The 57,671-nt window shown below is 63.7% G+C and carries 50 protein-coding genes and 1 tRNA gene (1 of these 51 running past the window's edge); 35 read left to right on the top strand and 16 right to left on the bottom strand.

The features are described from left to right. The 3 genes in view from GH663_RS01360 to GH663_RS01350 are tightly spaced (at most 18 nt apart) and all read left to right on the top strand, a layout consistent with a single transcriptional unit that may run on beyond the window. Positions 1 to 522: the 3' end of an efflux RND transporter periplasmic adaptor subunit gene (locus tag GH663_RS01360; RefSeq protein WP_153129945.1), read on the top strand. Its footprint begins 642 nt before the window's first position; 522 of the gene's 1,164 nt are visible here — the last part of the coding sequence; its start codon lies off the left edge, out of view; it ends in the stop codon at positions 520 to 522. A gap of 12 nt (positions 523 to 534) precedes the next feature. Beyond that, positions 535 to 3,723, top strand: coding sequence for an efflux RND transporter permease subunit (locus GH663_RS01355; RefSeq protein ID WP_153129944.1), 3,189 nt, complete (start codon positions 535 to 537; stop codon positions 3,721 to 3,723). Positions 3,724 to 3,741: 18 nt separating this feature from the next. Continuing rightward, positions 3,742 to 5,280 (top strand): efflux transporter outer membrane subunit, encoded by a 1,539-nt coding sequence (locus tag GH663_RS01350; protein ID WP_153129943.1) that lies wholly within the window; start codon positions 3,742 to 3,744, stop codon positions 5,278 to 5,280. Between the two features lie 62 nt (positions 5,281 to 5,342). Here the strand turns inward: GH663_RS01350 and GH663_RS01345 are convergent, their stop codons facing one another. Beyond that, positions 5,343 to 6,677, bottom strand: coding sequence for an FAD-dependent oxidoreductase (locus tag GH663_RS01345; RefSeq protein ID WP_153129942.1), 1,335 nt, complete (start codon positions 6,675 to 6,677; stop codon positions 5,343 to 5,345). Positions 6,678 to 6,844: 167 nt separating this feature from the next. On the opposite strand from GH663_RS01345, the gene GH663_RS01340 reads away from it, so the two are divergent. The 4 genes from GH663_RS01340 (at position 6,845) to GH663_RS01325 (ending at position 11,562) form a co-directional block, all read left to right on the top strand. Then, positions 6,845 to 8,215 (top strand): sigma-54-dependent transcriptional regulator, encoded by a 1,371-nt coding sequence (locus GH663_RS01340; RefSeq protein WP_066887237.1) that lies wholly within the window; start codon positions 6,845 to 6,847, stop codon positions 8,213 to 8,215. Then, entirely contained in the window at positions 8,215 to 10,242 is a 2,028-nt protein-coding gene (locus GH663_RS01335) for a sensor histidine kinase (RefSeq protein WP_246181473.1), read from the top strand. Before GH663_RS01340 ends, GH663_RS01335 begins: the two co-directional genes overlap by 1 nt. Before the next feature lie 70 nt (positions 10,243 to 10,312). Further along, positions 10,313 to 10,720, top strand: coding sequence for a YidB family protein (locus tag GH663_RS01330; RefSeq protein WP_153129941.1), 408 nt, complete (start codon positions 10,313 to 10,315; stop codon positions 10,718 to 10,720). Between the two features lie 212 nt (positions 10,721 to 10,932). Beyond that, complete coding sequence (locus GH663_RS01325) at positions 10,933 to 11,562, top strand: LysE family translocator (protein ID WP_153129940.1); 630 nt, start codon at positions 10,933 to 10,935, stop codon at positions 11,560 to 11,562. Positions 11,563 to 11,564: 2 nt separating this feature from the next. On the opposite strand, the gene hemW is transcribed toward GH663_RS01325, so the two are convergent. The 5 genes from hemW to GH663_RS01300 all read right to left on the bottom strand — a co-directional run bounded on the left by hemW (position 11,565) and on the right by GH663_RS01300 (position 16,031). Further along, complete coding sequence (hemW, locus tag GH663_RS01320; protein ID WP_153129939.1) at positions 11,565 to 12,767, bottom strand: radical SAM family heme chaperone HemW; 1,203 nt, start codon at positions 12,765 to 12,767, stop codon at positions 11,565 to 11,567. A gap of 93 nt (positions 12,768 to 12,860) precedes the next feature. Continuing rightward, the gene (rdgB, locus tag GH663_RS01315; RefSeq protein ID WP_153129938.1) at positions 12,861 to 13,451 is read right to left on the bottom strand and encodes an RdgB/HAM1 family non-canonical purine NTP pyrophosphatase; all 591 of its coding nucleotides are present in this window, start codon (positions 13,449 to 13,451) and stop codon (positions 12,861 to 12,863) included. Further along, complete coding sequence (gene rph, locus GH663_RS01310; protein ID WP_153129937.1) at positions 13,448 to 14,161, bottom strand: ribonuclease PH; 714 nt, start codon at positions 14,159 to 14,161, stop codon at positions 13,448 to 13,450. Before rph ends, rdgB begins: the two co-directional genes overlap by 4 nt. Positions 14,162 to 14,169: 8 nt before the next feature. Continuing rightward, a complete protein-coding gene (locus GH663_RS01305) occupies positions 14,170 to 15,087 on the bottom strand; it encodes a PP2C family protein-serine/threonine phosphatase (RefSeq protein WP_153129936.1) in 918 nt (305 codons plus the stop codon). Continuing rightward, positions 15,084 to 16,031 (bottom strand): serine/threonine protein kinase, encoded by a 948-nt coding sequence (locus tag GH663_RS01300; protein ID WP_066887258.1) that lies wholly within the window; start codon positions 16,029 to 16,031, stop codon positions 15,084 to 15,086. Before GH663_RS01300 ends, GH663_RS01305 begins: the two co-directional genes overlap by 4 nt. 77 nt (positions 16,032 to 16,108) lie before the next feature. Here GH663_RS01300 and GH663_RS01295 point away from each other — a divergent pair, with 77 nt between their 5' ends. From GH663_RS01295 to GH663_RS01240, 12 genes are all read left to right on the top strand, one after another. Continuing rightward, positions 16,109 to 16,975 carry a YicC/YloC family endoribonuclease gene (locus GH663_RS01295; protein ID WP_153129935.1) on the top strand — a complete coding sequence of 289 codons (867 nt, stop codon included), beginning with the start codon at positions 16,109 to 16,111 and terminating at the stop codon, positions 16,973 to 16,975. Between the two features lie 205 nt (positions 16,976 to 17,180). After that, positions 17,181 to 19,769: an ATP-binding protein gene (locus tag GH663_RS01290; RefSeq protein WP_153129934.1), complete on the top strand. Its 2,589-nt coding sequence runs from the start codon at positions 17,181 to 17,183 to the stop codon at positions 19,767 to 19,769. A gap of 3 nt (positions 19,770 to 19,772) precedes the next feature. Then, entirely contained in the window at positions 19,773 to 20,381 is a 609-nt protein-coding gene (gmk, locus tag GH663_RS01285) for a guanylate kinase (protein WP_153129933.1), read from the top strand. A 16-nt stretch (positions 20,382 to 20,397) separates the two neighbouring features. Then, complete coding sequence (gene rpoZ / locus GH663_RS01280; RefSeq protein WP_153129932.1) at positions 20,398 to 20,604, top strand: DNA-directed RNA polymerase subunit omega; 207 nt, start codon at positions 20,398 to 20,400, stop codon at positions 20,602 to 20,604. 20 nt (positions 20,605 to 20,624) lie between these two features. Next, complete coding sequence (locus tag GH663_RS01275) at positions 20,625 to 22,778, top strand: RelA/SpoT family protein (protein ID WP_153129931.1); 2,154 nt, start codon at positions 20,625 to 20,627, stop codon at positions 22,776 to 22,778. Continuing rightward, positions 22,775 to 24,028, top strand: a complete 1,254-nt coding sequence (locus GH663_RS01270) for a D-amino acid dehydrogenase (RefSeq protein ID WP_153129930.1) — start codon at positions 22,775 to 22,777, stop codon at positions 24,026 to 24,028. The genes GH663_RS01275 and GH663_RS01270 overlap by 4 nt, the downstream gene beginning before the upstream one ends. After that, the gene (locus tag GH663_RS01265) at positions 24,022 to 24,783 is read left to right on the top strand and encodes a TatD family hydrolase (protein WP_153129929.1); all 762 of its coding nucleotides are present in this window, start codon (positions 24,022 to 24,024) and stop codon (positions 24,781 to 24,783) included. The genes GH663_RS01270 and GH663_RS01265 overlap by 7 nt, the downstream gene beginning before the upstream one ends. Positions 24,784 to 24,904: 121 nt before the next feature. Next, a complete protein-coding gene (locus GH663_RS01260) occupies positions 24,905 to 25,177 on the top strand; it encodes a chaperone NapD (RefSeq protein WP_246181472.1) in 273 nt (90 codons plus the stop codon). A gap of 1 nt (position 25,178) precedes the next feature. Continuing rightward, positions 25,179 to 27,725, top strand: coding sequence for a nitrate reductase catalytic subunit NapA (gene napA / locus GH663_RS01255; protein ID WP_439329140.1), 2,547 nt, complete (start codon positions 25,179 to 25,181; stop codon positions 27,723 to 27,725). An 84-nt stretch (positions 27,726 to 27,809) separates the two neighbouring features. After that, entirely contained in the window at positions 27,810 to 28,691 is an 882-nt protein-coding gene (napG, locus tag GH663_RS01250; protein WP_153129928.1) for a ferredoxin-type protein NapG, read from the top strand. After that, a complete protein-coding gene (gene napH, locus GH663_RS01245; RefSeq protein ID WP_153129927.1) occupies positions 28,688 to 29,596 on the top strand; it encodes a quinol dehydrogenase ferredoxin subunit NapH in 909 nt (302 codons plus the stop codon). The genes napG and napH overlap by 4 nt, the downstream gene beginning before the upstream one ends. Positions 29,597 to 29,626: 30 nt before the next feature. After that, positions 29,627 to 30,115 carry a nitrate reductase cytochrome c-type subunit gene (locus GH663_RS01240; protein WP_153129926.1) on the top strand — a complete coding sequence of 163 codons (489 nt, stop codon included), beginning with the start codon at positions 29,627 to 29,629 and terminating at the stop codon, positions 30,113 to 30,115. A gap of 65 nt (positions 30,116 to 30,180) precedes the next feature. Here the strand turns inward: GH663_RS01240 and rpoH are convergent, their stop codons facing one another. After that, the gene (gene rpoH, locus GH663_RS01235) at positions 30,181 to 31,044 is read right to left on the bottom strand and encodes an RNA polymerase sigma factor RpoH (protein WP_066887296.1); all 864 of its coding nucleotides are present in this window, start codon (positions 31,042 to 31,044) and stop codon (positions 30,181 to 30,183) included. An 82-nt stretch (positions 31,045 to 31,126) separates the two neighbouring features. On the opposite strand from rpoH, the gene gluQRS reads away from it, so the two are divergent. Next, positions 31,127 to 32,038, top strand: coding sequence for a tRNA glutamyl-Q(34) synthetase GluQRS (gene gluQRS, locus GH663_RS01230; RefSeq protein ID WP_153129925.1), 912 nt, complete (start codon positions 31,127 to 31,129; stop codon positions 32,036 to 32,038). On the opposite strand, the gene clsB is transcribed toward gluQRS, so the two are convergent. The 4 genes from clsB to GH663_RS01210 form a co-directional block, all read right to left on the bottom strand. Then, complete coding sequence (gene clsB / locus GH663_RS01225) at positions 32,013 to 33,224, bottom strand: cardiolipin synthase ClsB (RefSeq protein ID WP_153129924.1); 1,212 nt, start codon at positions 33,222 to 33,224, stop codon at positions 32,013 to 32,015. The genes gluQRS and clsB overlap by 26 nt on opposite strands. Then, positions 33,214 to 33,969, bottom strand: coding sequence for an endonuclease/exonuclease/phosphatase family protein (locus GH663_RS01220; protein ID WP_153129923.1), 756 nt, complete (start codon positions 33,967 to 33,969; stop codon positions 33,214 to 33,216). Before GH663_RS01220 ends, clsB begins: the two co-directional genes overlap by 11 nt. 154 nt (positions 33,970 to 34,123) lie before the next feature. Further along, positions 34,124 to 35,221, bottom strand: coding sequence for a quinolinate synthase NadA (gene nadA / locus GH663_RS01215; RefSeq protein ID WP_153129922.1), 1,098 nt, complete (start codon positions 35,219 to 35,221; stop codon positions 34,124 to 34,126). 72 nt (positions 35,222 to 35,293) lie between these two features. Then, positions 35,294 to 35,746, bottom strand: coding sequence for a rhodanese-like domain-containing protein (locus GH663_RS01210; protein WP_153129921.1), 453 nt, complete (start codon positions 35,744 to 35,746; stop codon positions 35,294 to 35,296). 47 nt (positions 35,747 to 35,793) lie between these two features. On the opposite strand from GH663_RS01210, the gene GH663_RS01205 reads away from it, so the two are divergent. From GH663_RS01205 to GH663_RS01195, 3 genes are all read left to right on the top strand, one after another. Continuing rightward, positions 35,794 to 36,969: a cation diffusion facilitator family transporter gene (locus GH663_RS01205; protein ID WP_153129920.1), complete on the top strand. Its 1,176-nt coding sequence runs from the start codon at positions 35,794 to 35,796 to the stop codon at positions 36,967 to 36,969. Between the two features lie 188 nt (positions 36,970 to 37,157). Then, positions 37,158 to 38,573, top strand: a complete 1,416-nt coding sequence (gene glnA, locus GH663_RS01200) for a type I glutamate--ammonia ligase (protein WP_066887314.1) — start codon at positions 37,158 to 37,160, stop codon at positions 38,571 to 38,573. A gap of 114 nt (positions 38,574 to 38,687) precedes the next feature. Continuing rightward, a complete protein-coding gene (locus GH663_RS01195; RefSeq protein ID WP_246181471.1) occupies positions 38,688 to 39,152 on the top strand; it encodes a DUF4124 domain-containing protein in 465 nt (154 codons plus the stop codon). Here GH663_RS01195 and GH663_RS01190 read toward each other — a convergent pair whose 3' ends face one another. Then, on the bottom strand, positions 39,153 to 42,299 hold the full coding sequence (locus GH663_RS01190; protein ID WP_153129918.1) for an efflux RND transporter permease subunit: 3,147 nt from the start codon (positions 42,297 to 42,299) through the stop codon (positions 39,153 to 39,155). A 3-nt stretch (positions 42,300 to 42,302) separates the two neighbouring features. Then, positions 42,303 to 43,355 (bottom strand): efflux RND transporter periplasmic adaptor subunit, encoded by a 1,053-nt coding sequence (locus tag GH663_RS01185; RefSeq protein WP_170291309.1) that lies wholly within the window; start codon positions 43,353 to 43,355, stop codon positions 42,303 to 42,305. 147 nt (positions 43,356 to 43,502) lie between these two features. Between GH663_RS01185 and glnL the strand changes: the two genes are divergently transcribed. From glnL to GH663_RS01140, 9 genes are all read left to right on the top strand, one after another. Beyond that, a complete protein-coding gene (gene glnL, locus GH663_RS01180) occupies positions 43,503 to 44,564 on the top strand; it encodes a nitrogen regulation protein NR(II) (protein ID WP_153129916.1) in 1,062 nt (353 codons plus the stop codon). A 73-nt stretch (positions 44,565 to 44,637) separates the two neighbouring features. Further along, positions 44,638 to 46,050, top strand: coding sequence for a nitrogen regulation protein NR(I) (ntrC, locus tag GH663_RS01175; RefSeq protein ID WP_153130273.1), 1,413 nt, complete (start codon positions 44,638 to 44,640; stop codon positions 46,048 to 46,050). A gap of 71 nt (positions 46,051 to 46,121) precedes the next feature. Then, positions 46,122 to 46,913 carry a biotin--[acetyl-CoA-carboxylase] ligase gene (locus tag GH663_RS01170; protein ID WP_153129915.1) on the top strand — a complete coding sequence of 264 codons (792 nt, stop codon included), beginning with the start codon at positions 46,122 to 46,124 and terminating at the stop codon, positions 46,911 to 46,913. Beyond that, positions 46,910 to 47,626: a type III pantothenate kinase gene (locus tag GH663_RS01165; RefSeq protein WP_153129914.1), complete on the top strand. Its 717-nt coding sequence runs from the start codon at positions 46,910 to 46,912 to the stop codon at positions 47,624 to 47,626. Before GH663_RS01170 ends, GH663_RS01165 begins: the two co-directional genes overlap by 4 nt. Before the next feature lie 89 nt (positions 47,627 to 47,715). Next, entirely contained in the window at positions 47,716 to 48,117 is a 402-nt protein-coding gene (locus GH663_RS01160; protein ID WP_153129913.1) for a DUF350 domain-containing protein, read from the top strand. A 16-nt stretch (positions 48,118 to 48,133) separates the two neighbouring features. Next, entirely contained in the window at positions 48,134 to 49,150 is a 1,017-nt protein-coding gene (locus GH663_RS01155; RefSeq protein ID WP_153129912.1) for an SPFH domain-containing protein, read from the top strand. Positions 49,151 to 49,160: 10 nt separating this feature from the next. Then, positions 49,161 to 51,092, top strand: coding sequence for a DUF4178 domain-containing protein (locus GH663_RS01150; protein ID WP_153129911.1), 1,932 nt, complete (start codon positions 49,161 to 49,163; stop codon positions 51,090 to 51,092). Next, positions 51,092 to 51,238 (top strand): hypothetical protein, encoded by a 147-nt coding sequence (locus GH663_RS01145; protein WP_153129910.1) that lies wholly within the window; start codon positions 51,092 to 51,094, stop codon positions 51,236 to 51,238. Before GH663_RS01150 ends, GH663_RS01145 begins: the two co-directional genes overlap by 1 nt. 71 nt (positions 51,239 to 51,309) lie before the next feature. Then, positions 51,310 to 53,331: a diguanylate cyclase gene (locus GH663_RS01140; RefSeq protein ID WP_170291308.1), complete on the top strand. Its 2,022-nt coding sequence runs from the start codon at positions 51,310 to 51,312 to the stop codon at positions 53,329 to 53,331. On the opposite strand, the gene GH663_RS01135 is transcribed toward GH663_RS01140, so the two are convergent. Together GH663_RS01135 and GH663_RS01130 are read right to left on the bottom strand one after the other, a co-directional pair. Beyond that, complete coding sequence (locus tag GH663_RS01135; protein WP_153129908.1) at positions 53,328 to 53,993, bottom strand: glycine-rich domain-containing protein; 666 nt, start codon at positions 53,991 to 53,993, stop codon at positions 53,328 to 53,330. The two genes, GH663_RS01140 and GH663_RS01135, sit on opposite strands and share 4 nt — an antisense overlap. Positions 53,994 to 54,006: 13 nt before the next feature. Further along, complete coding sequence (locus GH663_RS01130) at positions 54,007 to 55,461, bottom strand: NAD-dependent succinate-semialdehyde dehydrogenase (protein WP_153129907.1); 1,455 nt, start codon at positions 55,459 to 55,461, stop codon at positions 54,007 to 54,009. A gap of 63 nt (positions 55,462 to 55,524) precedes the next feature. Between GH663_RS01130 and GH663_RS01125 the strand changes: the two genes are divergently transcribed. Further along, complete coding sequence (locus tag GH663_RS01125) at positions 55,525 to 56,025, top strand: C40 family peptidase (RefSeq protein ID WP_153129906.1); 501 nt, start codon at positions 55,525 to 55,527, stop codon at positions 56,023 to 56,025. Positions 56,026 to 56,114: 89 nt separating this feature from the next. After that, positions 56,115 to 56,191: transfer RNA gene (locus GH663_RS01120), tRNA-Arg, on the top strand. 72 nt (positions 56,192 to 56,263) lie between these two features. Here the strand turns inward: GH663_RS01120 and GH663_RS01115 are convergent. Then, complete coding sequence (locus GH663_RS01115; RefSeq protein ID WP_153129905.1) at positions 56,264 to 56,551, bottom strand: hypothetical protein; 288 nt, start codon at positions 56,549 to 56,551, stop codon at positions 56,264 to 56,266. 476 nt (positions 56,552 to 57,027) lie between these two features. Between GH663_RS01115 and GH663_RS01110 the strand changes: the two genes are divergently transcribed. Beyond that, on the top strand, positions 57,028 to 57,597 hold the full coding sequence (locus tag GH663_RS01110; RefSeq protein WP_153129904.1) for a lipid-binding SYLF domain-containing protein: 570 nt from the start codon (positions 57,028 to 57,030) through the stop codon (positions 57,595 to 57,597). The last annotated feature ends 74 nt before the right edge of the window (positions 57,598 to 57,671 follow it).

The raw sequence follows: 57,671 nt of genomic DNA, 5'->3' as shown, positions 1-57,671 counted from the left end.
GACCGCATCTACGCCGCCTTCGATGTCGATGAGCAGAGCTACCTGAAGGTGGTCAACGGCAGCCAGGGCAAGGCCCTGCCCATCCACCTCGGGCTGGCCGACGACGAGGGCTACTCGCTCGAAGGCAAGCTGAGTTCGGTGGACAACCGCCTCGACAGCAGCTCCGGCACCATCCGCCTGCGCGCCCTGGTCGACAACCCGGACGGCAAACTGCTGCCCGGCCTTTATGCCCGCATCCGGCTTGGCGGCGCCAGCCAGCGCGACGCGCTGCTGATCGACGAGAAGGCCGTCGGCACCGACCAGGCCAAGCGTTTCGTGCTGGTCGTCGGCGACGGCAACCAGACCGCCTATCGCGAAGTCCGGCTGGGCAGCGTGCAGGACGGCCTGCGCGTCGTCGAAAGCGGCCTCCAGGCCGGCGAACGCATCGTCGTCAACGGCCTGCAACGGGTCCGTCCGGGCGACCCGGTCACCCCCAATCTCGTGCCGATGGGCGGCGCCGCGCCGGCTGCGGCCAAGGGCTAAGGACTCCCTGCCATGAACATTTCAAAATTCTTCATCGACCGGCCGATCTTCGCCGGCGTGCTCTCCATCCTGCTGCTGCTGGCCGGCGTGCTGGCCCTGTTCCAGCTGCCGATTTCGGAGTACCCGGAAGTCGTGCCGCCTTCGGTTGTGGTGCGTGCCCAGTATCCCGGCGCCAACCCCAAGGTGATCGCCGAGACGGTGGCCTCGCCGCTCGAAGAGTCGATCAACGGCGTCGAGAACATGCTCTACATGCAGTCGCAGGCCAACAGCGACGGCAACCTGACGGTGACGGTCAACTTCAAGCTCGGCGTCGATCCCGACAAGGCGCAGCAACTGGTCCAGAACCGCGTCTCGCAGGCCCTGCCGCGGCTGCCCGAGGATGTCCAGCGCCTCGGCGTGACGACGGTGAAAAGTTCGCCGACGCTGACCCTGGTGGTGCACCTGATTTCGCCGGACGACAAGTACGACGCCACCTACCTGCGCAATTACGCGGTGCTCAACATCAAGGACCGCCTGGCCCGCCTGCAGGGGGTTGGCGAAGTCTCGGTCTGGGGCGCCGGCAATTACGCCATGCGCGTCTGGCTCGATCCGCAAAAGGTCGCCCAGCGCGGGTTGACCGCCAGCGAAGTGGTGCGCGCCATTCGCGAGCAGAACGTCCAGGTCGCCGCCGGCGTGATCGGCGCTTCGCCCAGCCAGCCGGACACGCCGATGCAGTTTTCGGTCAATGCCCAGGGCCGCCTGCAAAGCGAAGAAGAGTTCCGCGACATCGTCCTCAAGGCTTCGCCCGACGGCAGCGTCACCCGCCTGGCCGACGTCGCCCGCGTCCAGCTCGATGCCGCCGAATACGGCCTGCGCTCGCTACTCAACAACAAGCCGGCGATCGGCATGGGCATCATGCAGTCGCCCGGCGCCAATGCGCTCGACGTTTCGGCCCAGGTGCGCGCCACCATGGCCGAACTGGAAAAGGATTTCCCGGCTTCGGTCGAATATCGCATCGAGTACGACCCGACCCAGTTCGTCCGGGCCAGCATCAAGGCCGTCGTCCATACCCTGCTCGAAGCCATCGCGCTGGTCGTGCTGGTGGTGATCGTCTTCCTGCAGACCTGGCGCGCCTCGATCATCCCGCTGCTCGCCGTGCCGGTCTCCATCGTCGGTACCTTCTCGCTGATGCTCGGTTTCGGCTATTCGATCAACGCCCTGTCGCTGTTCGGCATGGTGCTGGCGATCGGTATCGTCGTCGATGACGCCATCGTCGTCGTCGAAAACGTCGAGCGCAACATCGAGGCCGGGCTGACCCCGCGCGAAGCGACCTACCGGGCGATGCGCGAAGTCAGCGGGCCGATCATCGCCATCGCGCTGACCCTGGTCGCCGTCTTCGTCCCGCTCGCCTTCATGACCGGCCTGACCGGCCAGTTCTACAAGCAGTTCGCGATGACCATCGCCATCTCGACGGTGATCTCGGCCTTCAACTCGCTGACCCTGTCGCCGGCCCTTGCCGCCATGCTGCTCAAGAGCCACGGGGAAGCGCCGGACTGGCTGACGCGGCAGATGAACCGTTACTTCGGCCGTTTCTTCGCCGCCTTCAACCGCTTCTTCGGCCGCGCTTCCGAGAACTACGGCCGCGGCGTCAGTGGCGTCATCGGTCGCAAGGCGTCGGCGATGGGCATTTATGCCGTTTTGCTCGGGTTGACCGTAGGCATCTCCTACCTGGTGCCCGGCGGCTTCGTGCCAGCCCAGGACAAGCAGTACCTGATCAGCTTCACGCAATTGCCGAACGGCGCCTCGCTCGACCGCACCGAGGCGGTGATCCGCCAGATGGGCGAAGTCGCCCTGGCCCAGCCCGGCGTCGAAAGCACCATCGCCTTTCCCGGTCTGTCGATCAATGGCTTCACCAACAGTTCCAGCGCCGGGATCGTCTTCGTCACGCTGAAGCCCTTCGCTGAACGGCAAAGCCCGGAACTCTCGGCCGGCGCCATCGCCGGTGCGCTGAACCAGAAGTATTCGGCGATCCAGGAAGCCTTCATCGCCGTCTTCCCGCCGCCGCCGGTGATGGGCCTCGGCACGGTGGGCGGCTTCAAGCTGCAGATCGAGGATCGCGGCGCCATCGGCTATAGCGAACTCAACAACGCCGCCAACGCCTTCATGGCGGCCGCCGCCAAGACGCCGGAGCTGGGGCCGATGTTTTCCAGCTATCAGATCAATGTGCCCCAGCTCGACGTTGATCTCGACCGCGTCAAGGCTAAGCAGCAGGGGGTTTCGGTGACCGATGTCTTCGACACCATGCAGATCTACCTCGGTTCGCTCTATGTGAACGACTTCAACCGCTTCGGCCGCACCTACCAGGTCCGCGCCCAGGCCGATGCGCCGTTCCGCGCCCATCCGGAGGACATCCTGCAACTGAAGACGCGCAACAACCAGGGCGAAATGGTGCCGCTCTCCTCGCTGGTCAAGGTTCGTACCACCTTTGGCCCGGAAATGGTCGTCCGCTACAACGGCTACACCGCCGCCGACATCAACGGCGGCCCGGCCCCTGGCTACTCCTCGGCCCAGGCCGAGGCGGCGGTCGAGCGGATCGCGGCGGAAACCCTGCCGCGCGGCGTGCGTTTCGAATGGACCGATCTGACCTACCAGAAGATCCTGGCCGGCAACGCCGGCATCTGGGTCTTCCCGATCAGCCTGCTGCTCGTCTTCCTAGTCCTGGCCGCGCAGTACGAAAGCCTGACCCTGCCGCTGGCGGTGATCATGATCGTGCCGATGAGCATCCTGGCGGCGCTGACCGGTGTCTGGCTGACCGGCGGCGACAACAACATCTTCACCCAGATCGGGCTGATGGTGCTGGTCGGGCTGGCTTGCAAGAACGCCATCCTGATCGTCGAGTTCGCCCGCGAACTGGAAATCCAGGGCGCGACACCGCTCCAGGCGGCGATCGACGCCAGCCGGCTGCGCCTGCGGCCGATCCTGATGACCTCGATCGCTTTCATCATGGGCGTCATCCCGCTCGTCACCTCGAGCGGCGCCGGCTCGGAAATGCGCCACGCGATGGGCATCGCCGTCTTCTTCGGCATGCTCGGCGTGACCCTGTTCGGCCTCTTCCTGACCCCGGTGTTCTATGTGCTGCTGCGCACGCTGGACAAGCGCCACAAGCTGCATACCGCCGCGCCGCATGAAGCGCCCATCGCCCCCGCCCATAGCGCGGCCTGAAGCCCAGGAGAAATGAACATGAATTACCTGCTCCCTTACCCGCCCTCAAGCAGCGCCATGGCCCAGGGCCACGTCATTCCCGCGAAAGCGGGAATCCAGGCAGCCGTTCCCCGGTACCAAAAAATCGCCATCTTCCCGCTGCTTGCCGCGCTACTGACGCTGGCCGGTTGCTCACTGGCGCCGACCTACCAGCCGCCCCAGGTCGACACGCCCGCCGCTTTCAAGGAAGCGCCAGCGGAAGGCCAGTGGAAGACCGCCGAGCCGGCCGAGAACATCCCGCGCGGCGAATGGTGGAAGGCTTTTGCCGACCCGACGCTGGACGATCTGGAAAGCCGGGCGGCGGCTGCCAACCTCGACCTCAAGGCCGGCGCCGCCCGCCTGGCCCAGGCCCGGGCGCTGCAGCAGAACGCCCGTTCGGCGCTCTTCCCGCAGATCGGCGTCGGCGCCGGGCCGACCCGCCAGCGTCCTTCGCCGGCCTCGCAAGGGCTGGCCGCCGACGCCGAGACCAGCATCTCGACGCTGTGGCGGGCGCAAGGCACCGTCGCCTACGAGGCCGACCTGTTCGGCCGCGTGAGCAGCGGCGTCGATGCCGCCAAGGCGACGACTGAGCAACGCGAAGCCCTGTTCCACTCGCTGCAACTGGCCATCCAGGCCGATGTCGCGCAGGCTTACTTCTCGCTGCGCGAACTCGATGCGCTGTCGGCCCTCTACGCCGATACCGTCAAGCTGCGCGAGCAGAGCACCCGGCTCTTCCAGCGCCGCTTCGACGAAGGCGACATCAGCGAGCTGGAGCTGGCGCGTTCGCGCACCGAACTCGCCTCGGCCCGTTCCGAAGCGCTCGGCATCGCCCGCCAGCGGGCGGTGGCCGAACACAGCCTGGCCATCCTGCTCGGCCAGGCACCAGCCGCTTTCACGCTGCCACCTCTGCCGCTCAGCCGGGTCAGCCTGCAGGTGCCGGCCGGCCTGCCCTCGGCGCTGCTCGAACGGCGCCCCGACATCGCCGCCGCCGAACGGGCGATGGCCGCCGCCAATGCCCGGATCGGCACGGCGCGCGCCGCTTTTTTCCCGCGCCTCAGCCTGACCGGAGCGCTCGGTTACGAGTCGAATGAACTGGGCGACCTGTTCAAGTGGAGCAGCCGTGCCTTCGTCATGGGCCCGCTGGTCGGCACGCTGCTCTCGCTGCCGATCTTCGACGGCGGCGCCCGCCAGGCCGGCGTCGACCAGGCGCATGCGGTCTACGCCGAAGAGGCGGCCAATTACCAGCAGACGGTGCTGCGCGCCTTCAAGGAAGTCGAGGACAACCTCGCTCACTTGCGCCTGCTCGGCGATCAGACGCAGGCCCAGGACGACGCGGTGGGCTCGGCCCGGCGCGCCGCCCGGCTGTCGCAGATCCAGTATCGCGAAGGGTCGGTCAGCCACCTCAATGTCATCGATGCCGAGCGCAGCGTGCTGCAGCAAGAGCGCGTCGCGGTCCAGCTCGATGCCGAGCGGGCGCGGGCCACGGTGAACCTGATCCGCGCCATCGGCGGTGGCTGGGGTACGCCCGACGCTTCCTGAAGGGGCAATAAAAAAGCGGAACGCCGTCGCCGGGGTTCCGCTTTGCGCTGGCGTCGTCCGGTTTAGCCGAACATGTCTTCGTACATCCGGCCAGCCCAGGCGAAGTCCTCGGTGACCAGTTCGTCGCGGCGCAGGTTGTCGTCGTCCTGGTCCTGGATGATGATCCCCTTGTCGTTGACGTGGTACTGGAAGCGCACCGCGACATCCTCGCGCGGCTGGGTGTTGACCATCATGAAGCACAGGTTGTCGGGCAGCGCGTACTTTGGCTGGCGGCCCTGGCTGCGGTCGACGATGTATTTGGCAACGATTTTGGCGTGCGCGTTGGCGACGTGGCCGGCCTTCGGGTAGAAGTTGAAATTCGGCGAAACGACGCCGACCGCATCGCCGATCACGTACACGTCCGGGTCATCCTTCATGTTCAGGAAGAAGGGATCGACGCCGGCCCAGCCGGTCGGCTTGCCTTCGGCATTCTTGCCGATCAGGCCGGCCTTCCAGGCCATGTCGCCGGCCTGGTGCGGGGCCATCAGGATGCTGTGGTCGAACGTGAAGTCGCCGGCCGCGGTCTTGATCTTCTTGTTGAAGGGATCGACTTCCTTGATCACCGCCTTCGGGACATAGACGATCTGGTCCTTGTAGAGATTCTCGAAAGCTTCCTGGAAGCCGCCGGTGATCGGGCGCGGGCTGTCCTTGGGGTCGAGGATGATGACCTTGCCCTTGATCTTGCGCTCCTTGATCAGGCCGGCGATCAGACAGGCGCGCTCGTAGGGCGACGGCGGGCAGCGGTGCGGCGGCGGGGGTAGGGTCATCACCAGGTCGCCGCCGGTGAAATTCTGAATGCTTTGCTTCAACTGGAAATGCTCGGCATTCGGGATGTAGGCGGCCGGGAAATGGGCGCGGGTGTATTCAGCCGCCTTGCGGTCGTTGCCGAACCAGGTTTCATAGTTGTAGCGGATGCCGGCGCCGACGATCAGGTAGTCGTAGTCGATCCAGCCCTGGGCGGTGATGACCCGTTTTTTGTCGCGCTCGAAGGCGGTGACTTCGGTCTGGATGAACTGGTAGCCGTATTTTTGCGCGACTTTCAGGTAGCTGAAAGTCAGGAAATTGGTATCGACGACATCGACCAGCCACTTGTTGCTCATCGGGCAGGAGAAGAACACCGGGTTGCGTTCGAGGACGACGACGTCGAGCGTCGGGTCGAGCTTCTTCAGGTGCTTGGCGGCGCTGATGCCGCCCCAGCCGCCACCGCAGACGACGACGCGCTTGCCGTTTGCCTTGGGCAGCAGCGGGTCGGACTGCATGTTGATCAGGAAGGGCAGCGGGCTGGTCGGCTGGGCGAGGGCGGCGGTCGCGGTCAACGCGCTGCCGGCCGCCAGGAATTGTCGGCGGTTCAAAGTCATCTTGTCTCCATGAAGTTAGCCGTCCGACGGCGGAGTGCATCGGACTTACGGTGAAGCGGGGGAAAGCAAAGGCGGTAACGCAGACCGCCGGGCGCCGAGTTTACCTGTTCCCGGTTGCTTCGCCGGGCGCTTGTTGCGATCATCCGGGGGATACCTTGGAGGGGACGATGGATTCTGAAGTTGCGCCGCTGAACGAAGCGCCGTGGAAGCACTATTCCGTGCTGGTGGTCGATGACGAACCGGGCATGGTCAGTTTCCTGCAGCGCGCCCTGACTTCGCGCTGCGGCGTGGTCGATACGGCGGGCAGCGTCGAGCAGGCCGAGCCCTTGCTGCGTCGTCGTCTCTACGATCTGATCGTGCTCGACATCGCGCTGCCCGGCCGTTCCGGCATCGACTGGCTGCATCAGTTGCGCGACGAAGGCTATGCCGGCGATGTCGTGCTGATGACCGCCTATGCCGACCTCGATACCGCGATCGACGCGCTGCGTGCCGGCGCGGCCGATTTCCTGCTCAAGCCCTTTTCGCTGGCCCAGGTGCTGAATGCGATCCAGCGCTGTTTCGAGCGTTCGCGGCTGCTTCGCGAAAACTTCGTGCTGCGCCGCGAAGTCAGCGAACGGGCGGCCGATGTCGAAGGCATCGTCGGCCAGTCTGATGTCATGCTCGCCGCCTGCGAGCGCCTCAAGCGCATCGCACCGACCCCGGCCACCGTGCTGCTGACCGGCGAATCCGGCACCGGCAAGGAAGTCGCGGCGCGCGCCCTGCACCGGATGAGCAACCGGGCGGCGGCCTCCTTCGTGCCGGTGAACTGCGCGGCGATCGCCTCCGAACTGATCGAGTCGGAGCTGTTCGGCCACGTCAAGGGCGCCTTCACCGGCGCCCAGCAGAGCCGCGAAGGCCTGTTCTACTACGCCCGCGGCGGCACGCTGTTCCTCGACGAAATCGGCGAACTGCCGGCCGCCGCCCAGGCCAAGCTGCTGCGCGTGCTGGAAGAGCGGCGAATCCGGCCGGTCGGTTCGGAGCAGGAAATCCCGGTCGATGTCCGGGTCATCGCCGCGACCAACCGCGACCTGAAAGCCGAAGTGGCGGCCCAGCGCTTCCGCCAGGATCTATATTACCGGCTGCAGGTCGTCGAAGTGACGCTGCCGCCGCTGCGCGAGCGGCCGGACGATCTGCCGCTGCTGGTCGAGCATTTCATCAGCCAGCTGGCGCCTTACCTCGATGTGCCGCGCCTTGAACTGGATGGCCGCACCCTGAACCGGATGGCGGCCTACGACTGGCCGGGCAATGTCCGCGAACTGCGCAATTTCGTCGAACGCTCGTTGATTCTCGGCTGGTTCGACCTCGGGCCAGAACCCAAGGCGAGCGCCGTCGCCGCCGGCAGTACCGATGAAAGCCTGGAGTCGGTGGAGAAGCGCCACATCCTGGCCGTGCTCGGTGCCTGCGACGGCAACAAGTCGGAAGCCGGCCGCCGGCTGGGCGTCTCGCGCAAGACGCTGGACCGCAAATGCCAGGCCTGGGGCGTGGTCGACGTCCACTGATGGCGATGCAGCACAGCCCGCTCAACCCGCCGAGCCGGCGTTCGATCCGTGTCCGCCTGCTGCTGCTCGCCCTGCTGCCGCTCGGTATCGCGCTGCCGGCGATGGTCGCCGTGCTGGCCAGCTGGGGCGGCGATTATTTCGACCGCCTGCTGGTCACCAAGGTACGGGCCGACCTGGCGGTGGCGCACGGCTATTACGAGCGGGTGGCGGAGGGGATGGGGCGCTCGGTCGAAGGCCTGGCCGGATCGGCCCGGCTGGCGCGGGTACTGACTTTGCCGGGGGTGCAGCGCAGCGCGGCGATGGACGACCTGCTCGATACGGCACGCCTGGCGCAGCGCCTCGATTTTCTGCATTTTTTGCCGGTCGACCGCAGCATTCAACTGGCCACCACCTGGCCGGTGCTCGATGCGGCGCTGGCCGGCGTGGCGCGCACCGAAACCGAACTCTTCTCGGCCGAGCAGTTGCGGGCGATCGACCCACGGCTGGCCGAGCGGGCGCTGACGCCGCTGCTCGAAACCGCCAATGCCCAGATTGACCGGCGCCAGGTCGAGGCGCGCGGCCTGCTGATCCATACCGCCGCCCCGGTGCACGCCGCCGACGGCCGCCTGCTCGGGGTGCTGGCCGGCGGCGCGCTGCTCAACAAGAATCTAGAATTCATCGACCGCCTGAACGAAATCGTCTATCCCGAAGGCGCCCTGCCGCTCGGCAGCGCCGGCACGGCGACGCTGTTCCTCGGCGACGTCCGGGTGGCGACCAATGTCCGGCTGTTCGAGGGTGGCCGCGCCATCGGCACCCGGGTCTCGGCCGCCGTGCATCAGGCTGTGCTCGACGAAGGACGCACCTGGCTGGACCGCGCCTTCGTCGTCCGCGACTGGTACGTCTCGGCCTACGAGCCGCTGCTCGACAGTCGTGGCCAGCGGATCGGCATGCTCTACGTCGGCTTCCTCGAAGGGCCGTTCGAAGCGGCCAAGCGCAGCGCGCTCGGCATCGTGGTCGGGCTGTTCGGGCTGGTCATGCTGGTTGCCGGCGTCTTTTCCGTACTCTGGGCGCGCCGGGTGTTCAAGCCGATCGAGCGCATGCATGCCACCATGCATGCCATCGAGCAGGGCGACAGCGCGGCGCGGGTGGGCGAAGTCGAGAGCCAGGACGAACTCGGTGTGGTCGCCGCGCATTTCGACCGCCTGCTCGACCAGTTGCAGGCCCAGGCCAGTTCGCTGAAGCGCTGGGGCCAGTCGCTCGATGCCAAGGTCGCCGAACGGACGGCCGAACTGGAGCAGGCGGTGGCCGATCTGAAGGCGGCGCAATCGCAACTGGTGATGAGCGAGAAATTGGCCGCCATCGGCCAGTTGACCGCCGGCGTGGCGCACGAGATCAACAACCCGGTGGCGGTCATCCAGGGCAATCTCGATGTCCTGCGCGACATTCTCGGCCCGGCCGCCGAACCGGTGGCGCCCGAGATCAAGCTGATCCACGAGCAGGTGCACCGCATCCGGCTGATCGTCGCCAAGCTGCTGCAGTTCGCCCGGCCGCAGGATTACGTCGGCTACCTCGAACCGGTCTCGCCGGCCCAGCTGATCCAGGACAGCCTGCTGCTGGTCGGCCACCTGCTGAAGAAGGGCAATATCGCCATCGAGCAGCATTTCGACTCGACCCGCCATGTGTTGTGCAACCGCAACGAGCTGCAGCAGGTGCTGATCAACCTGCTGGTCAACGCTATCCAGGCGATGCCCGAGGGCGGCGTGCTGGTGCTGGTGGCGGAGGACTGGGACGAGGCCGACATGCCGGTCGGCCTCAAGCTGGTCGTCGCCGACACCGGCCCGGGCCTGACCGCGGCCGAGCGCGACAGTCTGTTCAAGCCCTTCTACACCGCCAAGAAACCGGGCGGCACCGGGCTCGGCCTGTGGGTCAGCCTGTCGCTGATCGAGCGCTACGGCGGCCGGATCAGCGTGGACAGCGAGCCGGGCCAAGGCTCGCGCTTCACGGTCTGGCTGCGCTTCGAGCCGCTGGCGTTGGAGCGCGTCGTTTAGCAAAACTTCACACGGCCGGTCATGATCGTGGACTAGGATGAATGAACCCTCATTCCTTGTGGAGAACATCATGGGACTTCTTGATTCGATGGTCGGTGCGCTGGCCGGTGGCCAGTCGGGTGGCAACAATGCCCTGCTCGAAACGGTGCTGCAGTTGATCAACAACCCGCAAACCGGCGGCCTGGCCGGGCTGGTCCGGTCCTTCCAGCAGGGCGGGCTGGGGGAAATCGTCAATTCCTGGGTGTCGACCGGCGCCAACCTACCGATTTCGCCCGAGCAGATCCAGCGCGTGCTCGGCAACTCGTCGCTGCAGGGGCTGGCAGCGCAACTCGGGGTCAGTCCGGAGCAGGCCTCCGGCAGCCTGGCCGACCTGCTGCCGCAGGTGGTCGACCAGCTGACGCCGAATGGCCAGGTGCCGCAGGGCGGCGATCTGATGGCGCAAGGCCTCGATCTGCTGAAGGGCAAGCTGTTCGGCTGATTGACTTTGGTCATGCGGCGCTATGCCGCATTCCCGTTGCCGCCATATGCGGTTAGCATTGCATCCGTTCCTGCGGTAACGCGGGATCACCCTGATACCTCTTGTTTCCGGCCCCGTTTCTCCCAAGCGGGGCCGCTTTTTTGCCGGCCGATTGCCGCGCTCGGGGCGGGGTGTGACAATCCCGGCCCCGAATCTTTTTTGCCGAGCCCGCCATGACGCTGATTTCGTTGAGCCAGTTCGTCGCCTTTCTCGGCGCCGCCATGCTGCTGACCCTGGCCCCGGGGCCGGACAACCTGCTGGTGCTGTCGCTCGGCGTAGCGCGCGGCCGGCGGGCCGGCATCGCTTTCGGGCTGGGCTGCGCCAGCGGCTGCCTGAGCCATACGCTGCTCGCGGCGCTCGGCGTCGGCGCGCTGATCGCCGCCAGTCCGCCCGCTTTCGGCGCCCTCAAGCTGATCGGCGGCTTGTACCTGATCTGGCTCGGCTGGCAGGCCTGGCGCAGCCGGGGCGCGACGGAGATGGCGGGGGCGGGCGGTCACGAGTCGGCGGCGCGGCTGTTCGGCAAGGGTTGCCTGGCCAATGCCATCAACCCCAAGGTCGTCACCTTCTTTCTCGCCTTCCTGCCGCAATTCGTCGATGCCGGGCGGGCCGATGCGGCGGCCCAGATGCTGCAACTGGGTGTCATCTTCACGCTGCAGGCGGCTGTGCTCTTCGGCCTGCTCGGCTATTTTGCCGGCGCCGCCGGGCAGTTGCTGCAGCGCCGGCCGCGCATGGGTTTATGGCTGGACCGATTGGCCGGGACGATTTTCGTCGGGCTCGGCCTGCGCCTGATCGTCGACCGCTGAACTCAGCTTTCCAGGAAGCGTTCGAGCAACACGTTGAGGAAACGCCGGCCCTTTAGCGTCGGCGCGATTTTCTCCGGGCCGACTTCGAGCAGGCCTTCGCGTTCGGCTGCCTTGAGTTGCGGCACGATGCGCTGCAGTTGCTGCGCCGTGCGCGCCTCGAACTGCGACGGGTGGAAGCCGTCGGCCAGGCGCAGCGCATTCATCAGGAATTCGAACGGCAACTCGCTGCCGGCGATTTCGCGCGATTCCTGCAGCGGCTGACCCTGCTGCACGTTGTCCAGGTAAGCGTTCGGGTGCTTCCAGCGCATCTGGCGCAGCACGCGGTCGTGTAGCGTCAGCTTGGAGTGGGCGCCGGCGCCGATGCCGAGGTAGTCGCCGAAGTACCAGTAATTCAGGTTGTGGCGGCACTGCTTGCCGGCCCGGGCGAAGGCCGAGGTTTCGTAGTTGCTGAAACCGGCGGCGGCCAGCCGGGTCTCGATCGCTTCCTGCATGTCGGCACAGAGGTCGCCTTCCGGCAGTTCGGGCGGGAAGGCGGCGAAGCGGGTATTCGGCTCCAGCGTCAGCTGGTAGCAGGAAAGATGCGAAGGCTGGAAGGACAGGGCGGTGTCGACGTCGCTCAGCGCCTGTTCCAGCGTCTGGCCGGGCAGGCCGTACATCAGGTCGAGGTTGAAAGAGTCGAAATGCTCGCCGGCCAGTTGCGCCGCCCGCTTCGCCTCGGCGGCGCCGTGGATGCGGCCGAGCGCCGTCAGGTGGTCATCGTTGAAGCTCTGGATGCCGAGCGACAGGCGATTGACGCCGGCGGCGCGGAAGCCGGCGAATTTCTCCGCTTCGACCGTGCCCGGGTTGGCTTCCAGCGTGATTTCGGCGTCCGGCGCCAGCATCGCCAGCGCCCGGAAGGCGGCGAGCAGTTCGTCGATGGCGGCCGGCGACAACAGGCTGGGCGTGCCGCCGCCGAAGAAGACGCTGACCACCGGCCGGCCCCAGATCAGCGGCAGTGCCGATTGCAGGTCGGCAATCAGCGCATCGACATACTGGCGCTCGGGGATCGCGCCATTCGCCTCGTGCGAGTTGAAATCGCAGTACGGGCACTTCTGGACGCACCACGGCACGTGCACATAGAGCGCCAGCGGCGGCGAGACCTTGAATTCGAGGATGCCGGCGGTCGACACCGGTTTTTGGGCAAAAATGGGAATGGTGCGGGCCATGGCGAGTCGACAGTACGAAGGTGCGGTGGGCGGTGATGAAAGATTGACGCCCGCGGCGGCGGGCGTCGGAATCCTTGGGGACTGCGCTTCGACCTACAGGCTGGGCAGGCGTTCGATCAGTTTTTGCATGGCCTGGCCGCGATGCGAGACGCGGTTCTTGGTCTCGGCATCGAGTTCGGCTGCGGTCTGGCCGAAAGCCGGCACGAAGAACAGCGGGTCGTAGCCGAAGCCGCCTTCGCCGCGCAGTTCGGGGATGATCTCGCCGTGCCATTCGCCTTCGGCGATCAGCGGTTGCGGATCCTCGGCATGGCGAACCAGCACGATGACCGAGACGAAATGGGCGCGGCGGTCCGGGTGGTCGGCGAGGTCGGTGAACAACTTTTCGTTGTTGCGCGCATCCGACTTCGGTTCGCCGGCATAGCGCGCCGAGATGACGCCGGGGGCGCCGCCGAGGGCGCTGACGCAAAGGCCGGAATCGTCGGCCAGGGCGGGCAGGCCGGACAGCTTTGCGGCATGACGGGCCTTGGCCAGTGCATTTTCGACGAAGGTGCAGTGCGGCTCTTCGGCTTCCGGGATGCCGAGCTGGCCCTGCGGGATGACTTCGAAGCCGAGCGGCGCCAGCAGCGCGTTCAGCTCCTTCATCTTCTTGGCGTTGTTGGAGGCGAGGACGAGTTTTTTCATCAGGCGAGGGCCGTTTGCTGGGCGGCGATCAGCTGGCGGATGCCGGCTTCGGCGAGGTCGGTCAGGGTGTTCATCTGGGCCCGGGTGAAGGGTTCGCCTTCGGCCGTGCCCTGCACTTCGACGATGCCGCCGGAACCGGTCATCACGACATTCATGTCGGTATCGCAGTTGGAGTCTTCCGGGTAGTCGAGGTCGAGGACCGGCGAGCCTTCATAGATGCCGACCGAAATGGCGGCGACGTGGTCGCGCACCGGATTGAGCGGCAGCTTGCCGTCGGTGACCAGCTTTTCGCAGGCTTCGTAGAGGGCGAGCCAGGCGCCGGTGATCGCGGCGCAGCGGGTGCCGCCGTCGGCCTGCAGGACGTCGCAGTCGAGCGTGATCTGGCGTTCGCCGAGGGCTTTCAGGTCGGTCACGGCGCGCAGGCTGCGGCCAATCAGGCGCTGGATTTCCTGGGTGCGGCCGGTCTGCTTGCCCTTGGCCGCTTCGCGGGCCGAGCGGGTATGGGTGGCGCGGGGCAGCATGCCGTATTCGGCGGTGACCCAGCCCTGGCCCTTGCCGCGCAGGAAAGGCGGCAGGCTTTCTTCAACGCTGGCGGTGCACAGCACGCGGGTGTCGCCCATCTCGATCAGCACCGAGCCTTCGGCGTGGCGCGTGAAATTGCGGGTCAGGCGAACCTGGCGGAGTTGGTCGGGCTGGCGTTGGCTGGGGCGCATGGTATTCCTCACTTTTTCGGGGTGTACTTGTCGATGGCGCTGCGGATTTCCTCAATCGCCTTTTCAATTTCGTCGTCGGAGAGATCGCTCTTGTAGGCCGGATTGCGGCCGAACTCTTCGAGGCGGGTGGTCACTTCGCCATGCGCCATGCTTTGCGTCGAGATGGCGCTGCTCGCCTCTTCGACATAGCTTTCTTCCCAGCGCACGGCAACGACCGACAGGTTGTCGCCATGCACGCCGCCCTTGATCTCGGCTTGCGACAGCAGGTTGGGGACGCCTTGCAGCAGGTTGGCGCCCTTCAGGGCGACCGCCATCAGTTCGCCGGTGGTGACGCCCCACAGGCCGTCGCTGCACAGCAGCAGGATGTCGCCATGCTCGAGCGGCGTCTTGCGCGAGAATTCGATTTCCGGCGGCGTCGGGCTGCCCAGGCAACTGTAGATCTTGTTGCGGTCCGGGTGATTGACGGCCTGCGCTTCGGTAATCAGCCCTTCCTCGATCAGCAGGCGAATGCGCGAGTGGTCGCGGGTCTGGGCGATGACCTTGCCGCCGCGCATCAGGAATAGGCGGGAGTCGCCGGCATGGGCCCAGTAGGCGACATTGTCCTGGACGATGCAGGCGACGCAGGTCGTGCGTGGCGTGTCCTTCAGCTTGTGGCGCGTCGTGTAGTCGAGGATGGCGTGGTGCGCATTGGACATGCCCTTTTGCAGGAAGCGGAAGGGGTCGGCGATCTCCGGCTTGGCCTCGCGCTGAAAGGCGTCGGCCAGCGTCTGCACGGCGATCTGCGCTGCGATTTCGCCATAGTGATGCCCGCCCATGCCGTCGGCGACCACCATCAGCAGCGCATCGCGCGAGTAGCAATAGGTCGTCCGGTCCTCGTTGTTGGCCCGGCCGCCGATGCGGCTGTCCTGATAAATGGTGAATCTCATTTATTCGGTTTCCTGATTTTGTCGACAAAACGCCCCAGCCAGTGCTGATTGGCTTTGGGGGTGGGCGGCGTGACGGTTTCGACCAGCGCCTTCTGCAAGGCAAAAACGCTTTGCGGCCGATAAAGATGGTTCAAGTTGAGGCACCAGTCGATGATTTCCAGCAGGCGGTCGGAGAATTGACCGTCCCAGCGCATCATGGCCGGCGTCAGGGTGTCCTTCTTCAGGCGATCATCGGCCGCCTGCGGCGCATTGCCGGCCAGGCAGGCATACATTGAGGCGCCGACGCTGTAGATGTCGCTCCACGGCCCGAGATCCTTGCGCGTGCCATAGTGTTCCGGCGAGGCAAAACCCGGCGTGTACATCGGCTTGAGGATCGGCTGGTCGGTGGCCAGGGTCTGCCGGGCGGCGCCGAAGTCGATCAGCACCGGCGTGTTGTCCGAGCGCAGGTAAATATTCGAGGGCTTCAGGTCGAGGTGCAGCAGCTTGTGCGAATGCACCTCGCGCAGACCGTTCAGCATGCGGGTGAAAACGCCGCGGATAAAGCGTTCGGAAATATGGCCCTGGTGCTTCTGGATGAACTCCTGCAGCGTCCGGCCGTGCTCGTACTCCATCACCATATAGACGGTGTCGTTGGCGCGAAAAAAATTCAGCACGCGGATCACGTTCGGGTGCGACAGCTTGGCCAGCGCCCGGCCTTCCTCGAAAAAACACTTCATGCCGTAGCGAAAGGCGCCCTGGTGTTCGCTCGTGATTACCGGCCGGGTCGAGCCATTGACGCGCAAGGCCAGGCTGTTCGGCAGGTATTCCTTGATCGCGACCTGAGTGCCGGCGGCATCGGTCGCCAGGTACACAATAGAAAAGCCGCCGAGCGAAAGCTGGCGGTCTATTGTGTACTCTTCGAGCGGGTGGCCGTTTGGTAGCGGCTGATTGGCTTGTTGCGCCATGGATCTCGCGGTTATGATGCAATTTCAGGCATTTTCGGGCGTGTTGTCCGGCCTGTAAAGCTGGAGATCCCCCGATAATGATTTGTAGTATGACCGGTTATGCAGTCAAAACGCGTGATATCGAACGCGGAACCCTGCAACTTGAACTTAAAAGCGTCAATTCGCGCTACCTCGATTTTCATTTTCGCGTCAGCGAAGAGTTGCGCGCGCTGGAAATGCCGCTGCGCGAACTGCTGGCCGCCCGCCTGTCGCGCGGCAAGGTGGAATGTCGCCTTTCCTTCAATGCCGGTTCGGCCCGGGGCGATCAGCTTGAGCTGAACGGCGAGTTGCTGGGCAGCCTGAAAGTGCTCAATCAGCGCGTTCGGGACGAAATGCCGGAAGCCCGCCCGCTTTCGGTCAATGATGTGCTGCGCTGGCCAGGCATGTTCGGCGACCAGTCGATCGACTTTGCTGCCCTCGGTCCGCAGGTCATGGCCCTGGCCCGCGAGGTACTGGACGAGTTCACCGCCAGCCGGGCGCGCGAAGGCGAAAAACTGGCCGCCATGATCGTCGACCGCGTCAATGCCATCCGTGCCGTGGTCGCCCGCGTTGCGCCACGCATTCCGGAAGCGCAGGCGTTATTCACCGACAAGCTGCGCCAGCGTCTGCAGGAGGCCCTCGGCAACGCCAGCGACGACCGCATCCTGCAGGAAGTCGCGGTGTTCGCGACGCGGATCGATGTCGCCGAGGAACTGACCCGCCTGAACGCCCACCTCGATGAAGTCGAGCGTGTGCTGAAGCACGGCGGCGCCTGCGGCAAGCGCCTTGATTTCCTGATGCAGGAACTGAACCGCGAAGCCAACACCCTCGGTTCGAAATCGGCGGTGACCGAAGTTTCGCAGGCCTCGATGGACCTGAAGCTGCTGATCGAGCAGATGCGCGAACAGATCCAGAACCTGGAATAACTGTTGATGCCGGCGATTGGCGCCAACGCGCGCCGTCCCCTTACCAAATGAGCCCAGTAGCTCGCTTGCCATGCCGCCTGGTTGATTCCCCCGGCATCTTTCACCGCTTTCCGGCGCCGCGTTTTGCGTTAGACTGCATCATCGGTACCGGGTAAATCTGCCCGGTAATCCGACTGGGACCTGATCGTTCAGGGGGTGGTTCGGGATGACGACTGAAGATTCAAGCGGTTCAGCGGTATCGCCGCGCACGCTGGCCTTCCGGCTTTTTGCCGGCTGGCTGGTGGTCGTCCTGTGTGCCCTCGGCGTGGCCGGGGTTTATCTGAAAAGCAGCCTGGAGCATCATGAGGCGCGAGCCCGTCTGGCGGCGGACAATCTTTCCCAGGTTCTCGAGCGCGACATCGCCGCCTCGCTGGAAAAGGTCGATCTTCTGCTTCGCTCCGTCGTCGATGAATACGAGCGCCGACTGGCCGGCGGCGCCTTCGACCCCTCAGAAATGGATGATTTTCTGGCCCGTCTGCGCGACCGGCAGCCCTCGCTGCAAGTGCTGCGCATTGCCGATGCGCAAGGCCAGACAGCGGGTGGGGCGCAGATGGCTGACCGCGAATATTTTCAGCAGTTGCGTGACAACCCTGGGGCCGGCGTGGTCGTTTCCAAGCCGATGGTCGGCCGGATCAGCGGCAAATGGGCCATCGTCCTTGCCCGTCGGCTGGTCGATCGTCAGGGGGCGTTTGCCGGTGTCGCCTATGCCAGCCTGAGTCTGGAATATTTCGAAAAGCAGCTCTCGTCGCTGCAACTCGGGCCGCAGGGTTCGGTCTCTTGGCGGGATGCCGACCTCGGCGTGGTCGTTCGCTTGCCGAAGCGCCTGGATGTCGCCAATTACGGGGCGACCCAGGTTTCCGAGGATTACCGCCGGGCCTTGCTGGAGAGTCCGCAGCAGGGCAGCTATGTTTCGGGCGAAACGGCAATCGACGGCGTGCAGCGCCTGCATGTCTATCGTTTCAATCCGGCCTATCGTTTTTACGTCAATGTCGGCGTTGCCAAGGAAGATTACCGGGCCCCCTGGCTGAGCCATCTGTGGGCGACGCTGACCCTGTTGGCGGCTTTCATTCTGCTCAGTGCGCTTGGCGTCATCCTGCTGCACCGCTACGCCAGTCGACTGGTTGGACGCGAGCGCATGCTGCGGACTATTTTCGATACGACCGATGGCGCAATTTTCCTGCTTGATGCGGCCGGGCGGATCACGCATGCTAACGAGCGGATGGCCGCGATGCTGCTCTGTCCCTTGCCGCAGTTGATCGGCCGCGCCTATCTCGACTTCGTTCATGGCTCGCAGCGTGCCGCGGCCGAGCAGCGCATGCAGCAACTGGTCAAGGGCGAGATTCCCTTCGTGCGCCTGGAACGCGAGTATCAGCGGACCGACGGTTCGGTGTTCTGGGGTTTTCTTTGCGGCCGGCAGTTGCGTGACGAGCATGACCGGCTGGTCGGCATGGTGGCGCTGATTGCCGATATCAGCGAGGAAAAGAGCAATGCCGATGAACTGGCCCGTTACCGCCGCCACCTTGAGGATCTGGTTCGCGAGCGGACGGTGGAACTGGAAGGGGCCAAAAGCGTGGCCGAGGCGGCCAGCCGTTCGAAGAGCACCTTCCTGGCCAACATGAGCCACGAAATCCGGACGCCGATGAATGCCATCATCGGTTTCACCAATCTGCTGCTGCGCGAAGTCACGGTGCCGGCACAGCAGGAGCGGCTGAAGAAAATTGCCCATTCGGCCGAGCATCTGCTGTCCATCCTCAACGACGTGCTCGATATTTCAAAAATTGAGTCGGGCAAGCTGCAACTGGAGTCGGTGCCGTTCCGGATGCTCGATCTGGTCGAGGGGATGGTGGCGCTGCATGGCGAGCGGGCCGAGGCCAAGGGCTTGTCGTTCCGCCTGGCACTTTCCGCCTTGCCGCCGGTGCTCGTTGGCGACCGGACGCGTCTGGCGCAGGCGCTGCTCAACTACCTGAGCAATGCCATCAAATTTACCGAGCGCGGAACCATCACCTTGCGCGCCAGCATTCTTGAAGAGGACGAAGATACGCTGCTCGCCCGCTTCGAGGTCCAGGATACCGGCATCGGTATCGAAGCCGAGGCTTTGCCCCGCCTGTTCGGTGCCTTCGAGCAGGCCGACAATACGACGACACGAAAATTCGGCGGCACCGGTTTGGGGCTGGCGATCACCCGCCGCTTGGCCGAACTGATGGGCGGCAGTGTCGGGGTCGAAAGTACGCCGGGTGTCGGCAGTACGTTCTGGCTGACGGTGCGGTTGGGCAAGACCGCTGAGGTCGACGGTGAAAAAAGAGCAATTTCGGCGGTGCCGCAGAGTGCAGAGGAAATTCTCCGCGAGCAATACGCTGGCGCCCGTCTGTTGCTGGTCGAGGACGACAGTGTCAACCAGGAAGTGGCTCTCGATTTGCTGCGCGAACTGGCTGGCCTGCAGGTCGATCTGGCCGAAAACGGGGCGGTGGCACTGGCAATGGCGGCCACCAAGCACTACGACCTGATCCTGATGGATCTGCTGATGCCGGAGATGGACGGCATCGAGGCCGCCCGGCGCATTCGGCAAATGCCGGCCTACGCGGAAACGCCCATTCTGGCGCTGACCGCCAATGCCTTCGATGAAGACCGGACGCGCTGCCTGGCGGCCGGCATGAACGACCACATCCCGAAACCGGTCGACCCGGCCTACCTTTTCGGTAAACTGCTGCGCTGGCTGCCGCGTCCCGCGGCCGGCACACCTACCACTCAGGAATAAAGCATGGCCGGAAATCTCTATGTTGTCGCCGCTCCGTCGGGGGCCGGCAAGACCACGCTGGTTCGCATGCTGCTCGACAGCGAAGCGGGCGTGCATCTCTCCATTTCCCACACCACCCGCAGCCCGCGGCCGGGCGAACAGGATGGCCGCGAGTATCACTTTGTCGACGCGGCGGAGTTCCGCGCCATGATCGAGCGCCACCAGTTTCTCGAATGGGCCGAGGTGCACGGCAACTTTTACGGTACTTCGAAAACCTGGATCGCCGAGCAACTGGCGGCCGGCCACGATGTCCTGCTCGAAATCGACTGGCAGGGCGCGCAGCAGGTACGCAAGCAGTTCCCGGGGGCTATCGGCATCTTTATTTTGCCGCCCTCGATGGAGGAGCTGGAACGCCGGCTGACCGGGCGCGGCACCGATGCGGCCGACGTTATAGCCCGTCGTCTGGCGGCGGCACAGGCCGAGATGCGCCATGTCGGGGAATTCGACTATGTTATTATTAACAACGAACTGGAAGTGGCGCTGACCGACCTCTGTGCGGTAGTCCGCGCTTCCCGACTGCGGTTTGCTGCGCAAAGTGCGCGACATTCTGCTCTTTTTGCCCGAATGATCTGATTTTCCGAGGTTTTACATGGCTCGCGTTACTATTGATGACTGCCTGAAAAGAATTCCCAATCGTTTTGAAGCAACCCTGGCTGCCGCCCATCGTGCCCGCCAACTGGCCAACGGCGCCACGCCGCTGGTCGAGCCGGGCAAGGACAAGCCGACCGTGATCGCCCTGCGCGAACTGGGTACCGGCAAGATCGGCATCGAAGTTCTCAATCGCGGCCAAGGCTGAGGCTGGGGCGGTGAAAGCTGATGGAGCCAGCACCGTCATCTCCGCCGCCTGCCATTGAAGAACCCGCCTACCGGGTTTTTCTCGATAGTCTCGACTATCTTTCTCCCGAACAAGTAGCACTGGTCAAGAAGGCATACGCCTTCTCGGCCCACGCCCATGCGCATCAGAAGCGCATGTCGGGCGAACCCTACATCACGCATCCGCTCGCCGTCGCCGGCGCCGTCGTCGAATGGCGGATGGATGCCGATGCCATCATGGCAGCCCTGCTCCATGACGTGCTGGAAGACACCGGCACCACCAAGCGCGAACTGGCCGACCTGTTTGGCCGCGAAGTCGCCGAGTTGGTGGACGGACTGTCCAAGCTCGACAAGATGGAGTTCGCTTCCTACCAGGAGGCGCAGGCCGAAAACTTCCGCAAGATGCTGATGGCGATGGCGCGCGATTTGCGCGTCGTGCTCATCAAGCTGGCCGACCGCCAGCACAATCTGCAGACCATGTCGGCGATGCGCCCGGACAAACGGCGGCGGATTGCGACGGAAACCCTGGAAATCTACGCGCCGATCGCCTTGCGCCTTGGCCTGAACAAGCTCTACCGCGAATTGCAGGACCTCTCCTTCCGGTTGATTCATCCGCACCGGGCCGAAGTGCTGGCCCGCGCCATGCGCGCGGCGCGCGGCAACCGCAAGGAACTGCTGACCCGGATCCTCGACGGCATCAGGGACAAGCTGGCCCATGCCGGCCTGCGCGCCGATGTCTTCGGGCGCGAGAAGAGCCTCTATTCGACTTTCCGCAAGATGAAGGACAAGCACCTGTCCTTCTCGCAGGTGCTCGACATCTACGGTTTCCGCGTCGTCGTCGATAACGTGCCGACCTGCTACCTGGCGCTCGGCGCGCTGCACAGCCTGTTCAAGCCGGTGCCCGGCAAGTTCAAGGACTATGTCGCGATTCCCAAGGCCAATGGCTACCAGTCGCTGCACACGACGCTGATCGGCCCCTACGGAACGCCGGTCGAAGTGCAGATCCGTACCCAGGAAATGCATCACGTCGCCCAGGAAGGTGTCGCCGCGCACTGGCTGTACAAGGACACCGAAGAGAGTGGTGCCGATCTGCAGATCAAGACGCACAAGTGGCTGCAGTCGCTGCTCGAAATGCAGAGCGGCGACTCTTCCGAGTTCTTCGAGAACGTCAAGATCGACCTCTTCCCGGACGAGGTGTATATCTTCACGCCGAAGGGCAAGATCATGGCCATGCCGCGCGGCGCGACGGTGGTCGATTTCGCCTACGCGGTGCATACCGACGTCGGTCACCACTGTTCGGCGGCCCGCATCAATCACGATCTGGCGCCGCTGCGCACCGAGTTGCGCAATGGCGACATGGTCGAAATCATCACCTCGCCGCAGGCCAGCCCGAATCCGATCTGGCTGACCTACGTCAAGACCGGTCGGGCACGTAGCAAGATCCGCCATTTCCTGCGCACCATGCAGAACGAGGAATCGGCCCGTCTCGGCGAGCGCCTGCTCCGCCAGGAACTGTTGTCGCTCGGCGTCGTACCGATTTCGATCCCGACCGATGCCTGGGAGCAACTGGTCAAGTCCGGCGGCCAGCGGAGCATCGAGGATGTCTACACCGACATCGGCCTCGGCAAGCGCCTGCCATCGGTGGTCGCCCGTCGCCTGCTGGCGCGCGAGGATATGAGCGGCGACAGTCCGGGCAACATGGCGCTGGCCATCCACGGCACCGAAGGCATGGCGATCCAGCTCGCCCGCTGTTGCCAGCCGATTCCCGGCGACCCGATCATCGGTTCGATCAAGAAGGGCAGCGGTCTGGTCATCCACACCCATGACTGCCCGACCATCCGCAAGTCGCGCACCGCCGAGCCACAGAAGTGGATCGACGTCGAGTGGGAGCCGGAAGAGGGCAAACTGTTCGATATCCGGATCAAGGTCGAGGTCAAGAATACGCGCGGCGTACTGGCCCAGGTCGCCTCGGCGATTGCCGAAGCCGGTTCGAACATCGAGCACGTCTCGATGGATGCCGATCCGGAACGCCTATTCACGCTGCTCCGCTTCACCATCCAGGTCGCTCACCGCAACCATCTGGCGGCCGTCATGCGCGGTATGCGCCATATTCCCGAAGTGACCCGCATCGTTCGCGAAAGGGGAGGCGAGGCTTGAGGATTCTCGTGCTCGGCGCCGGCGTCGTCGGTACGACAAGTGCGTGGTATCTGGCCCAGGCCGGGCATGAGGTCACGGTGGTGGACCGCCAGCCAGCAGCCGGCAATGAAACCAGCTTTGCCAATGGCGGGCAGATCTCCGTGTCGCATGCCGAACCGTGGGCCAACCCGCATATCCTGCCGCGCCTGCTGAAGTGGCTGGGGCGCGAGGATGCGCCCTTGCTCTGGCGCTGGCGGGCCGATCCGGCCCAGTTGAGCTGGGGGTTGCGTTTCCTTTTCGAATGCCTGCCCGGGGCGACCCGCCACAACATGGCGGCCATCGTCGCCCTGTCGCTCTATAGCCGGCGGCAATTGCGCAAGCTGCGGCAGAGCCTTGACCTGCAGTACGATCAACTTCAGCGCGGCATCCTGCATGTTTATACCGAGCCCAAGGAGTTTGAGGCGGCTATCGAAGCGGCGCGCATCATGCGCGAGTTTGGGCTGGATCGGGACACGGTCGATGTCGACAAGTGCCTCGAAATCGAGCCGGCCCTGGCCGATGCCCGGCATCTGCTGGTTGGCGGCGACTACACCGCCTCGGACGAATCGGGCGATGCCCACAAATTTACCCGGGCGCTGGCCGAGCGGGCGCAGGCGGCCGGCGTCGATTTTCGCCTCAATTTGACGGTCGACCGCATCGCTCCCGGTGGTCGAAAGATTGCCGGTGTACTGGTCCGTGGTCCACACGGTTCCGAGTTGCTGACTGCCGATGCCTATGTCGTCGCCCTGGGCAGCTATTCGCCGCAGTTGGTCAAGCCGCTCGGCATCTGCCTGCCGGTTTATCCGGCGAAAGGCTATTCGGCCACTCTGACCCTGGCCGAAAATTCTCTGGCACCGACGGTCAGCCTGACTGACGACGAGCGCAAACTGGTGTTCACGCGCCTGGGCAATCGCCTGCGGATAGCCGGGACCGCCGAATTCAACGGCTATAACCTCGACCTCAATCCGGTCCGTTGCCAGGCCGTGCTACAGCGCGTTCGCCAGTTGTTCCCGCGCCTGGAAGTCGAGTCCGAACCGGAGTTCTGGTGCGGTTTACGGCCGGCGACGCCGTCCAATGTGCCCTTCATCGGCCGGACGCGTTACGGAAATCTCTGGCTCAATACCGGCCACGGTACGCTGGGCTGGACCATGGCCTGCGGCTCGGGGGCGGCGCTGGCCGACCTGATCAGCGGCCGCCTGCCGGAACCGGACTTTCCCTTCCGGCGATGCTGATCGACAGCCACTGTCATCTCGATGCGGCCGAGTTCGATGCCGATCGCGATGCAGTGCAGGCTGCCGCACTGGCGGCCGGCGTCGGGCGCATCGTCGTGCCGGGGGTTGCGGTCGACGGCTTCGAAAAGCTGAAAACCAGCGTTGCCCGCTATCCCGGCTGTTTTGCCGCCTACGGCATCCACCCGCTGTACGTGATGCAGGCGGCGGACGCCGACCTGGAGGTGCTGCGCCGCTGGCTTCAGACGGAAAAGCCGGTTGCCGTCGGCGAGATCGGTCTCGATTTCTACGTGCCCGGGATCGACCCGGCGCGCCAGGAGTTGTTCTTCGTCGAACAACTGAAGCTGGCCCGCGAGTTTGATTTGCCGGTCATCCTGCATGTCCGGCGGGCGGTCGATCAGGTGCTCAAGCAATTGCGCCGCATCCGTGTATCCGGCGGTATTGCCCACGCCTTCAACGGCAGCCGGCAGCAGGCCGACGAGTTCATCAAGCTCGGCTTCAAGCTGGGCTTCGGTGGCGCCATGACCTATGCTGGCTCGACCCGGATCCGGGCCCTGGCCGCCACCTTGCCGCTCGACAGCATCGTGCTGGAAACCGATGCGCCGGACATGGCGCCTGCCTGGCTTAACGGCGGGCGAAATTCGCCTGCCGAGTTGCCGCGTATTGCCGCCGTTCTCGCCGAATTGCGCGGCCTTCCCATGCCGGAAATTGCCGAGCGAACCAGCGCCAATGCGCTTGCTGCATTGCCCTACATTTGATCCAGCGCAAGATTGCCCCTAAAAAGTTTATGGGCTTTTCAAAGTCTTGATCTGCGCTAAAAACGTTAAATGCTTATCGGCGTAGATTGCCCCGGCTGACATCAAACTGACTGGGCGTTGCATGGACATGAAGGCTGCCACCGGTATCAATATCTCCAGCGTCATTCTCGGGGTCGCCCCGGCCGACGCGGCGGGCGTTGGTGAGCGGCTGGCAGCCCTCGCGGGGGTCGAGGTCCATGCGCTGGTGGAAGATGGACGGATGATCGTCACCATCGAATCCGCCTCCGACAACGCCACGGTCGATACCTTTGAGGTGATTCGCCAGATGCCGGGGGTACTCTCGGCCTCGCTGGTCTATCACCACTTCGAATCGGATCCAGACGAGGAGGCGTGAGATGGTCGAACTGAAACTTACCCGGCGTGATTTCATCAAGAGTAACGCGGTCGCGGCAGCGGCCAGCGTTGCCGGGATCAGCCTGCCGGTGGTCGCTGCACCGCCGGGCAAGGATGACGGCGTGCGCTGGGACAAGGGGGTCTGTCGCTACTGCGGCACCGGTTGCGGCGTGCTGGTTGGCGTCAAGGACGGCCGCGTCGTCGCTACCCAGGGCGACCCGGAGGCGCCGGTCAATCGCGGCCTGAACTGCATCAAGGGCTATTTCCTGTCGAAGATCATGTATGGCAAGGATCGCCTGCAGACGCCGATGTTGCGCATGAAGGACGGCAAGTACGACAAGAATGGCGACTTCAAGCCGATCACCTGGACCCAGGCCTTCGACATCATGGAAGAGAAGTGCAAGGCGGCGCTCAAGGAAGGCGGGCCGAAGAATATCGCGATGTTCGGCTCCGGCCAGTGGACGGTCTGGGAAGGTTACGCCGCCGCCAAGCTTATGAAGGCCGGTTTCCGCACCAACAACCTCGATCCCAACGCCCGCCACTGCATGGCCTCGGCCGTCGCCGGCTTCATGCGCACCTTCGGCATCGACGAGCCGATGGGTTGCTACGACGACGCCGAGCACGCCGATGTCTTCGCGCTTTGGGGCTCGAACATGGCCGAGATGCACCCGATCCTCTGGTCGCGCATCACCGATCGCCGACTGACCGCCAAGCACGTCAAGGTCCATGTGCTGTCCACCTTCAGCCATCGCTCCTGCGAGCTGGCCGACAACACGCTGATCTTCAAGCCGCAGTCCGACCTGGCCATCCTCAACTACATCTGCAATCACATCATCCAGACTGGCGCGGTCAACAAGGATTTTGTGGCAAAACATGTCAAGTTTGCCAAGGGCGTCACGGACATCGGCTACGGCCTGCGTCCGAACCACCCGCTGGAAAAGGTGGCGATGAACAACGGCTACCCGGGTGAGGAAGGTAAGCCGAAAGGCAACCCGAACAACTCGACGCCGATGACTTTCGACGAGTTCGCCGCCTTCGTGTCCGAATACACGCTGGACAAGGCACACGAGATTTCCGGCGTGCCCAAGGAAAACCTCGAAGCGCTGGCCAAGGCCTACGCCGATCCGAAGGTCAAGGTCGTTTCCTACTGGACCATGGGCTTCAACCAGCACACCCGTGGCACCTGGGTGAACAACATGATCTACAACGTGCACCTGCTGGTCGGCAAGATTTCCGAGCCGGGCAACGGGCCGTTCTCGCTGACCGGCCAGCCGTCGGCCTGCGGCACGGCGCGCGAAGTGGGCACCTTCGCCCATCGCCTGCCGGCCGACATGGTGGTGATGAATCCCAAGCACCGCGAGCTGTCGGAAAAACTCTGGAAGTTGCCAGCCGGCACCATTCCCGACTGGATCGGCCTGCACGCGGTCGCCCAGAGCCGTGCCCTGAAGGACGGCAAGCTCGGTTTCTACTGGACGTCGACGACCAACAACATGCAGGCCGGGCCGAACGTCAACGACGAGATTTACCCGGGCTGGCGCAATCCCAAGGCCTTTGTCGTCGTCTCCGATGTCTATCCGACCGTCTCGGCCATGGCCTCCGACCTCATCCTGCCTTGTGCCATGTGGATGGAGAAGGAAGGCATGTACGGCAACGCCGAACGGCGCGGCCAGATGTGGCGCCAGCAGGTCAAGGCACCGGGCGAAGGCAGGTCCGATCTCTGGCAGTACCTCGAATTCTCCAAGCGCTTCAAGATCGAAGAAGTCTGGCCGGCCGAATTGCTCGACAAGAATCCCGAGTACAAGGGCAAGACCATGTACGACGTGCTGTTCGCCAACGGCCAGGTCAACAAGTTCGGGCTGGACGAGGTCGCCAAGGTCAACGCCCACGGCATCAAGGGCTACATGAACGACGAGTCCAAGGCCTTCGGTTTCTATGTGCAGAAAGGCCTGTTCGAGGAATACGCCTCGTTCGGCCGTGGCAAGGCGCACGATCTGGCCAACTTCGACGTCTATCACAAGGCGCGCGGCTTGCGCTGGCCGGTGGTCGATGGCAAGGAAACGCTGTGGCGCTTCCGCGAAGGCTACGACACCTATGTGCCGAAGGGCGAGGGCGTCCGCTTCTACGGCTACCCGGACGGCAAGGCCATCGCTTTCGCACTGCCTTACCAGCCCGCCGCCGAAATGCCGGATGCTGAATACGACCTGTGGCTATGTACCGGCCGCGTGCTGGAACACTGGCACACCGGCTCGATGACGCGTCGCGTCCCGGAACTCTACAAGGCGATGCCGGATGCCGTCATCTATATGCATCCGGACGATGCCAAGAAACGCGGCCTGCTGCGGAACGACGTGGTCAAGGTAGCGACCCGGCGCGGCGAAATCCAGTTGCGGGTGGAAACCCGGGGCCGCAACAAGCCGCCGCTCGGCCTGGTCTTCGTGCCATTTTTCGACGAACACCGGCTGGTCAATAAACTGACGCTGGACGCGACTTGCCCGATCTCGAAAGAGACGGACTACAAGAAATGCGCCTGCAAGGTGGTCAAGGCCTGAACCATGAGTAACGATTAAGGCAATCAGGGAGTGCCGTGACAAGGGTGGGGCGACAGCCCCACCCGGCGGCTGCCCCAAGACGATATGAACCCAAAGAACAGCACTCCACCCAAGAGCGGTGCCGCACGCCGCCAGTTTCTCTTCGACTCGGCCCGCATGGTCTGCGGCGTCGGTCTGCTCGGGCTTGGCCTCGGCTTTTACGCCAAGCAGGCAAAGGCACTGCCGGCCCTTGCCCTGCGTCCACCCGGCGCCCTGCCGGAAGACGACTTTCTCGGCGCCTGCATCCGCTGTGGCCTGTGCGTTCGCGACTGCCCCTACAACACCCTGGAACTCGCCAAGCCGGAAACGCCGGTCGCCACCGGCACGCCTTACTTCACGGCGCGCAACATTCCGTGCGAGATGTGCGAGGACATCCCCTGCGTCAAGGCCTGCCCGACCAAGGCCCTCGATCATGCGCTGACCGATATCAACCAGGCGAAGATGGGTGTCGCCGTACTGATCGACCACGAAACCTGCCTCAACTTCCTCGGCCTGCGCTGCGACGTCTGCTATCGCGTCTGCCCGGTGATCGATAAGGCGATTACGCTGGAAATGCTGCCCAACGAGCGTACCGGCCGTCATGCCATGTTCTTGCCGACCGTCCATTCCGAGCATTGCACCGGCTGCGGCAAATGCGAAAAATCCTGCGTGCTGGAAGAAGCTGCCATCCGCGTCCTGCCGCCCAAGCTGGCCAAGGGTGAACTCGGCCATCATTACCGGGTCGGCTGGGATGAGCAGAAGAAGGCCGGGCGTTCGCTGATCGATGAGTCGAAAATGCTCGACCTGCCCGACCGCCTGCCGGAAGGTGCCCAACTTCCCGGCCACTATGACCCGGCCAGCGGCCACACCGCACCGGCCCGCGGCCTGCCCGGCAGCGAGGCGGGGGCGATCCCGAGCCTGCCGCCCGGTCTGGGGAGCAAGCCATGAGCCAGATCGCCGACAAGAAACGTATCGGTGCCGAAGCCGTGGAAAGCAAGGGCTGGCTGCGCGCCCACAAATGGCTGATCCTGCGCCGCCTGTCGCAGTTCGGCATCCTCGGCCTGTTCCTGCTCGGCCCGCTGGCCGGGCTCTGGATTGTCAAGGGCAACCTCAATTACAGTCATACGCTCGGCCTGTTGCCGCTGACCGACCCCTATGTCGCATTGCAGGCGTTGTTTGCCGGGCATGTGCCGGAGAAACTGGGCTTGATCGGGTTGGCCATTGCGCTGGCTTTCTACCTGCTGGTCGGCGGCCGGGTCTATTGCAGTTGGGTCTGCCCGGTCAACGTGGTGACCGATGCTGCCGGCTGGCTGCGCGACCGCCTGGGCATCAAGGGGGCGAGCAGCATTTCGCGCAATACCCGCTACTGGATCCTTGGCATGACCTTGCTCGGCTCGGCGCTGAGTGGCGTCGTGCTGTGGGAATTGGTCAATCCGGTGTCGATGCTGCACCGTGGCCTGATTTTCGGCATGGGGGCGGCGTGGACCGTCGTGATTGCTGTTTTCCTGCTCGACCTGTTCGTGATGAACCGTGGCTGGTGCGGTCGACTGTGCCCGGTCGGCGCTTTTTACAGCCTGGTCGGGCGCTGGAGTCCGCTGCGCATTTCGGCACCGCTGCGCTCCGCCTGCAACGATTGCATGGACTGCTTCGAAGTCTGTCCTGAGCCGCAAGTCATCCGGCCAGCCCTGAAAGGCGAGGGCAAGGGCGTCGGGCCGGTGATTCTGGCGCCGTCGTGCACCAATTGCGGGCGCTGCATCGATGTCTGCTCGAAAGAAGTTTTTACCTACGGTCTGCGTTTCAATAACCCGGCTTCGACTGACACGCTCGTCAAGGTGCAGCCGGAGACCAAATGATTAGCCAGTTTTAGAGGAGGAGCGCCCATCATGAAACAAATGCTGAAGACGACATTCGCCGTGCTTGCTGCCGCCGCCTGCTGGGCGCTGGCTGCGCCAGGTTTTGCCCAGGATGCACCGAAGCCGATGCGCGGGGCGGATGTGCCTGCGGTCGACCAGGCGCCGGAGGCCAAAAAGTACCTTGGCGGCAAGCCCGGTGGACAAACCAAGGTGGCCCGCACCTTCAGTAGCCAGCCGCCGGTCATTCCGCATGCCGTCGAGAATTTCGACGAAATCACGCTGGAAGAGAATCAGTGCCTGTCCTGTCACGGCCCCGATGTCTATAAGAAGAAAAATGCGCCGAAGGTCGGCGACAGCCATTTCCGCGACCGCGACGGGAAGGTCCTGCCTGAAGCCTCGGCCGCACGTCACAACTGCGTGCAATGCCATGTGCCGCAGGTCGATGCGCCGCCGCTGGTCGATAACGACTTCAAGGGCGACCTCGTTGCCGCCAAGCCGGCCGGCAAGAAAAAGAACTGACCCGGCGCGCCGGCAACAAAAAGGGGAGCTGCGGCTCCCCTTTGCTTTGAGCGCCCGCTTGGGCCTTAGGCGGCGACGAGCAGTACGCCGCGCATCTTTTGCAGCGCCTTGACTTCGATCTGCCGGATACGCTCGGCCGAAACGTCGAATTCGGCGGCCAGTTCATGCAGCGTCGCGGCTTCGCCATCGTGCAGCCAGCGGGCCTCGACGATGCGACGGCTGCGCGGGTCGAGAGCCGATAGCGCCTCGTGCAGGCCTTCGTCCTGTTGGCGGGCGATCGCCTTGTTTTCGATGACGCGGGTTGGCTCGTAGCGCGAGTCGGCCAGATAATCGATCGGCGCGAACGCATCGTCGCTGTCGTCTGGGCTGCCTTCCAGCGCCAGGTCACGGCCGGTCAGCCGGGTTTCCATCTCAACCACTTCCTCCGGCTTGACGCCGAGGCGGCTGGCGACTTCGGCAGCCTGCGGGCCGGACAACGTATCGACGCCTTCGTAGTCGTTTTTCAGGCTGCGCAGGTTGAAGAACAGCTTGCGCTGGGCCTTGGTGGTCGCTACTTTGACCAGGCGCCAGTTCTTCAGGATGTATTCGTGGATTTCGGCCTTGATCCAGTGCATCGCGAATGAAACGAGGCGCACGCCGCGCGTCGAGTCGTAGCGTTTGACTGCCTTCATCAGGCCGATGTTGCCTTCCTGAATCAGGTCGGCGTGCGGCAGGCCGTAGCCGAGATAACCGCGGGCAATCGAGATGACCAGACGGAGATGCGACAGCACGAGCTGGCGGGCCGCTTCCACATCGCCATCATTGTGGAAACGCTGAGCCAGCCGGGTCTCTTCCGCCTCGGAAAGCATCGGGTAACGGTTCGCGGCCTGGATATAGGCATCGATGTTGCCGACGGCTGAGGGAATGGGAAGCGCCATTGCTTGGGTCATAGCGTAAGATTTCTCCTTCAACGATTACAAATACATTCTAGCACTCGCTGTCTCAGAGTGCTAACTGCCTGAAAAGTTTCCGATGTCACCTGTCTATCGCGGTCGTTTCGCCCCTTCGCCGACCGGGCCGCTGCACTTCGGGTCGCTGGTTGCCGCGGTCGGCAGCTACCTTGATGCGCGCACACAGGGCGGCGAATGGCTGCTGCGCATCGAGGATATCGATACCCCGCGCAATGTGCCGGGGGCTGCGGAAAACATCATCGCGACGCTGGCTGCCTTCGGTTTCGAATGGGATGGCCCGGTCCTCTGGCAGAGCCAGCGCCATGAGGCCTATGCCGCGGCGCTGGCACAACTGCAGGCGGCCGGGCTGGCTTATGGCTGCGCCTGCTCGCGCAAGGAAATTGCCGATTCGGCCACCCGGCCGGCGATCGATGGCGGTCTGGCCTACCCGGGCAGCTGTCGCCACGGTCTGCCGGTGAGGCGCCCGGCGCGCGCCTGGCGGCTGCGGGTCGGGACCGCTGAGATCGCCTTCGACGACCGCTTGCAGGGCCATATCGCGCAGCAATTGGAGCGCGATGTCGGCGATTTCGTGCTGTTGCGCGCTGATGGCTTGTTCGCCTACCAGTTGGCGGTTGCGGTCGACGATCAATTTCAGGGCATTTCCGACATTGTGCGCGGGGCTGATCTGCTCGCTTCAACGCCGCGCCAGATCTGGCTGCAGCAGTGCATGGGCTGGCCGACGCCGCGTTATGCCCATTTGCCGGTGGCGAGCAATGCGGCGGGGGAGAAACTCTCCAAGCAGACGCTGGCTCCGGCGCTGGAGGTCGGGCAGGCGGCAGCGGCACTGGTCGGTGCCCTGCGTTTTCTCGGTCAGGCGGTGCCGGCCGAACTGGCCCGGGCCAGCGTTGCCGAAGTCTGGGCTTGGGCGCATGTCCACTGGTCGTTTGCCGCCATTCCGCGGCAAGCGGCTATTCCGCTGGCGACTCTGCCGTAAGGCCGGGGGTTTCTTCGTCGGCCTGCCAGTGCTTCGGGCCGTAGCCGGTCAGGCCGACCAGGGCACGGACCAGCCCGTAGCTGAGCCAGCGTAGCAGGCGGGAGTGAATGGGCTGGCGGGTGAAGGTTTCGGCGTGCATTTCGCGGGCGCCGTCGGCCATCGCGGCGTAGATGCTCTGGCGCAATTCGCCGGCAAAAGCGGCATCGCGGACGACGATGTTGGCCTCTTTGGCGAGCAGCAGGCTGAACGGATCGATGTTGGAGGAGCCGACCGTGGCCCACTCGCCGTCGATGACCGCCACCTTGGCGTGCATGAAGCTCTTTTCGTACTCGAAAATCCGGATCTTGCTTTCCAGCGCCGCCAGATAGAGGGCCTGGGTCGCGAAGCGGAGCAGGGGGTGGTCGGTCTTGCCCTGCAGCATGACGGTGATCCTGACACCGCGCCGGGCCGCCGCCTGCAGCGCCCGGCCGAAGCGGACGCCGGGCAGGAAGTAGGCGTTGGCAATGAGAATTTCCTCCTGCGCCGCGTTGATCGCGGCGATGTAGGCGTGCAGGATGTCGTTGCGGTGGCGGATGTTGTCGCGAATCAGGAAGGCCGCCGTCTGGGCGCCGGCCAGCGCGCAATGCGGGGCGACGACCGGGGCGTGGCGGAAACGGCGCTTGAAATTGACCCAGGCAACGATTTCCCAGATCCGCCGTACGGCGTGATGCACCTGCTGCAGGGCCGGGCCTTCGACCCGGACGGCGTAGTCGTAGCGCGGCCGCATGTCGTCCGGCGCATTGTTGTCGTCGATGATATTGATGCCGCCGACGAAGGCCACGCGGGCGTCGATTACCACCAGCTTGCGGTGCAGGCGGCGCAGGCGATGGCGCTTGAAGTGAAAACGACCGATTTCCGGGCGGTACTGCATGGCCTGAACACCGGCGGCGGTGAGCAGCGGCATGAACTCGCTGCTGAAATTGCGGCTGCCGAAGCCGTCCACCGTGACATTGACTTGAACGCCGCGCCGGGCCGCCCGGCACAGCGCGCCGGCGATTGCATGGCCGACTTCATCGTCGGCGAAAATGTAGCTTTCGAGATAGATTTCGCTTTGTGCCGCCTCGATCTCGGCGAGCAGGGCCGGGAAGTAATCCTGGCCGGAGTTGAGCAGGGTGAGCCGGTTGCCCGGCAGGAATTCAGCGGCCATACCGGGCGAGATAGGCCGATAGCGCCGCGTGATCGGAAATCTTCGACCACGGCTGGCCGTGGTGCACCTCGGTGCGCTCGACGCGGAAGCCGCGGACGTAAATGCGGTCGAGCCGGAACATCGGCATCGCCGCCGGAAAGCTGCGCACCGGTACGCCCCTGCTATTGCTGAACACTTCAAGCAGGCCGAGGCGTTTGGCGAGATGCTCGCCGGCCCGGTTGCGCCAGTCGTTGAAGTCGCCGGCAATGATCAGGGGCGCCTCCGGATCGGCCAGGCGGTCGAGATAATCGGCCAGAGCGCTCATCTGCCGGCGGCGCGAATGGCCGAATAGCGACAGGTGCACACAGACGCAATGGGCGGCCGGGCCTTCCGGTAATTCGATACGGCAGTGCAGCAGGCCGCGCTTTTCGAACTGCAGATGGGTGACGTCCTGGTTGTGTGCATGCAGGATCGGAAAGCGCGACAGGATGGCGTTGCCATGGTGGCCATGGTCGTAAATCATGTTGTGGCCGTAGGCCGACTGCCAGAAATCCTCGGCCAGAAACTCGTGCTGCGGTGAACTCGGCCAGTTGTCGTGGTTTTCGGCATGGCCGAGATGGAGGCCTTGGACCTCCTGCAGGAAGACGATGTCCGGGTTGAGGTGGCGCAGGCGGTCGCGCAGTTCATGCACCATCATCTGGCGGTTGAACTGCGAAAACCCTTTGTGGATGTTGTAGGTGGTGATGTGAAGGCTGGGCGTGCTCACGGCGAGTGACTCCGGGACTGCGCTGGCCGCACCGGGGAGGGCGGCACCACCCGCTAAGCTTACCGCGCCTTGCCGGTTCCTGCTGCAGCAAGGTCTTGTCGTTCATCGGCTGGACGGTGAGTAGGCTCGCCGTCCAGCCGCCCCTGCATTGGCTTCAGGAAATCGCCAGCATCCGTTCCAGGGCCAGTTTGGCCAGCTTGGCTTCGTGCTCCGGGACCTTGATCTGATTGACGATCTTGCCGTCGACCAGGTTTTCCAGGGTCCATGCCAGGTGCTGCGGGTCAATGCGCTGCATCGTCGAACACATGCAGATGGTGGTCGCCATGAACTGGACGATCTTGTTTTGCGGCAGAACTTCTTTCGCCAGCCGGTCGACCAGGTTCAGTTCTGTGCCGACCAGCCAACGCGTCCCTTCCGGCGCTTCCTTGATGGTCTTGACGATGTGTTCGGTCGAGCCGACATAGTCGGCGGCGGCGCAGACTTCGAAATTGCATTCCGGGTGGGCAATCACCTTGCCCTCCGGGTACTTGGCGCGGAAGGCATCGATCTGCGACTTCTGGAACATCTGATGCACCGAGCAGTGGCCCTTCCAGAGCAATATCTTGGCATGCTTGATCTGGGCCGGCGTTAGGCCGCCGAGTTCGAGGTCCGGGTCCCAGACGACCATTTCGTCCATGGCAAAACCCAACTGGTGGCCGGTCCACCGGCCGAGATGCTGGTCCGGGAAGAACAGCACCTTGGGGCGGCGTTCGAAGGCCCATTTGGCGATGGTGCCGGCGTTCGACGAGGTACAGACGATGCCGCCGTGCTCGCCACAGAAGGCTTTCAGGTCGGCCGCCGAGTTGATGTAGGTGACCGGCGTCACTTCCTCTTCTGCATTCAGCACCGAATTCAGTTCGCGCCAGCAGCGTTCGACCTTGGCCAGATTGGCCATGTCGGCCATCGAACAGCCGGCCGCAAGGTCGGGCAGGATGGCGACCTGGTGCGGCGCGGTCATGATGTCGGCGACTTCGGCCATGAAATGCACGCCGCAGAAAATGACGTACTCGGAGTCGGTCTGCGCGGCGAGCTTCGACAGCTTCAGCGAGTCGCCGGTCAGGTCGGCGTGCTGATAGACGTCGGCGCGCTGGTAATGGTGGCCGAGAATGACCGCCTTCTTGCCGAGCTTGGCGCGAGCGACGCGAATGCGTTCCTGGCAGGCTTCGTCGGACAGGTTGTTGAACGGATCAAAGGAGATGGTTGCTGTTTGCATGCTGTTCTCTGAAAAATCGGCTTTTTCGATGGTCGACCGCAGGGGCCTGCCGTTGTCTCTAAGGGCGCCGGGTTATCCCTGGTTCCACGGCAGTCCGGCCTTGCGCCAGCCGCCGATATGGTTGCGCTGGCCGTTGGCATCCTTGTCGCCCTCGAAACCTTCGAGGATGTTGTAGCAGTTGTTGTAGCCGGCTTCGCTGGCCGCCGCGGCGGCAGCGATCGAGCGGGCGCCGCTGCGACAGAGGAACATGACCAGCGCTTCGGGATCGACCTGGCGTTTCAGTTCGGCCAGGAAGTTCGGGTTGCGGACGCCGCCCGGGTACTGGTTCCATTCGATTTCGACTGCGCCGGGAACGCGCCCGACCCAGTCCCACTCGGCCCGCGTCCGGACATCGACAATTTTCGCGCCGGGCGCCAGATGCAGCAGATCGCAGGCTTCCTGCGGCGTCAGTTCACCCTGGTAGGGGCGTTCCAGCGACTGGCCGCGCTGGCGGGCCAGATTGAGTATCTCGGTTAACTTTCCCATAATCTTTGGCTGCTAAAATCCAAGGTCGATAGTATAGGGCAGACCTTATGGGACAAGAGCAACAGCCGGTCGTTCCGGCCGCGCTAACGGCCGCCGAACGCGCCGAGCAGACTCAGCGCGCCACTTGGGTCAGCGTCGTGATCAATCTGCTGCTGACCGTGGTGCAGATTGTCGTCGGCTGGTTGGCGCATTCCCAGTCGCTGGTTGCGCACGGCCTGCACTCCTTTTCCGATCTGCTTTCCGATTTTCTGGTCATCTACGCCAGTCGGCAGAGCGCGCATCCTGCCGACCAGGCCCATCCCTACGGCCACGCCCGGGTCGAGACGGCGGCGACGCTGATCCTCGGTGCTTCGCTGACCCTGATTGGCGGTGGCATCCTGTGGGAATCCGGGATGCGCCTGCAGCATATCGAAAACCTGCCCAGCGTCGAAATGTCTGCCTTCTGGGTCGCCGTCGCCACTGTGATCGCCAAGGAAGGCCTGTACCGCTACCTGATCCGGGTCGCCGAGCGCCTGCGCTCGCAACTGATGATCGCCAATGCCTTGCACACCCGGGCCGATGCGGCCTCGGCGCTGGTCGTCGTGGTCGGCATCGGCGGTGCCCTGCTCGGCTGGTCCTTCCTCGACCTGCTGGCGGCGGCCTTGATGGGCTTCATGATCCTGCGCATGGGCGCCGGTCTGGCCTGGGGAGCGCTCAAGGAACTGATCGATACCGGTCTCGAGGAAACCCAGGTTGCTTCCATTCGCCAGACCTTGGCGGCGACGCCCGGTGTGCTCGGTGTACACAACCTGCGGACGCGGCGCATGGCGCATCAGGCGCTGGTTGATGTGCATGTCCAGGTCGATTCGCGGATCAGTGTTTCCGAAGGACACCGCATTGCCGAGTCGGCGCGAGCCCGGGTTCTGAGCGAACATGCCGAGGTGCTCGATGTGCTCGTGCATATCGACCCCGAGGATGATCTGGACCCCGACATCGCCATCCGTCTGCCAGCGCGCGAAACCCTGCTGCAGGAATTGCTGCCGCTGCTCGCCGACCTGCCCGAACCGGAGAGGGTGGTGCTGCATTATCTCGGTGGCCGCATCGAGGCCGAGATTTTCTTCAGCCACGCCTTCTTCGAAAATGGCGATGCGATGCGCAAGCTCTCTCAGCAGCTGGCCGAGCGCCTGGCCGCGACCTCGACCATCCGGCGCCTATCGGTGAATTGCATGTTTGCACCAAAATAGTGCGCCAATTGGCCGGGTTTGCACGGTTATGGTGCGTTAAATCTTTGCTTAATCCATGCATCTCATTGTGGCAAAATGCAAAGCTTAGTTGCGGGTCTTTGGCACACTTTCTGCTAAAACCTCCGCGTTGCGAATTTTTGATTGTCGCCGGATAAGCCGGCAACTTGTTTTCTAGGAGACTGACGTTTATGGCAACCCCGCAAGACGTGATCAAGCTGATTAAGGAAAATGACGCCAAGTTCGTCGATTTTCGTTTCACCGATACCCGTGGCAAGGAACAGCACGTAACCGTGCCGGTTTCCGCTTTTGACGAAGACAAGTTCGAAAACGGCCACGCTTTCGACGGCTCCTCGATCGCCGGCTGGAAGGGTATTCAGGCTTCCGACATGCTGCTGATGCCGGATCCGGACACCGCCTACGTCGACCCGTTCTTCGACGAAACCACCGTTGTCCTGTCCTGTGACGTCGTCGACCCGGCCGATGGCCGTGGCTACGACCGCGATCCGCGCTCCATCGCCAAGCGCGCTGAAGCCTACCTGAAGTCCTCCGGCATTGGCGACACCGCCTACTTCGGTCCGGAACCCGAATTCTTCATCTTCGACGGCGTCGAGTGGAATGTCGACATGTCCGGTTGCAACCTGAAGATCCATTCCGCTGAAGCGGCTTGGGGCTCGGGTGAAAAGAACGACGGCAATGGCGCCACCGGCCACCGTCCGACCGTCAAGGGCGGCTACTTCCCGGTTCCGCCGGTCGACAGCCTGCACGACATCCGTTCGGCCATGGTGCTGACCCTGGAAGCCCTCGGCTGCCCGGTTGAAGTTCACCACCACGAAGTCGCCACTGCCGGTCAGTGCGAAATCGGTACCGTGTTCAACACCCTGGTCAAGCGCGCCGACCAGACCCAGATCCTGAAGTACGTGGTGCATAACGTTGCCCACCAGTACGGCAAGACCGCCACCTTCATGCCGAAGCCCATCGTTGGCGACAACGGTTCCGGCATGCACGTTCACCAGTCGATCTGGAAGGACGGCAAGAACCTGTTCGCCGGCGACGGCTATGCCGGTCTGTCCGAACTGGCCCTGTTCTACATCGGCGGCATCATCAAGCACGCCAAGGCCCTGAACGCGATCACCAACCCGGGTACCAACTCCTACAAGCGTCTGGTCCCGCACTACGAAGCCCCGGTCAAGCTGGCTTACTCGGCCAAGAACCGTTCCGCTTCGATCCGTATCCCGTTCGTTGCCTCGACCAAGGCCCGTCGTATCGAAACCCGCTTCCCGGATCCGATCGCCAATCCGTACCTGGCCTTCGCCGCCCTGCTGATGGCTGGTCTGGACGGTATCCAGAACAAGATCCACCCGGGCGACCCGGCTGACAAGAACCTGTACGATCTGCCGCCGGAAGAAGACGCACTGATCCCGACCGTCTGCGCTTCCCTCGAAGAAGCCCTGCAGAACCTGGACAAGGATCGTGAGTTCCTGACCCGTGGCGGTGTGTTCTCCAACGACTGGATCGACGCCTTCATCTCCCTGAAGATGGACGAAGTCAATCGCGTTCGCATGACGACCCACCCGGTGGAATTCGATCTGTACTACTCCTGCTAAGCCAGCGAGCCGGTATTCAAAAAGGGCGGGTTTTCCCGCCCTTTTTTTGTCCACCGTTCGGCGGGATGACCGTTAAAGTCCGCTACACTTGAGCGCTAACCTGGAATGATGACGATGACACGTAGCACGCTTGCAACCCTGCTCGCCATACTGGCGCTGCCGGCAACGGCCCAGACGATTTACAAATGCACCGACGCCAGTGGTGGCACGCTGATTTCCAATACCCGTATCGAGAAGAACTGCAAGGCGATCGTCAGTGGAGCGGAATCGACGCTGCCGGCACCCAAGCCGCGTTCGGGGGGCTCGGGGGCGGCGGCCAATCCGTCACCGGCGGGTTTCCCCAAGGTGCAGGAAGATACGCAGAAGGCGCGTGACGGCGATCGGCGCCACATCCTGGAGCAGGAACTGGCCGGCGAGCAGCGCAACCTGGAGCTGGCGCGCAAGGAACTGGCCGAGCAGGAAGCCCTGCGTACCGCCGGCGACAATCGTCAGGACCGCATCCTGCCGTACAAGGATCGCGTCGGGCAGCACGAGCGCAATATCCAGGCGATCCAGAAAGAACTCTCGAATCTGCGCTGATCAGGCAGTCGGCGATTTGACTTTGTACCAGGCGGCGTAAAGCGCCGGCAGGAAGAGCAGGGTGAGGGCGGTGGCGACGATCAGGCCGCCCATGATGGCCACGGCCATCGGCCCGAAGAAGTCGTTGCGCGACAGCGGGATCATCGCCAGCACGGCGGCGGCCGCGGTCAGCACAATCGGCCGGAAGCGGCGCACCGTCGATTCGACGATCGCTTCCCAGCGCGCCTTGCCGGCGGCCAGGTCCTGTTCGATCTGATCGACCAGGATCACCGAATTGCGCATGATCATCCCGAACAGCGCGATGGTGCCGAGCAGCGCCATGAAGCCGAACGGCTGGCGGAAAACAAGCAGGAACAGGGCGATGCCGATAATGCCGAGCGGCGCCGTGAGCAGCACCATGACGACGCGCGAGACGCTCTGCAGCTGGATCATCAGGATGGTGACGACGGCCAGGATGAAGAGCGGGATGCCGGCCATCACCGAGGTCGAGCCCTTGGCCGATTCCTCGACCGAGCCGCCGGTGGAGATGCTGTAGCCGGCCGGCAGGGCGGCGCGCAGGGCGTTGATTTCCGGATTGATGCGGTCGACCACCGTCGCCGGCTGGGTTTTGCCGTAGAGGTTGGCGCGGACGGTAATCGTCGGCAGGCGGTCGCGACGCCAGATCAGCCCCGGTTCGAAGCTGTACTTGAGATGGCCGATCTGGCTCAAGGGTACGCTCTTGCCGCTGCGGGTCGGCACCGAGAGGTCGGGCAGCACGGCGAGGTGGGTGCGTTCCTCGCGGTCGCCGCGCAGCACGACATCGATGGTCTTCTCGCCTTCGCGGTAGCTGGTCACCGTGTAGCCGTTCAGCGACATGTTCAGCAAGGCGGCCAGATCCTGGCTTGAAACGCCGAGCAGGCGGGCCTTGTCCTGGTCGATTTCGATCTCGATGGCCTTCGACAGCTCGCTCCAGTCGAAATTGACGTTCGACAGTTCCGGATTTTGGCGCATCACATCTGCCACCTGGCCGGCCACTTTGCGCAGCGTCGCCATGTCCTCGCCGGAAACCCGGTACTGCACGGGATAGCCGACCGGCGGCCCGTTTTCGATGCGGCTGATATTGCCCCGGGCGTTGAAGCCATCCTGTTCGAACAGCTCGATCAGGCGCCCGCGGAGGGCTTCGCGGGCCTCGACGTTACGAGTGACGATGACGAACTGGCTGACGTTGCTGGCCGGCAATTGCTGGTCGAGGCCGAGGTAATAGCGCGGCGAACCGGAGCCGACGTAGGTGATGTAGTGCTCGAACTGGTTGAATGCGGCCTTGTCCTGGTCGAGCCAGTCTTCGAGACGTTTGGCTTCGGCATCGCTGGCTGCGATCGAGGCGCCTTCCGGCAGGCGGAGTTCGACATTCAGTTCAAGCCGGGTCGAATTCGGGAAAAACTGCTTCTGTACCTTGCCCATGCCGACGATGGCCAGGGCGAACAGGGCGATGGTGATGGCAATGACCAGCCAGCGACGCTTGACGCACCAGGTAACGAGCTTGCGGAAGCGGCTGTAGAACGGCGTGCCGTACACGTCGTGCTCGTCGCCGTGGGCCGGGCCGCTCAGGCCGAGGCGGGTGAGCAGGTGGGCCAGGGCCGGCAGCCGGCGTTCGATCAGGCTCGGCGGGCGCGGCGCATGCGGGTTGGGCAGCAGCTTGTAGCCGAGCCAGGGAATGGCGACGACCGCGGCCAGCCAGGAGATGAGCAGGGCGACGGCGTTGATCTGGAAGAAGGCGAAGGCATATTCGCCGGTCGACGATTTGGCCAGCGCAATCGGGATGAAGCCGGCGACGGTGACCAGCGTGCCGGACAGCATCGGGCCGGCCGTGCTGCTGTAGGCGAAAGAGGCGGCGCGGGTTCGTTCCCAGCCCTGTTCCATCTTCACCCACATCATTTCGACGGCGATGATCGCGTCGTCCACGAGCAGGCCGAGGGCGAGGACGAGGGCGCCGAGCGACACCTTGTGCAGGCCGACATTGAACCACTGCATGGCGAGGAATGTGGCGGCGAGGACGAGCGGGATCGAAATGGCGACGACCAGGCCGGTGCGGATGCCGAGGCTGATGAAGGTGACCAGCAGAACAACGATCACCGCTTCGGCCAGCGACTGGACGAAAGCCTGTACCGAGCGCTTGACGGCATCCGGCTGGCTGGCCGACGGTGCGATCTCGACGCCGAGCGGCAGGGCTTGGTTGATTTTGGCGATGTGGGCATCGAGCTCCTTGCCGAGGACGATAATGTCGCCGCCCTTGGCCATGGCAACACCGATGGCCAGCGCCCGCTTGCCGCCGAAGCGGACCTGGGTGGCCGCCGGGTCGATGGTGCCGCGCTTGATGCTGGCGATGTCGCCAAGCCGGAAGCTGCGGTTGCCGGCGCGGATCAATGTGTCGGCCACGGCCTGCACGGTGTCGAAAGCGCCGCCCGGCCGAATCTGGATGCGCTCGCTCGACGTTTCGAAAAAACCGGCCCCGGCGACGGCGTTCTGCTGGTTCAGGGCCTGGACGATGGTCGTCTGATCGATGCCGAGCGTCGCCAGCTTGGCATTCGACAGTTCGACAAAGATCTTTTCGTCCTGGATGCCGAAGATTTCCACCTTGCCGACGGTCGGTACGCGTAACAACTCGTCGCGAATGCGCTCGGCGGTGTCCTTCAGTTGCGGGTAGTCGAGGCCTTCTGCGGTCAACGCATAAATATTGCCAAAAACGTCGCCGAATTCGTCATTGAAGAACGGGCCTTGGATGCCGGCCGGCAGCGTGTGCCGGATATCGCCGATCTTCTTGCGGACCTGGTAATAGACATCGGGCACCATGGCCGGCGGCGTGCTGTCCTTGGCGAAGAACATCACCGTCGATTCGCCGGGGCGCGAGTAGCTCGATACCCGGTCGATGAACGGCGTTTCCTGCAGTTTCTTTTCGATCTTGTCGGTCAGCTGCTGTTCGACCTGGCGCGCCGTGGCGCCCGGCCACTGGGTGCGGATCACCATCAGCTTGAAAGTGAACGGTGGATCTTCGGCCTGGCTCAGCTTGCCATAGGCGAACACGCCCATCAGGGCGAGGGCAAACAGGAAATAGCCGACCAGCGTCCGGTGGTGCAGCGTCCAGTCGGAAAGGTTGAAGCGCTGGCTCACGATTCAGCGCTGCCCACTGGGCGGCGTCACCGGCTTCGCCTGGACGCTCTGACCCGGCACCAGCTTGGCGGTGCCGGCAACGACGACCACTTCGCCGGCCTGCAGGCCGCTGCTGATCGCTGCGCCATCCTCGCGGAATTGCGCCACCTGCACCGGGCGCGGCATCGCCTTGCCGTCGCTGACGACCCAGACCAGCGGCCCCTGGCCCTGGTCGAGCACGGCGTTGAGTGGGACGAGCAACGGGGCGCTGCCGGCGCTGCCGACGACGACCCGGGCCGTCATGCCGAGGCGGACTTCCGGAGGCGGCTCGATCAGGCGGATGCGTGCGGCGTAGGTCCGGGTCGCCGGGTCGGCGGCTGGCGCCAGTTCGCGCAATTCGCCGCGGACAGTGATTTTTGGCTCGGCCCACAGGTTGACCGCCAGACTCGGCGCCGCCTTGATCTCGGCCAGCCGGTTTTCCGGAATGGCGATGGCGACTTCCTTTTCTTCCGGGCGGGCCAGCCGGATGACGGCCTGGCCGGCACCGACAACCTGGCCGGCCTCGGCCAGCACGGCGGTGACGACGGCCGGGTATTCGCTGCTCAATGTGCCATAGCTGGCCTGGTTGCCGCTGATCTGGTTTTGCGAACGTGCCTGCTCGAGGCGGGCCTGGGCGCTGTTGAAGGCATTGTCCTTGGCATCGAAGGCGGCCTGGCTGACGAACTTTTTGCCGAGCAGGCCGGCATAGCGTTCGCGCTCGGCCTTGGCGGTGGTCAATTCGCTTTCCGCCGCGGCGAGCTGGGCGCGGGCGGTAGCCGCGGCCAGTTGCAGGTCGGCCGGATCGAGCCGGGCCAGCGGCTGGCCGGCCTTGATCTCGGCGCCGGCATCGACCAGCCGGGCAGCCAGCTTGCCGCCGACGCGAAAGGCGAGGTCGATTTCATGTCGGGCGCGAATTTCGCCGGTGTAGATACTCATGCCGCTATCCGCCTGGGCCACCGTCTGGACGAGGACCGTGCGTACTGCGGCCGGTGGCGCATCGCCGGCCGAGCAGCCGGCCAGCAGAAGCAGGGCGGCCAAGATGGGCGCAACTCGGGGCGGATTGAAGGTGGCCATTGGCGGTGCGGGAAAAGGAGGTCTGCGAATGATAATGAACCATCGGTCAGTAACGCAAGATATGATTTTTTGCCGGCGCAAGGCGGCCGGCTGTGCGGCTACAATGACGCCATGAACTCATCCTTTGCTTCCTTCGCCGGCCTTGATCTGCTGGCTTCGGCGGTTCTGTTGATCGACGAGGATCTGCGCGTCCGCTACGTCAATCCGGCCGGTGAAAATCTGTTGGCGGTGAGCAGCCGCTCGGTCGAGAGCAAGCCGCTGCTGACCATTTGCACCTGTCCGCCCAGTCTGCAGTCGGCCTTCGACAACGGTCTGCACAACAACTGGGGCTATACCGGCCAGAACCTCGAACTCAAGCGTCACGACGGCGAACTGCTGCACCTGAACTGTACGGTGACGCCGCTGCGTCCCGATATGGCGCCCGGGGTCCGCCTGCTGCTCGAATTGCAGCCGATCGAGCAGCAACTGGCGGCCACCCGCGAGGAACAGTTGATCCAGCAGCAGCAGGCCAATCGCGAACTGATCCGCAATCTGGCGCACGAGATCAAGAACCCGCTCGGCGGCATTCGCGGCGCGGCGCAATTGCTCGAACACGAACTGGCCAACCCGTCGCTCAAGGAATACACCCAGGTCATCATCAAGGAAGCGGACCGGTTGCAGGACCTGATGCAGCGCCTGCTGACGCCGCACCGGGCGATGCTGCCGACCACCGTCAATATCCACGAAATTCTCGAACGGGTACGCAGCCTGCTGACGGCGGAGTTTCCCGGTTCGCTGGCGATGCGGCGCGATTACGACACCAGCCTGCCGGAACTGGTCGGCGACCGCGAGCAACTGATCCAGGCGGTGCTCAATATTGCGCGCAACGCCGCGCAGGCGATGGAGGGCGAGGGCGAGATCGTCCTTCGCACCCGCTCGCTGCGTCAGGTGACGCTGGCCAAGAAGCGCTACCGCCTGGCGATGGAGATCAAGGTCATCGACAACGGCCCGGGTATCCCGGAAGCCATCCGCGAACGCATGTTCTATCCGCTGGTTTCCGGGCGCGAGGGCGGCAGTGGCCTGGGGCTGACCATTGCCCAGAATTTCGTCCAGCATCATGGCGGCACGATCGATTGCTCCAGTCATCCGGGCAACACGGTGTTCACGCTGCGCCTGCCGGTCGAGCCTGCATGACGCTGGCAAAATTGGCCGGCCTGACTCTTGCTTCAAAGATATTCATTCTAATGAGCAGATGAGCCAAACATCTATGAAACCGGTCTGGATCGTTGACGACGATCGTTCCATTCGCTGGGTCCTGGAAAAGACCCTGTCCCGCGAGGGCATCCCTTTCAAGAGCTACGCCTCGGCCACCGAGGCCATTTCCCAACTGGAACAGGGCATCGAACCGCCGCAGGTATTGATGTCCGATATCCGCATGCCAGGCCAGTCCGGGCTGGATTTGCTGCAGGAAGTCAAAACCCGTTTCCCGTCGGTGCCGGTCATCATCATGACCGCCTACTCCGATCTGGAAAGCGCGGTCGCCGCCTTCCAGGGGGGCGCTTTCGAATACCTGCCGAAGCCGTTCGATGTCGATCAGGCGGTTGAACTGATTCGGCGCGCTATCGACGAGTCGATGCACCAAAGCGGTGCGGCCGAAGAAGAGGGGCTGGTGCCCGAGATTCTTGGCCAGGCTCCGGCCATGCAGGAAGTCTTCCGTGCCATCGGCCGCTTGGCCTTGTCGCATGCCACTGTCTTGATCACCGGCGAATCCGGTTCCGGCAAGGAACTGGTGGCGCGGGCGCTACACCGGCACAGCCCGCGCGCCGACAAGCCCTTCATCGCGATCAATACTGCGGCCATCCCGAAGGATTTGCTGGAATCCGAACTGTTCGGCCACGAGCGCGGCGCCTTCACCGGCGCCCAGGCCCAACGACGCGGCCGTTTCGAGCAGGCCGAGGCCGGCACGCTGTTCCTCGATGAAATCGGCGACATGCCTTCCGAACTGCAGACCCGCCTGCTGCGCGTGCTGTCGGACGGGCATTTCTACCGGGTCGGCGGTCACTCGCCGATCAAGGCCAATGTCCGGGTCATTGCCGCGACCCACCAGAATCTGGAAACGCGGGTCAAGGATGGCTTGTTCCGCGAAGACTTGTTCCATCGCCTGAATGTCATCCGTATTCGCCTGCCGTCGCTGCGCGAGCGGCGCGAGGACATTCCGCTGCTGACCCGCCACTTCCTGCAGAAGAGTGCGCGCGAACTCGGCGTCGAGACCAAGCGGCTGTCTGATCCGGCCCTGAAGTACCTGAGTGGCCTCGATTTTCAGGGCAACGTCCGCCAACTGGAGAATCTCTGCCACTGGCTGACCGTGATGGCCCCCGGTCAACAGGTCGAAATCAGCGATTTGCCCGGCGAACTGCGCGAAGCGGCGCCGATGACTGTCGCCACCGATTGGGAAAGTGCCCTCGAAGGCGAAGTCGACCGCATGCTGGCCCGTGGTCTGGGCGATGTACATGGCGTGCTGGCCCAGACTTTCGAGCGCATCCTGATTTCCCGGGCCCTGGCCCATACCGGCGGTCGGCGCATCGAAGCAGCGCTGGCCCTGGGCATCGGTCGCAATACCATCACCCGGAAAATCGCCGAACTGGGCATCGATGGCGGCAAGGAGACGGTAGCCGAATAGGTTGCCGGAGCCGGGCGGGCACTGCTTTTCGTCGGTGTTGCCCGGCAGCGAACTGGCTTACAATCGGCCGCATGACGCTGATTGATCCTGTTTTGCTCAAATCCAGGCTCGGCTTGCTGGCCGGCCGTTTCGACGTTGATGCGCTGGCCGAGTGCGACTCCAGCAGCAGCGAGTTGATGCGTCGGGCCGATCGCGGTGCCCCGGCCGGCACGGTCGTCGTCGCCGACCGGCAAAGTGCCGGGCGCGGGCGACGTGGCCGCAGCTGGTCGTCGGCACCTGAGGCCAGCCTGACCTTTTCCGTGCTGTGGCGGTTTTCCGGCCCGCCCGGCCGTCTGGCCGGCCTCTCGCTGGTGGTCGGCGTCGCCCTCGCCGAAGCCCTGGAAACGCTGGGCGCCCAGGGCGTCTGCCTGAAATGGCCGAATGACGTTCTGTTGCGCCGGGACAATGCCTACGCCAAGCTGGCCGGCATTCTCGTCGAGCTTTCCACCGACCGGCGCGGCACCCAGGCCGTGATTGGCATCGGTCTCAATCTGCAGGCGCCGCCCGAGATTCTGCCGCAGCCGGTGGCCGCTCTCGATCAGGCCTTGGCGGCGACGCCGGATCGTCATGTCGTACTGGCGGCCATTCTCGGTCATCTGGCCGCGGTGCTGGACCGCTTTGCGGTCGACGGCTTTGCTGGGCTGAAAATGGACTGGCAGCAGCGTCACGCCTGGCAAGGCGAGGCGGTGCAACTGCTCGGCGAAGCGGCCGAGCCCTTGCCCGGGCGCTGCCTCGGGGTCGATGACGACGGTGCCTTGCTACTCGAAACGGCAAGCGGCGTGCAGCGCATCTTTTCAGGCGACGTCAGCCTACGCCGGGCATGATCATCTGCTTCGACAGCGGCAATAGCCGCATCAAGTGGGGCGTCCATGACGGCAACGCCTGGCTGGCGCAAGGGGCGGTGGCGCACGCCGATGTTGCCGAGCTGGCGAGCCTGCCGGCGCGCTGGGACAGGCCTGAACGCGTCATGCTGGCCAATGTCGCCGGGGCCGAGGCGGCGCAGCGGATCCGCCAGCAACTGCAGGCCTGGGCGCCGCAGTTTTGCGACGTGCAGCCGGTCGCCGAGCGGGCCGGTGTCACCAATCTTTACCGGAATCCGGCTCAACTCGGTGTTGACCGCTGGTGTGCGCTGATCGGCGCGCATGGCCTTTTCCCGCGCGACAGCATCGTGGTCATGGCCGGTACGGCAACGACGATCGACAGCCTTGACGCGGCGGGCACCTTTCTCGGCGGCATGATCCTGCCCGGCCTCGATCTGATGCGGCGGGCGCTGGCCCGCGACACGGCCGGACTGGCTTATGCCGACGGCCAATATGCCGCGCAGCCGCGTTGTACCGATGATGCCATTGTCACGGGTTGCATCGAGGCCCAGGCCGGTGCCATCGAGCGGGCCTGGACCCGCCTGAACGCTGGCGATGCCCTCTGCGTCTTGTCCGGCGGCAATGCCGAGTTGATCGGCAAGTACCTTGTCATTCCGCATGTGCTGGCCCACAATCTGCCGCTTGAAGGTTTGCGGCAGCTCGCGGCCGAACCCTAGTCGGCGCTTTTCGCCAGGCGTGCCGTACTTGAGTTAACCGCAGCCAGCGGGGACAATCCCCCGCTGTCGTTTCATGCCCGGGGGGTTCCATGTTCGATCCGGTAATCAGCAATCTGCTGGCCTTTGCCAGCTTCTTCGCGACCGCCGTGCTGATGCTCGCGGTTTTCTTCGTGCTTTACATATTCATCACCCCGTACAGCGAAGTCGCCCTGATCCGGGCCGGCAACGAGGCGGCGGCGGTCAGCCTGGGCGGTGCGGTGATCGGCTTTGCGCTGCCGATCGCGGTTGCGGTCGCGGTTACCCATAACCTCTATGCCATGATCGGCTGGGGCGTCGTCGCCGGCATGGTGCAATTGCTGACCTTCAGCGCAGTTCGCTTGATGATGCCTGTCATCAATCACAGCATTCCGCAGGGGCGGCTCGCCTCCGGCATTTTCCTCGCAGCGCTAGCGATCGGCGTCGGCATCCTGAACGCCGGTTGCATCGTTTGATTCCAAGGAGCAATTTATGGCACTGATGGACTTCATCAAGAAACAATTCATCGACATCCTGCAATGGACCGAGGATGCCGACGGCACGCTGGCCTGGCGTTTTCCGATGGCCGAAATGGAAATCCAGAACGGCGCCAGCCTGACCGTGCGCGATTCGCAGCTCGCCCTCTTCGTCAACGAAGGCACGGTGGCCGATGTCTTCGGCCCCGGCATGTACAAGCTGACGACGCAGACGCTGCCGGTGCTGACCTACCTGAAGAACTGGGACAAGCTGTTCGAATCCCCGTTCAAGTCCGACCTCTACTTCTTCTCGACCCGCCTGCAACTCGACCAGAAGTGGGGCACGCCGAACCCGATCACCATCCGCGACAAGGAATTCGGTATCGTCCGGATGCGTGCCTTCGGCATCTACAGCTACCACCTGAGCGACGCCAAGACCTTCTACCAGAAGATTTCCGGTACCCGCGACAGCTACTCCCGCGACGAACTCGAAGGCCAGTTGCGCAACACCATGGTTGCCGGCCTGACCGACCTGTTTGGCGAATCCGGCGTCGCCTTCATCGACATGGCGGCCAGCCAGGACGAGTTCGGCAAGGCGATGTTCGCCAAGGCGCAGCCGATGTTCGCCGAATACGGCCTGACCCTCGATTCGCTGGTCGTTCAGAACGTCTCGCTGCCGGAAGAGTTGCAGAAGATCCTCGACCAGAAGATCGGCATGAACATGATCGGCGACATGCAGCGCTACACGCAGTACCAGGTCGCCAATGCCATCCCGGAAGCGGCGAAGAACGAAGGCGGCATGGCCGGCATGGGCGTCGGCCTCGGCGCCGGGGTCGGCTTCGGGCAGGTCATGGGGCAGGCGATGGCCTCGGCGGTGCAGCCGGCCGGCCAGGCCGCCCCTGCGGCCGTTACGGTGTCGGCCGACGAGGTGGTGGCGACGTTGGAAAAACTGCATGGACTGGTCGAAAAAGGCATCCTCAGCCAGGCCGAGTTCGACGCCAAGAAAGCGGAATTGCTCAAAAAACTGAGTTGACCGCAGCCCTGTGGCCGTAACTGCTTCCTGTCCCTCCTGCGGCGCGCCGGTTGTCTTCAAATCGGCGGCGTCGATCTTTGCCGTCTGTGAATACTGCCAGAGCACGCTGGTTCGCCACGACCAGGCGCTGGAAGATATCGGCAAGATGGCGGCGCTGGTCGAGGATCGTTCGCCGCTGCAGTTGGGGGCGGAAGGCAGCTACAAGGGTGTCCATTTCGCGTTGATTGGGCGCATCCAGATCAAGTACAGCCAGGGCTTGTGGAACGAGTGGCATCTGCTGTTCGATGATATGCGGACCGGTTGGTTGTCGGAGGCTGGTGGTGAGTATGTGCTCACTTTTGCGCAGTTCGTGCCGGACGCGCTGCCGCAATTCGACGATCTGAAGATCGGCCAGCGCTTCGTGCTGGCCAGCCAGACGTGGACGGTCAGCAATATCGAAAATGCCGAGTGCGTCGCCGGCCAGGGCGAGCTGCCGTTCAAGGTCGGGGCCGGTTACCCGGTGCCTGCGGTCGACCTGCGCAATGGGGCAAATTTCGCCACTCTCGACTATTCGGAAACGCCGCCGCTGCTGTTCATCGGCGAGGCAGTCGATTTCAAGTCGCTGAAAATGGCCAACCTGCGCGATGGCATGGCCTTGCCGGACAAGGCGGTCGAGGCCAGGGTTTTCCGTTGCCCGAGTTGCGGTTCGCCGATGGCAGCGCGCTCGAAGGATATTCTGGCGGTGGGCTGCGCTTCCTGCGGGGCGGTGGTCGATACGGCCGACCAGAATTACAAGATCCTGTCGAAGGCACTGGGCAGCCGCGACGAAAAGTACGTGCCGCGTCTGCCGCTGGGCAGCAAGGGGCAGCTGGAGGACAAGCCGGTCGAGGTCATCGGCTTCCTGGTCAAGCAGTGCAGGATCGAAGGCATCGAGTACGACTGGCGTGAATACCTGCTGGCGGCTGAAAACGGCACTTACCGCTGGCTGACCGAATACAACGGCCACTGGAACATCGCCGACGTGCTGTCCAAGCCTCCGGCGCAAAGTGGTTCGATGGAACTGGCCGATGTTCGCTGGGGCGGCGAGACGTTCAAGCATTTCTCGACGGCGCCGACGGCGCAGGTGATCCAGGTCGCCGGCGAATTCACCTGGCGGGTCCGGCGGGGCGAGAGCAACCGGGTGGTCGACTACGTGGCGCCTCCGCTGATGCTGTCGCGCGAATCGAGCAACAAGGAACTGAGTTGGTCGCAAGGGCGCTATGTCGCACCGGCCGTCATCGAAGCGGCTTTCCAGTTGCCCGGCAAGTTGCCCGAACCGATCGGCGTGTTTGCCAACCAGCCCAACCCGTGGGGCGACACCCATCAACGCATTTGCCGCCTGTTCTGGAAGCTGGCGCTGCTCGCTGTCGTGCTGCAGGCCTTCTTCGCCTTCATTTCCGGCGGCAAGCTGTTGCTCCGTCAGGAACTGAATTTTGCGCCGCAGATGCTGGAGGAAAGCGTCAACACCCGCGATTTCGAGGTCCGCGACAAACCGCGCAAGATCACCGTCCGTAATATCGCCGGGCTCGACAACAACTGGATCGGTCTCGACCTGACCCTGGTCAACAAGGTGACCGGTGAGGCCTGGCCGGCCAGTCGCGAACTGTCTTACTACTACGGCAACGACGGTGGCGAAAGCTGGTCCGAGGGCAGCCGCGACGACGAAGTCGTCTTCCTCGCCATTCCGCCCGGCACCTACTATCTGGCGGTCGACCCCGAACTGGCGCCGGAAAAGCCGGTGGTGGTGCGCGACACCATCGAGGTGTTCACCGGCGGCGCCGGCTGGTCCAATTTCGTGATGGTGATGATCTTCCTGGTCGCCTTCCCGATCTTTACCCGGCTCCGCCATGCCGCCTTCGAAGCCCGGCGCTGGGCCGAGAGCGACCATGCGCCGGCGAGCAGCGACGATTCGGACGACGACTGATGTTCAAACATTTCAACTTCGCCGCCGGCCTGCTCGCCCTTGCCTTGTTCAGCTATGCCCAGCACCAGGGCTGGAACATGTTCGACAACGTGGCCAATAGCGGCCATGGCGGTTCGAGCGGCAGCAGTCGCACCTATCACAAGTAAATCCGCACGGGATGGGACGGTGTTGAGATAATACGCTCATGCGGTTTTTGATCTGTTTTCTGCTTCTTTTGGTGCTTTCGCCAGCGTACGCGCTGGAAAAAGTCGTCCTGCAACTCAACTGGAAACACCAGTTTCAATTTGCCGGCTATTACGCGGCCATTGAGAAGGGCTATTTCCGTGAGGCGGGTTTCGACGTCAGTCTGCGCGAACTGGCCGAAGGAATCGATCCGGTCGACATGGTACTCAAGGGCGAGGCCGATTACGGCATTGCCGCCTCCGAACTGGCGTTGCGCCGTGGCCGCGGTCAGCCGGTGGTTGCCCTGGCCGCCATCATTCAGCATTCGCCGCTCGTGCTGCTGGTCAATCGCCGGCATGTGCCCAATGTCGATGCGCTGAACGATAAGCGCATCATGCTGGCGCCGCACGAGAGCGAGTTGTACGCCTACCTGAAGCGGGAAGGCGTTGAAAAATTCGAGGCGCAGCCCCACTCCTTCGATCCGGCCGACCTGATTGCCGGCAAGGTCGATGCGATTTCCGGCTACTCGACCGACGAGCCTTTCCTGCTGCGGGAAGCCCACTTTCCCTATCGGCAGTTCAGCCCCGACTCGGTCGGCATCGATTTTTACGGTGACGTCCTGTTCACCACCGAAAAGAAAATCAAACAGTCGCCCGCTGCCGTGCGCGCCTTCCGCGAAGCGGTATTGCGCGGCTGGCGCTATGCGATGGCCAACCCGGAAGAGATTGTCGCTCTGATCGGCGAGCGTTATTCACCGCGCCATAGTCGCGCCCATCTGCTCTTCGAGGCCAGCGAGATGACGCGACTGATGCAGCCGGAATTGGTCGAAATCGGCCATATGTCGGCAACGCGCTGGCAGCATATCGCCCAGACTTACACCGAGCTCGGCATGTTGCCGGCCAATGCCTCGCTCAATGGCCTGCTCTATCACGCCGAACCCGATGTACTGCCGCCCTGGGTCTGGCCGGCTTTTCTGGCCGGGGCCAGCATCATTCTGCTGGCAGCCTTGATGGCCGCCTACTTTGCCCGTTTGAACCAGCGCTTGCGGCGCGAAATCGCCACCCGGCTCAGCACCGAGGCCGCCCTGCGCAATAGCGAGGAGCGTTACCGGACGCTGGCCGAGCACAGCAAGGACGTCATCTGGACGCTCGATCTGGCAAGCATGCGCTTTACCTATGTCAGCCCGGCGATTCAGCGGGTGCGCGGCTTTACGGCCGAGGAGGTGATGGCGGAGCCGCTGGCCGAGGCGATGACGCCCGATTCGTACGCCCATGTCAGCCAGTTGCTGCAGGAGCATCTGGCCCGGCTGGCTCGCGGTGATCGGAGCGCGCTGTCGGCGACGGTCGAGATCGATCAGCCGCACAAGAACGGCGGCACCATCTCCTCGGAGGTGGTCGCCAGTTTCCTGCTCAACGAAGCGGGACAACCGTTTTCCATCCTTGGTATCGCCCGCGATATTTCCGAACGTCGCACCGCCGAGCAGCAGTTGCGCTCGGTCAACGACACCCTGCGCCAGCAACTCGACGAGATCCAGCGCCTGCAGGCCGCCTTGCAGGAGCAGGCGATCCGCGACAGTCTGACCGGCTGCTTCAACCGCCGCTATCTCGACGAAACGCTGGAACGCGAATTGTCGCGGGCGCAGCGTGAGGGCTACCCGCTGTCGCTGCTGATCCTCGATCTCGACCACTTCAAGCAGATCAACGACAGCTACGGCCACCAGGCCGGTGATGAAGCCCTGAAGGAACTGGCCAGCATGTTGACGGCCGACATCCGGCACGAAGATGTGCTGTGCCGCTACGGTGGCGAGGAGTTCGTCATCCTGCTGCCGCGCATGCCGCTCAAGGTTGCCGAGAAACGGGCCGAACGCTGGCGCCTGATGATCAGCCAGCTTCGCCTCCCGATTGGTGACATCGAACTGGGCTTTACTGCCTCGGTCGGCCTGGCCTGCTACCCCGACCATGGCAAGACGGCGGATGAGCTGACCCAGTTGGCTGATCTGGCGCTCTATATCGCCAAGCACGAAGGCCGCAACCGGGTGGTCGTCTATTCTCCGCCGGAGCCGGCCGTCCGGAGCTAGTCGCCGCCACAGCCTCCGCCGCAACCGCTGCTGCCATCGCTGCCGCTATTGCTGTCCGAAGCGCTGCCGGTATCGCCTGAGCAGCCGCTGCTGCAGCCGATATGGCTGGCGCAGAAACCGCTGCCGGTCGCCCCTTGGGCTTGGGCCAGACAGTCCAGCTGGTAAATGAAACCGCCGCTGATCGCCAGCGCCGCATCCAGTGCAAAGAGCCGGGGCAGGCGCGCCGGATTTTTCGGGTCGATCTTTTCCCGGGCACAGGCCAGTCGCCAGGCACGCCGGATGCCATCACTGGCCTGGGTCGGCGAGTTCATCGCCGCGGCCGGCGTATGGTGCAGAAAGCGGCCAAAGGCGCGGCGGCAGAATTTGTCGTAGTGCCGGGTAAACAGGATGAATTCATGCCAGGCGTCGTCCACTGCCTGTGAAGGCATCGCCACCATCCGGCGGCCGGCTGTTCGGCAAAGCTGGAAATAGTCCTGCAACCCGGCGAAAACTTCACGGCGCTGCGCCTCGCTCAGTTCAGGGCGGCGGGCCGCCAGTCGCTGGTCGAGAAAACGCTGGTAGGGAAAGCTGTCGATGTAGGCGGCTTGCCGCCGCTTGCCCCAGTTGCGCCAGAGCAGGACGGCGAGCAGCGCGAGCAGGCCGACGATGATCAGTTTCGCCATGCCGCAGCCCTAGCTAGCCGTTGATATCGAAGCACATGTATTTCACTTCGAGATAATCCTCGATCCCGTACTTCGAGCCTTCGCGGCCGATGCCGGACTGCTTGATGCCGCCAAACGGCGCCACTTCATTCGAGATCAGGCCGGTATTGATGCCGACCATGCCGTACTCCAGGGCTTCGCCGACCCGCCAGCAGCGGCTGACGCTCGCCGTGAAAAAGTAGGCGGCCAGGCCGAATTCGGTATCGTTGGCCAGCGCGATGGCTTCGGCTTCCGTTTCGAAACGGAACAGCGGGGCGACCGGGCCGAAGGTTTCCTCGCGTGCCACCTGCATCGCCGTCGTCACATCGGCCAGCACCGTCGGCTGGTAGAAGTTGCCGCCGCGTTCATGGCGGGCACCGCCGCACAGCACGCGCGCTCCCTTGCCGAGCGCGTCGGCGACGTGGCTTTCGACCTTGGCCAGCGCCGCGGCATTGATCAGCGGCCCCTGGACGACCCCTTCTTCAATGCCGGCGCCAACCTTCATGGCACTCGCCTTGGCGGCAAACTTACGGGCGAATTCCTCGTAAACGCCGGATTGCACCAGAAAGCGGTTGGCGCAGACGCAGGTCTGGCCGGTGTTGCGGTATTTTGCCGTGATGGCGTTGTCGACCGCAGCATCGATGTCGGCATCGTCGAAAACGATGAAGGGGGCGTTGCCGCCCAGTTCGAGCGACACCTTCTTGACGGTTGGCGCGCATTGCGCCATCAGCAGCCGGCCGACGCCGGTCGAGCCGGTAAATGACAGTTTGCGGACGCTGGGATTGGCGGTCAGCTCGCCGCCGATTTCCGCCGGCAGGCCGGTGACGACGTTGAAGACGCCAGCCGGGAAGCCGGCCTGCTCGGCCAGCACGGCCAGCGCCAATGCGGTGAGCGGCGTCTGTTCGGCTGGTTTGACGACGACCGGGCAACCGGCGGCCAGTGCCGGTGCAACCTTGCGGGTGATCATGGCGAGCGGGAAATTCCAGGGCGTGATGGCCGCACAAACGCCAATCGGCTGCTTGATCACCACCAGTCGCTTGTCGGCAGCCGGGCTGGGAATCGTTTCGCCGTAGGCGCGCTTGCCTTCTTCGGCAAACCATTCGACGAACGAGGCACCGTAAATCACTTCACCCCTGGCTTCGCTGAGCGGCTTGCCGCACTCGGCGGTCACCAGTTGCGCTAGGTCGTCAGCGTTTTCAATGATCAGCTTGAACCAGACCTGCATCAGTTGGGCGCGCCGCTTGGCGGTCAGGGCGCGCCAGGCCGGCCAGGCCGCTTCGGCTGCCGCGATGGCGCGGCGGGTTTCTGCACTGCCGCAGCGGGGCACCTCGGTCAGCAATTCGCCATTGGCCGGGTTCAAGACGGCAAAGCTGACGCCGCTGTCGGCCGCAGTCCATTTTCCGTCAATAAAGTTGGTCGACCGCAGCAATGCCCTGTTTTGTAGATTCATGGTCTTGAAAAATCCTGTAAAAACGGTAAGTTATGCACTGTTCCCGGAAAGAGCTTTAACTCGATGCGCGTTCCCGCCCTGATTTTCGTCTCGCTCGCCTGCCTGCTGCTGGCTGCCTGTAGTGGCCCGGCGCCGCGCCCAGTCGCTGCGACGGGAACTATAGCGCAACCGTCTTTACCGGTCAGCGAGCTGGGCAACGAGGTCGCCTTGTATGCGCTGGGGCTGATCGATACCGGTTATCGCTTTGGCGGCAAGAACCCCGAGGCAGGTCTCGATTGCAGCGGCATGGTCAGTTACATCTACGGTCAGGCGACCAATCTGAAAGTCCGCGGCAGTGCCTTTGAGATTGCCCGCAATGCCAAGCCGATCGAGCGCGGCGCCTTGCGCCCCGGTGACCTCGTCTTCTTCAATACCAGCAATCGGCCGTTTTCGCATGTCGGCATTTATATCGGTGATGCCCGTTTCGTCCATGCGCCGTCTACCAACGGCAAGGTCAGGATCGACCGCCTCAGTGATCGCTACTACGCCCAGCGTTTCGAAGCTGCGCGGACCTTCTTCGACTGAACCGTCGTTTAAATAATGCAACTGGTACTCTTATTGGCCTCGATGGCATGGACGCCAGCGCCGGCTAAAGGTAGAATCCCTCCTCCCAAGCGCCCGTAGCTCAGCTGGATAGAGTATTGCCCTCCGAAGGCAGTGGTCGGACGTTCGAATCGTCTCGGGCGCGCCAGAATGCACAAAAAGCTGATTCCGCAAGGAATCAGCTTTTTTTGTTTGGTGCATCCTGTTGCTGATGGCGGTTTCAGGCCTGATCGCTCCGCTGCTGGTTGGCCAGGGCCTTTTCGGTTATTTCCCGGTAAAGCGAGGTGACCTTGCCGGCCAGTGCCTGATATTCGGGGTGACGCTCGATCAGTGGTTTGATGTTCGTCGAGTCGGTGAATACCTCTTCCAGGAAGGAAATGTCGTAATCGCTCAGAATTTCGCCCCGGTCGACCTTTTCCTTCAAGGCCAGGGCGCGGGGCAGGCGTTGCTTTTCCAGGCGTTCGACGAGGACGGTGAGCATTCCTTGGTCGGCGGAAGTTGAATCCATGGTGATCTCCTTCGGGTTGGTGGGGGCTATGTTCAGGTATAGCCGAGAAATTTCCAGCAGGTAAGGACAAAGACGCGCCAACCGACATCAGGGCTATGATCAGCAATGCAATCGCCAAGGCCGCCATCGGCGCGAAGACGATAGCGACAGGAAAGGCTTCGCCAGGTACAGCGGAACAGCAGATGAAGTAGCGCTCATCAGTGACCTCCGTTTGTCTATGTGACCGAAGGCTTCGCTGGGCAGCTGTTTTTCTGGCTGTCTTGCCAAGACGCCCAGACAGTTTATGCTCAAACAAGATGCTGATGTTGTACGCTGCAATTGTTTACAAACTTGTTCTATGCGCAGTGTTAATGTCGGTAGTCGTTGGCGCACCGACTTTCTCCGGTGGTGGCCGGTAGGCATTTTTCCGACTGGTTTGGTATCCGGGAAGGCTGGTGAAGTTCGTTTTTGCGTAGGCAGATGAGCGGAGGTCAGTGATGCAGATCAATCAATTTTTCCGTGTGCTGGGTGTGGCGTTCCTTTTGCTGGCGACTCCGCCACTTCAGGCCGCGCCCGACAAGGAGGCCCAGCGGGCCGAAGTCAGGAAGTCCACCAAAGCCGTTTTGAAGCACCTGTATCAGGCTCAGCCAGCGGCCAGAAAAGCCGTTGAATCGGCGGCCGGTTATGCCGTTTTCAGCAATTTCGGCATGAAGATATTTTTCGCTGGCGGCGGGAGCGGCAAAGGCATTGCCTTCGACCGGGCAAACAATAAGGAAATCTTCATGGACATGCTGGAGGTCCAGGCCGGATTGGGGATAGGCGTTAAAAAGTTCGGCCTAGTCTTTGTCTTCGAGAATCCCAGGGCCTTGCGCTCCTTCATCGATTCCGGCTGGGAGGCCGGTGCGCAGACCAGCGTTGCCGCCACTGATGGCAAGCAGGGCATGGCCTTGCAGGGCGCACTTTCGGTCAGCCCCGGTGTCTGGCTTTATCAGGTAACCGACAAGGGCCTGGCGGTGGAGGCGACGATCAAAGGCACCAAGTATTACAAAAATGACGATTTGAATTGACGGGAATGCTGGTTGGCTAAGTGCTGAGTGATATATATTTCATTCTGCATATGCGTCTTTTGTTGCTTCGATCA

The organism is Dechloromonas hortensis (assembly GCF_009469765.1).
GTDB classification, from domain to species: domain Bacteria; phylum Pseudomonadota; class Gammaproteobacteria; order Burkholderiales; family Rhodocyclaceae; genus Azonexus; species Azonexus hortensis.
This window is presented reverse-complemented; position numbering and strand designations above follow the sequence as displayed.

Coding starts and splice junctions, on each gene's coding strand:
- GH663_RS01355 (WP_153129944.1), top strand. CDS start 535: ATGAACATTTCAAAATTCTTCATCGACCGGCCGATCTTCGCCGGCGTG.
- GH663_RS01350 (WP_153129943.1), top strand. CDS start 3,742: ATGAATTACCTGCTCCCTTACCCGCCCTCAAGCAGCGCCATGGCCCAG.
- GH663_RS01345 (WP_153129942.1), bottom strand. CDS start 6,677: ATGACTTTGAACCGCCGACAATTCCTGGCGGCCGGCAGCGCGTTGACC.
- GH663_RS01340 (WP_066887237.1), top strand. CDS start 6,845: ATGGATTCTGAAGTTGCGCCGCTGAACGAAGCGCCGTGGAAGCACTAT.
- GH663_RS01335 (WP_246181473.1), top strand. CDS start 8,215: ATGGCGATGCAGCACAGCCCGCTCAACCCGCCGAGCCGGCGTTCGATC.
- GH663_RS01330 (WP_153129941.1), top strand. CDS start 10,313: ATGGGACTTCTTGATTCGATGGTCGGTGCGCTGGCCGGTGGCCAGTCG.
- GH663_RS01325 (WP_153129940.1), top strand. CDS start 10,933: ATGACGCTGATTTCGTTGAGCCAGTTCGTCGCCTTTCTCGGCGCCGCC.
- hemW (WP_153129939.1), bottom strand. CDS start 12,767: ATGGCCCGCACCATTCCCATTTTTGCCCAAAAACCGGTGTCGACCGCC.
- rph (WP_153129937.1), bottom strand. CDS start 14,161: ATGCGCCCCAGCCAACGCCAGCCCGACCAACTCCGCCAGGTTCGCCTG.
- GH663_RS01305 (WP_153129936.1), bottom strand. CDS start 15,087: ATGAGATTCACCATTTATCAGGACAGCCGCATCGGCGGCCGGGCCAAC.
- GH663_RS01300 (WP_066887258.1), bottom strand. CDS start 16,031: ATGGCGCAACAAGCCAATCAGCCGCTACCAAACGGCCACCCGCTCGAA.
- GH663_RS01295 (WP_153129935.1), top strand. CDS start 16,109: ATGATTTGTAGTATGACCGGTTATGCAGTCAAAACGCGTGATATCGAA.
- GH663_RS01290 (WP_153129934.1), top strand. CDS start 17,181: ATGACGACTGAAGATTCAAGCGGTTCAGCGGTATCGCCGCGCACGCTG.
- gmk (WP_153129933.1), top strand. CDS start 19,773: ATGGCCGGAAATCTCTATGTTGTCGCCGCTCCGTCGGGGGCCGGCAAG.
- rpoZ (WP_153129932.1), top strand. CDS start 20,398: ATGGCTCGCGTTACTATTGATGACTGCCTGAAAAGAATTCCCAATCGT.
- GH663_RS01275 (WP_153129931.1), top strand. CDS start 20,625: ATGGAGCCAGCACCGTCATCTCCGCCGCCTGCCATTGAAGAACCCGCC.
- GH663_RS01265 (WP_153129929.1), top strand. CDS start 24,022: ATGCTGATCGACAGCCACTGTCATCTCGATGCGGCCGAGTTCGATGCC.
- GH663_RS01260 (WP_246181472.1), top strand. CDS start 24,905: ATGGACATGAAGGCTGCCACCGGTATCAATATCTCCAGCGTCATTCTC.
- napA (WP_439329140.1), top strand. CDS start 25,179: ATGGTCGAACTGAAACTTACCCGGCGTGATTTCATCAAGAGTAACGCG.
- napG (WP_153129928.1), top strand. CDS start 27,810: ATGAACCCAAAGAACAGCACTCCACCCAAGAGCGGTGCCGCACGCCGC.
- napH (WP_153129927.1), top strand. CDS start 28,688: ATGAGCCAGATCGCCGACAAGAAACGTATCGGTGCCGAAGCCGTGGAA.
- GH663_RS01240 (WP_153129926.1), top strand. CDS start 29,627: ATGAAACAAATGCTGAAGACGACATTCGCCGTGCTTGCTGCCGCCGCC.
- rpoH (WP_066887296.1), bottom strand. CDS start 31,044: ATGACCCAAGCAATGGCGCTTCCCATTCCCTCAGCCGTCGGCAACATC.
- gluQRS (WP_153129925.1), top strand. CDS start 31,127: ATGTCACCTGTCTATCGCGGTCGTTTCGCCCCTTCGCCGACCGGGCCG.
- clsB (WP_153129924.1), bottom strand. CDS start 33,224: ATGGCCGCTGAATTCCTGCCGGGCAACCGGCTCACCCTGCTCAACTCC.
- nadA (WP_153129922.1), bottom strand. CDS start 35,221: ATGCAAACAGCAACCATCTCCTTTGATCCGTTCAACAACCTGTCCGAC.
- GH663_RS01210 (WP_153129921.1), bottom strand. CDS start 35,746: ATGGGAAAGTTAACCGAGATACTCAATCTGGCCCGCCAGCGCGGCCAG.
- GH663_RS01205 (WP_153129920.1), top strand. CDS start 35,794: ATGGGACAAGAGCAACAGCCGGTCGTTCCGGCCGCGCTAACGGCCGCC.
- glnA (WP_066887314.1), top strand. CDS start 37,158: ATGGCAACCCCGCAAGACGTGATCAAGCTGATTAAGGAAAATGACGCC.
- GH663_RS01195 (WP_246181471.1), top strand. CDS start 38,688: ATGACACGTAGCACGCTTGCAACCCTGCTCGCCATACTGGCGCTGCCG.
- glnL (WP_153129916.1), top strand. CDS start 43,503: ATGAACTCATCCTTTGCTTCCTTCGCCGGCCTTGATCTGCTGGCTTCG.
- ntrC (WP_153130273.1), top strand. CDS start 44,638: ATGAAACCGGTCTGGATCGTTGACGACGATCGTTCCATTCGCTGGGTC.
- GH663_RS01170 (WP_153129915.1), top strand. CDS start 46,122: ATGACGCTGATTGATCCTGTTTTGCTCAAATCCAGGCTCGGCTTGCTG.
- GH663_RS01165 (WP_153129914.1), top strand. CDS start 46,910: ATGATCATCTGCTTCGACAGCGGCAATAGCCGCATCAAGTGGGGCGTC.
- GH663_RS01160 (WP_153129913.1), top strand. CDS start 47,716: ATGTTCGATCCGGTAATCAGCAATCTGCTGGCCTTTGCCAGCTTCTTC.
- GH663_RS01155 (WP_153129912.1), top strand. CDS start 48,134: ATGGCACTGATGGACTTCATCAAGAAACAATTCATCGACATCCTGCAA.
- GH663_RS01145 (WP_153129910.1), top strand. CDS start 51,092: ATGTTCAAACATTTCAACTTCGCCGCCGGCCTGCTCGCCCTTGCCTTG.
- GH663_RS01135 (WP_153129908.1), bottom strand. CDS start 53,993: ATGGCGAAACTGATCATCGTCGGCCTGCTCGCGCTGCTCGCCGTCCTG.
- GH663_RS01130 (WP_153129907.1), bottom strand. CDS start 55,461: ATGAATCTACAAAACAGGGCATTGCTGCGGTCGACCAACTTTATTGAC.
- GH663_RS01125 (WP_153129906.1), top strand. CDS start 55,525: ATGCGCGTTCCCGCCCTGATTTTCGTCTCGCTCGCCTGCCTGCTGCTG.
- GH663_RS01115 (WP_153129905.1), bottom strand. CDS start 56,551: ATGGATTCAACTTCCGCCGACCAAGGAATGCTCACCGTCCTCGTCGAA.
- GH663_RS01110 (WP_153129904.1), top strand. CDS start 57,028: ATGCAGATCAATCAATTTTTCCGTGTGCTGGGTGTGGCGTTCCTTTTG.